At 72.5% G+C, this 44,605-nt stretch carries 42 protein-coding genes (1 of these 42 only partly in view); 32 read left to right on the forward strand and 10 right to left on the reverse strand.

Annotated features, from left to right (window positions below; all coding sequences use genetic code 11):
- Positions 1-883, reverse strand: partial view of a RecB family exonuclease gene (locus AB0946_RS16180; protein ID WP_366761238.1) — the 5' portion only. Its footprint begins 128 nt before the window's first position; 883 of the gene's 1,011 nt are visible here — the first part of the coding sequence; its start codon is at positions 881-883; its stop codon lies off the left edge, out of view.
- A gap of 178 nt (positions 884-1,061) precedes the next feature.
- Between AB0946_RS16180 and AB0946_RS16185 the strand changes: the two genes are divergently transcribed.
- The 3 genes from AB0946_RS16185 (at position 1,062) to AB0946_RS16195 (ending at position 4,658) form a co-directional block, all read left to right on the forward strand.
- The gene (locus tag AB0946_RS16185; protein WP_366761239.1) at positions 1,062-2,858 is read left to right on the forward strand and encodes a site-2 protease family protein; all 1,797 of its coding nucleotides are present in this window, start codon (positions 1,062-1,064) and stop codon (positions 2,856-2,858) included.
- Positions 2,859-2,940: 82 nt separating this feature from the next.
- Positions 2,941-3,843 (forward strand): tRNA (adenine-N1)-methyltransferase, encoded by a 903-nt coding sequence (locus AB0946_RS16190; protein WP_061921269.1) that lies wholly within the window; start codon positions 2,941-2,943, stop codon positions 3,841-3,843.
- Between the two features lie 233 nt (positions 3,844-4,076).
- Complete coding sequence (locus AB0946_RS16195; RefSeq protein WP_366761240.1) at positions 4,077-4,658, forward strand: hypothetical protein; 582 nt, start codon at positions 4,077-4,079, stop codon at positions 4,656-4,658.
- 7 nt (positions 4,659-4,665) lie between these two features.
- On the opposite strand, the gene AB0946_RS16200 is transcribed toward AB0946_RS16195, so the two are convergent.
- Positions 4,666-4,968, reverse strand: coding sequence for a ferredoxin (locus tag AB0946_RS16200; RefSeq protein WP_171157918.1), 303 nt, complete (start codon positions 4,966-4,968; stop codon positions 4,666-4,668).
- Positions 4,969-5,487: 519 nt separating this feature from the next.
- On the opposite strand from AB0946_RS16200, the gene arc reads away from it, so the two are divergent.
- The 6 genes from arc to prcA all read left to right on the forward strand — a co-directional run bounded on the left by arc (position 5,488) and on the right by prcA (position 11,530).
- Positions 5,488-7,254, forward strand: a complete 1,767-nt coding sequence (gene arc, locus AB0946_RS16205; protein WP_366761241.1) for a proteasome ATPase — start codon at positions 5,488-5,490, stop codon at positions 7,252-7,254.
- A 232-nt stretch (positions 7,255-7,486) separates the two neighbouring features.
- Positions 7,487-8,998, forward strand: coding sequence for a depupylase/deamidase Dop (gene dop / locus AB0946_RS16210; RefSeq protein WP_366761242.1), 1,512 nt, complete (start codon positions 7,487-7,489; stop codon positions 8,996-8,998).
- A gap of 171 nt (positions 8,999-9,169) precedes the next feature.
- Positions 9,170-9,388 (forward strand): ubiquitin-like protein Pup, encoded by a 219-nt coding sequence (locus tag AB0946_RS16215; RefSeq protein ID WP_030608326.1) that lies wholly within the window; start codon positions 9,170-9,172, stop codon positions 9,386-9,388.
- A gap of 294 nt (positions 9,389-9,682) precedes the next feature.
- Positions 9,683-9,916 (forward strand): endonuclease VII domain-containing protein, encoded by a 234-nt coding sequence (locus AB0946_RS16220; protein ID WP_366761243.1) that lies wholly within the window; start codon positions 9,683-9,685, stop codon positions 9,914-9,916.
- Complete coding sequence (gene prcB, locus AB0946_RS16225) at positions 9,868-10,713, forward strand: proteasome subunit beta (protein ID WP_366761244.1); 846 nt, start codon at positions 9,868-9,870, stop codon at positions 10,711-10,713. The genes AB0946_RS16220 and prcB overlap by 49 nt, the downstream gene beginning before the upstream one ends.
- Positions 10,714-10,774: 61 nt before the next feature.
- Entirely contained in the window at positions 10,775-11,530 is a 756-nt protein-coding gene (gene prcA, locus AB0946_RS16230; RefSeq protein WP_366761245.1) for a proteasome subunit alpha, read from the forward strand.
- Between the two features lie 60 nt (positions 11,531-11,590).
- Here prcA and AB0946_RS16235 read toward each other — a convergent pair whose 3' ends face one another.
- Entirely contained in the window at positions 11,591-12,610 is a 1,020-nt protein-coding gene (locus AB0946_RS16235) for a LacI family DNA-binding transcriptional regulator (protein ID WP_366761246.1), read from the reverse strand.
- 118 nt (positions 12,611-12,728) lie between these two features.
- On the opposite strand from AB0946_RS16235, the gene AB0946_RS16240 reads away from it, so the two are divergent.
- From AB0946_RS16240 to AB0946_RS16315, 16 genes are all read left to right on the forward strand, one after another.
- Positions 12,729-13,988: an MFS transporter gene (locus AB0946_RS16240; RefSeq protein WP_366761247.1), complete on the forward strand. Its 1,260-nt coding sequence runs from the start codon at positions 12,729-12,731 to the stop codon at positions 13,986-13,988.
- A 9-nt stretch (positions 13,989-13,997) separates the two neighbouring features.
- Positions 13,998-15,359, forward strand: a complete 1,362-nt coding sequence (pafA, locus tag AB0946_RS16245) for a Pup--protein ligase (RefSeq protein ID WP_366761248.1) — start codon at positions 13,998-14,000, stop codon at positions 15,357-15,359.
- Positions 15,360-15,513: 154 nt separating this feature from the next.
- Positions 15,514-16,518 (forward strand): FKBP-type peptidyl-prolyl cis-trans isomerase, encoded by a 1,005-nt coding sequence (locus AB0946_RS16250; RefSeq protein WP_366761249.1) that lies wholly within the window; start codon positions 15,514-15,516, stop codon positions 16,516-16,518.
- An 86-nt stretch (positions 16,519-16,604) separates the two neighbouring features.
- Entirely contained in the window at positions 16,605-16,976 is a 372-nt protein-coding gene (locus AB0946_RS16255; protein WP_103812397.1) for an FKBP-type peptidyl-prolyl cis-trans isomerase, read from the forward strand.
- A 148-nt stretch (positions 16,977-17,124) separates the two neighbouring features.
- A complete protein-coding gene (locus AB0946_RS16260; protein WP_366761251.1) occupies positions 17,125-18,078 on the forward strand; it encodes a WYL domain-containing protein in 954 nt (317 codons plus the stop codon).
- Positions 18,079-18,092: 14 nt separating this feature from the next.
- On the forward strand, positions 18,093-19,097 hold the full coding sequence (locus AB0946_RS16265; RefSeq protein WP_366761252.1) for a WYL domain-containing protein: 1,005 nt from the start codon (positions 18,093-18,095) through the stop codon (positions 19,095-19,097).
- A gap of 145 nt (positions 19,098-19,242) precedes the next feature.
- On the forward strand, positions 19,243-19,503 hold the full coding sequence (locus AB0946_RS16270) for a hypothetical protein (RefSeq protein ID WP_171160135.1): 261 nt from the start codon (positions 19,243-19,245) through the stop codon (positions 19,501-19,503).
- A gap of 42 nt (positions 19,504-19,545) precedes the next feature.
- Positions 19,546-19,740, forward strand: coding sequence for a hypothetical protein (locus tag AB0946_RS16275; RefSeq protein ID WP_366761253.1), 195 nt, complete (start codon positions 19,546-19,548; stop codon positions 19,738-19,740).
- Positions 19,741-19,999: 259 nt separating this feature from the next.
- Positions 20,000-20,281 (forward strand): Sec-independent protein translocase subunit TatA, encoded by a 282-nt coding sequence (gene tatA, locus AB0946_RS16280; RefSeq protein ID WP_366761254.1) that lies wholly within the window; start codon positions 20,000-20,002, stop codon positions 20,279-20,281.
- A 47-nt stretch (positions 20,282-20,328) separates the two neighbouring features.
- Positions 20,329-21,279, forward strand: a complete 951-nt coding sequence (tatC, locus tag AB0946_RS16285) for a twin-arginine translocase subunit TatC (RefSeq protein ID WP_366761255.1) — start codon at positions 20,329-20,331, stop codon at positions 21,277-21,279.
- 146 nt (positions 21,280-21,425) lie between these two features.
- Complete coding sequence (locus AB0946_RS16290) at positions 21,426-24,278, forward strand: DEAD/DEAH box helicase (RefSeq protein ID WP_366761256.1); 2,853 nt, start codon at positions 21,426-21,428, stop codon at positions 24,276-24,278.
- A gap of 392 nt (positions 24,279-24,670) precedes the next feature.
- Complete coding sequence (locus AB0946_RS16295) at positions 24,671-26,341, forward strand: ATP-binding protein (RefSeq protein WP_366761257.1); 1,671 nt, start codon at positions 24,671-24,673, stop codon at positions 26,339-26,341.
- On the forward strand, positions 26,338-26,742 hold the full coding sequence (locus AB0946_RS16300) for a roadblock/LC7 domain-containing protein (RefSeq protein ID WP_014671672.1): 405 nt from the start codon (positions 26,338-26,340) through the stop codon (positions 26,740-26,742). Before AB0946_RS16295 ends, AB0946_RS16300 begins: the two co-directional genes overlap by 4 nt.
- Positions 26,739-27,182, forward strand: coding sequence for a DUF742 domain-containing protein (locus tag AB0946_RS16305; RefSeq protein WP_366761258.1), 444 nt, complete (start codon positions 26,739-26,741; stop codon positions 27,180-27,182). The genes AB0946_RS16300 and AB0946_RS16305 overlap by 4 nt, the downstream gene beginning before the upstream one ends.
- The gene (locus AB0946_RS16310) at positions 27,163-27,783 is read left to right on the forward strand and encodes an ATP/GTP-binding protein (protein ID WP_366761259.1); all 621 of its coding nucleotides are present in this window, start codon (positions 27,163-27,165) and stop codon (positions 27,781-27,783) included. The genes AB0946_RS16305 and AB0946_RS16310 overlap by 20 nt, the downstream gene beginning before the upstream one ends.
- A 46-nt stretch (positions 27,784-27,829) precedes the next feature.
- Entirely contained in the window at positions 27,830-29,332 is a 1,503-nt protein-coding gene (locus tag AB0946_RS16315; RefSeq protein ID WP_366761260.1) for a cytochrome P450, read from the forward strand.
- A 76-nt stretch (positions 29,333-29,408) separates the two neighbouring features.
- On the opposite strand, the gene AB0946_RS16320 is transcribed toward AB0946_RS16315, so the two are convergent.
- Positions 29,409-30,359 carry an RluA family pseudouridine synthase gene (locus AB0946_RS16320; RefSeq protein WP_366761261.1) on the reverse strand — a complete coding sequence of 317 codons (951 nt, stop codon included), beginning with the start codon at positions 30,357-30,359 and terminating at the stop codon, positions 29,409-29,411.
- An 87-nt stretch (positions 30,360-30,446) separates the two neighbouring features.
- On the opposite strand from AB0946_RS16320, the gene AB0946_RS16325 reads away from it, so the two are divergent.
- Positions 30,447-31,028 (forward strand): GNAT family N-acetyltransferase, encoded by a 582-nt coding sequence (locus tag AB0946_RS16325; protein WP_366761262.1) that lies wholly within the window; start codon positions 30,447-30,449, stop codon positions 31,026-31,028.
- 106 nt (positions 31,029-31,134) lie between these two features.
- Here the strand turns inward: AB0946_RS16325 and AB0946_RS16330 are convergent, their stop codons facing one another.
- Positions 31,135-31,983, reverse strand: coding sequence for a siderophore-interacting protein (locus AB0946_RS16330; RefSeq protein WP_366761263.1), 849 nt, complete (start codon positions 31,981-31,983; stop codon positions 31,135-31,137).
- A gap of 112 nt (positions 31,984-32,095) precedes the next feature.
- Positions 32,096-33,016: a 5'-3' exonuclease gene (locus AB0946_RS16335; protein WP_366761265.1), complete on the reverse strand. Its 921-nt coding sequence runs from the start codon at positions 33,014-33,016 to the stop codon at positions 32,096-32,098.
- Positions 33,017-33,410: 394 nt separating this feature from the next.
- Between AB0946_RS16335 and AB0946_RS16340 the strand changes: the two genes are divergently transcribed.
- Both AB0946_RS16340 and AB0946_RS16345 read left to right on the forward strand, forming a co-directional pair.
- Positions 33,411-33,983, forward strand: a complete 573-nt coding sequence (locus AB0946_RS16340) for an XRE family transcriptional regulator (RefSeq protein WP_366761266.1) — start codon at positions 33,411-33,413, stop codon at positions 33,981-33,983.
- Positions 33,984-34,074: 91 nt separating this feature from the next.
- Positions 34,075-34,788, forward strand: a complete 714-nt coding sequence (locus tag AB0946_RS16345; RefSeq protein WP_366761267.1) for a helical backbone metal receptor — start codon at positions 34,075-34,077, stop codon at positions 34,786-34,788.
- On the opposite strand, the gene AB0946_RS16350 is transcribed toward AB0946_RS16345, so the two are convergent.
- Positions 34,700-35,863, reverse strand: a complete 1,164-nt coding sequence (locus AB0946_RS16350; protein WP_366761268.1) for a TDT family transporter — start codon at positions 35,861-35,863, stop codon at positions 34,700-34,702. The two genes, AB0946_RS16345 and AB0946_RS16350, sit on opposite strands and share 89 nt — an antisense overlap.
- A gap of 70 nt (positions 35,864-35,933) precedes the next feature.
- On the opposite strand from AB0946_RS16350, the gene AB0946_RS16355 reads away from it, so the two are divergent.
- Positions 35,934-36,851 (forward strand): LysR family transcriptional regulator, encoded by a 918-nt coding sequence (locus AB0946_RS16355; RefSeq protein ID WP_366761269.1) that lies wholly within the window; start codon positions 35,934-35,936, stop codon positions 36,849-36,851.
- Between the two features lie 120 nt (positions 36,852-36,971).
- On the opposite strand, the gene AB0946_RS16360 is transcribed toward AB0946_RS16355, so the two are convergent.
- The gene (locus AB0946_RS16360; protein WP_366761270.1) at positions 36,972-37,658 is read right to left on the reverse strand and encodes a gamma-glutamyl-gamma-aminobutyrate hydrolase family protein; all 687 of its coding nucleotides are present in this window, start codon (positions 37,656-37,658) and stop codon (positions 36,972-36,974) included.
- A 64-nt stretch (positions 37,659-37,722) separates the two neighbouring features.
- Positions 37,723-38,460: an FCD domain-containing protein gene (locus tag AB0946_RS16365; RefSeq protein ID WP_366761271.1), complete on the reverse strand. Its 738-nt coding sequence runs from the start codon at positions 38,458-38,460 to the stop codon at positions 37,723-37,725.
- Between the two features lie 96 nt (positions 38,461-38,556).
- Between AB0946_RS16365 and AB0946_RS16370 the strand changes: the two genes are divergently transcribed.
- The 3 genes from AB0946_RS16370 to AB0946_RS16380 are packed head-to-tail and all read left to right on the forward strand — an operon-like array spanning position 38,557 to position 42,094.
- A complete protein-coding gene (locus AB0946_RS16370; RefSeq protein ID WP_366761272.1) occupies positions 38,557-39,915 on the forward strand; it encodes a glutamine synthetase family protein in 1,359 nt (452 codons plus the stop codon).
- Between the two features lie 11 nt (positions 39,916-39,926).
- On the forward strand, positions 39,927-41,300 hold the full coding sequence (locus tag AB0946_RS16375) for an aldehyde dehydrogenase family protein (protein ID WP_366761273.1): 1,374 nt from the start codon (positions 39,927-39,929) through the stop codon (positions 41,298-41,300).
- An 11-nt stretch (positions 41,301-41,311) separates the two neighbouring features.
- Positions 41,312-42,094 carry a 3-oxoacyl-ACP reductase gene (locus tag AB0946_RS16380; RefSeq protein ID WP_366761463.1) on the forward strand — a complete coding sequence of 261 codons (783 nt, stop codon included), beginning with the start codon at positions 41,312-41,314 and terminating at the stop codon, positions 42,092-42,094.
- Positions 42,095-42,100: 6 nt separating this feature from the next.
- Here AB0946_RS16380 and AB0946_RS16385 read toward each other — a convergent pair whose 3' ends face one another.
- Positions 42,101-43,303, reverse strand: a complete 1,203-nt coding sequence (locus AB0946_RS16385; RefSeq protein WP_366761274.1) for an amino acid deaminase/aldolase — start codon at positions 43,301-43,303, stop codon at positions 42,101-42,103.
- Positions 43,304-44,605: the final 1,302 nt, after the last annotated feature.

Genomic DNA, 44,605 nt, shown 5'->3' on the forward strand with positions numbered 1-44,605 from the left:
CGCTCCGGGTGGCCTGCTCGATGGCCTCCCACAGCGCGTGCAGCTTGCGCTCCACCCGCTCCAGGTCGGCGAGGACGGGGTCGTACGTCAGCACGTCCCCGCTGCCCAGGTAGACGAGCTGGAGCCGGCGCGGGACGACCCGCTTGAGCCGCCACACCACCAGGGCGTAGAACTTCATCTGGAACAGCGCGCCCTCGGCGTACTCGGGCCGGGGGGCCTTGCCCGTCTTGTAGTCGACGATGCGCACCTCGCCGGTCGGCGCCACGTCCACCCGGTCGATGATCCCGCGCAGGCGCAATCCCGACTCCAGCTCGGCCTCCACGAACAGCTCGCGCTCGGCCGGCTCCAGCCGCGTGGGGTCCTCCAGCGTGAACCAGCGCTCCACGAGCCGCTCGGCCTCGGTCAGCCATCCGGCCAGCCGCTCACCCTCGGGGTCGTCGGCGAACAGCTCGGTCACCTCGGGGCGGCTCTCGCGCAGCCGGTCCCACTGACCCGGGATCAGCGCCTTGGCGCGCGGTGCCGTCCGCTCCCCGGCGGGCGCGTCGAACAGCCGCTCCAGCACCGCGTGCACCAGCGTGCCCCGCGTGGCCGCCTCGCTCGGTTTCTCCGGCAGCCGGTCGATCACCCGGAACCGGTACAGCAACGGGCACTGCATGAAGTCACTGGCCCGGGAGGGCGACAGGGAGGCCGGCGCGACGGCGCTCCGCTCCTCGCCCGCGCCGCCCCTGGCCGGGGGCGGGACCGGGGCCGTCCGCGGCGCCGCTTCCCCCGCCAGTTCCGTGGCCGCAGGCATCGCGGGGTCCGGCGTCGGGAGTGGGGTGGCCGGGGGCGTCCGTCCGGCGTCGCCCGGCTGGGCCGCCGCCTCGTCGATGCTGCTGTCCATGCCCACAGACCTTACGGCCCACCACTGACAGTGACCCAGCCGCCGCCCGCACCGGCCGCGCGTTGCCGGGGCGAACACAGGGTGCCGGGGCGAAACGTGCCGCCACCGCCGCATACCATCGACTGGAGACCCTTCCGCACCGGCAGGTGCGGAAGGACGCTTCGAACGAGGGGACACCGTGGACGTGAGCGGCGGGAGCGGGCAGCCGCGGTCCGGCAACGACGAGCCGGCCGAGCACTCCGCTGACCCTACGGCCCCGGCGACCGGACCCACCGGCCACCCGGACCCGGAGCCCGGCCCCCCGCCCTCCGCCGGCCGGCCGGCGGAGGAGGCCAAGGGGGGCAGGACGGGAACGGGCGGCGAAGAGGGCACGAAGCCCCGTACGAGCGGCGGCACCACCGACACGGCCGGCACCCCCGAGCCCGACGCCACGGCCTCCCGGCCCGACGCGGACGGCACACCCCATCTGGACAGCGCCCCCGCCACCCCGGCCGAGCGGGATCATCGGACTCCGGCCGAGCCTTCCCGGCAGGGCCCCGCCCCGGCCGAGCCGGACCGCCGGGCCGCGGGCCACCGAACCTCCGCTGAGCCCCCCGGGCAGGGCGCCACCCCGGCCGAGCCGGACCACCGCGCCCAGGGTGACTCTGCCCGGCCCGCCCCCGCATCGGCCGAGCGGGATCACCGGACCCCGGCCGAACCGCACCACCGCGCCCCGGACCACCGAACCTCCGCCGAGCCCCCCCGGCAGGGCCCCGCCCCCGAGCACCGTTCCCTCGCCCACTCCGGTATCGCCAAGGGTGAGCCGCCCGAGCCGCGGCCGAAGGAGCCCGGTGGCGGCATTCTCATGGGGCGTCCCTTCGGCGTGCCGGTCTACGTCGCGCCGAGCTGGTTCCTCGTCGCCGCGCTGATCACCTGGGTCTTCGGCGGACAGCTCGACCGGGTGCTGCCCGAGCTGGGAGCCGCCCGCTACCTGGTCTCCCTCTTCTTCGCCGTCGCCTTCTACGCCTCCGTCCTGGTCCACGAGCTGGCCCACACGGTCGCCGCGATCCGCTTCCGGCTCCCCGTCCGCCGCATCCAGCTCCAGTTCTTCGGCGGCGTCTCGGAGATCGAGAAGGAGGCCGAGACCCCGGGCCGGGAGTTCGTGCTGGCCTTCGTCGGCCCGCTGCTCTCCCTGGCCCTGGCCGGCCTGTTCTACCTCGCCATGAAGCCCGTGGAGCCCGGCACCGTGCCCGGCGTCCTGCTGGCCGGGCTCATGATCTCCAACCTGATCGTGGCGATCTTCAACCTCCTCCCCGGCCTCCCGCTCGACGGCGGCCGTATGCTCCGCGCCGTCGTCTGGAAGATCAGCGGCAAGCCGATGACCGGCACGGTCGCCGCGGCCTGGGTCGGCCGCGCCCTCGCCGTCTCCGTCCTGATCGGCCTGCCCGTGCTCAACCAGTCCGGCGCCTTCGGCGGCGGCGGCGAGGACGTGGGCGGCATGGACACCGTCACCGACGCCCTGCTCGCCGCCATCCTCGCCGCGATCATCTGGACCGGCGCCGGCAACAGCCTGCGCATGGCCCGGCTGCGCGAGCACCTCCCCGAGCTGCGCGCCCGCACCCTCACCCGGCGGGCCGTCCCGGTGGAGAACGACACCCCCCTCTCCGAGGCGCTGCGCCGCGCCAACGCCGCCGGGGCCCGCGCCCTGGTCGTGGTCGACGCCGACGGCAACCCGCTCTCGCTGGTCCGCGAGGCCGCCATCGTCGGCGTGCCCGAGCACCGCCGCCCCTGGGTCTCCGTCAGCGGCCTCGCCCAGGAGCTCACCGACGGCATGCGGGTCTCCGCCGAGCTGGCCGGCGAGGAACTGCTGGACGTGCTGCGCGCCACCCCGGCCACCGAGTACCTGGTGGTCGAGGAGACCGGCGAGATCTACGGCGTCCTGTCCGCCGCCGACGTGGAGCGGGCCTTCGTGCGGGCCATGGCACGGCCGGCCTGACACCGCCGCCGTCCCCGCCCACGCGCACCCCCCACCCCCTCCGCCGGTCAAGCCCCCGGCGGGGAACCGGTAGGCTGGTCACATGTCCGAACCGACCGGTGCCGCCCGCAGGCGCGGGCCCTTCAAGGTCGGGGACCAGGTACAGCTGACCGACCCCAAGGGTCGCCACTACACGTTCACGCTCGAAGCCGGGAAGAACTTCCACACCCACAAGGGCTCCTTCCCGCACGACGAACTGATCGGCGCTCCCGAGGGCAGCGTTGTCCGGACCACCGGCAACGTCGCCTACCTCGCGCTGCGCCCCCTGCTCCCCGACTACGTCCTGTCCATGCCCCGCGGGGCAGCCGTCGTCTACCCGAAGGACGCGGGGCAGATCCTCGCCTTCGCCGACATCTTCCCCGGCGCCCGCGTCGTGGAGGCCGGCGTCGGCTCCGGCTCGCTCAGCAGCTTCCTGCTGCGGGCCATCGGCGACCAGGGCATGCTGCACTCCTACGAGCGCCGCGAGGACTTCGCCGACATCGCCCGGCAGAACGTGGAGCGCTACTTCGGCGGCCCGCACCCCGCCTGGCAGCTCACCGTCGGCGACCTCCAGGACAACCTGTCCGACACCGACGTCGACCGCGTCATCCTCGACATGCTCGCCCCCTGGGAGTGCCTGGAAGCCGTCTCCAAGGCGCTCGTCCCGGGCGGCATCCTGTGCTGCTACGTGGCCACCACCACCCAGCTCGCCCGGACCGTGGAGTCCATCCGGGAGATCGGCTGCTTCAACGAGCCGACCGCCTGGGAGACCATGATCCGCAACTGGCACATCGAGGGCCTGGCCGTCCGCCCGGACCACCGGATGATCGGCCACACCGGCTTCCTGCTCACCGCCCGCCGCCTCGCGGACGGCGTCGAGCCGCCCATGCGCCGTCGCCGCCCCGCGAAGGGCGCCTACGGCGAGGACTACGCCGGACCGAACGCCGACGGCGGCACCGGCCGCTGACCGGGCGCACACCGGTACAACGCGAGGGCGCCGTGCCTGAGTTCCCGGCCGCATCCGGGAACTCGGTCACGGCGCCCTTCCGTTGACACCACACCGGCATCGGCGCCTCGCACGCGCGGGCGGGTGCACGCGATCCGGCCGGCAATCCCCGACCCCCCCCGTTCCCGCGCACTGTGACGTGTGGCACCATGCAGCCCATCCCACCGGCACAGCCCTCACAGGAGACGCTCCTCGTGCAGCAATCCGCCGTTCCGGAGCTCGCGCACACCCACACCCGGCCCATCCACTGGGTCGCCACCGCCACGGCCGTCGCGGGTGTCGTGGCCCTCTCCTCGGTCGTCCAGCCCGGATCGGCCACGGCAGCCCAGTCCGCCCCCGCCCCCGGGGGCAGGTCCGCCGCAGCGGCCGTCGCCCCGCCGGGCACGGCCGGTGTGCGGTTCCCGCTGGACTGCGGACCCGTGAAGGCGGTGGTCGTCAAGAAGGCCACCGGAGACCTGGACGGCGACGGCAGGCCGGAGACCGTCGCGGTCGTGCACTGCGACGCGCCCATGGGCACCCCGCCCGACGGGGTCTACGTCCTCACCCGCTCCGCGAACGGCGGCAAGCCGCGCGTGGTCGCCACCCTCGTCGAGCCGAAGGAGCGGCTCACGGTCACCGACTTCGCGCTCCGCGCGCGTGCGGTCTCCGCCACGCTCCTCGGCTACTCCTCGGACTCCGTGCCCAGTTGCTGCCCGGACGTGAAGACCCCGGCCTCCTGGCGGTGGAACGGCAGCGCCTTCCTGCGCACCACCCCGGCCGGGACCCAGAGCGTCTGAACCGGGCTCACTCCGCGTCGGGCCCGTACACCTCGACCTTGTCCGAAACCCGGCGTACGTGGATGCAGTCGCCGGGGCACTCCTTGGCGGAGTCCACCACGTCGGTCAGCAGCGGCAGCGGCACCGGCGTGGTCGCCCCGGGGGCCTGGAGCAGCTCGTCGTCCGCGCCCTTCACGTAGGCGAGCCCGTCGATGTCCAGCTCGAACACCTCGGGGGCGTACTGGGCGCAGATCCCGTCGCCGGTACACAGGTCCTGGTCGATCCAGACCTCCAGCGCCTCGCCGCCCGGGGCCTCCTGCTGCACGGTCATCTCTCCTGCCGTCGGTTCGCCGGGCGGTCCGGGCACCCGAGGGCCAGCCGGGTCCGCTCCAGCGGCTGTTGAACACCCCCGACCCTACCTCCGCCCGAATTGTTGCCGTGTGGGACCGGTCCGGGGTTTCCGGCCCGGCCCGCTCGGGTACCAGCGCCGGACCGGGAAAGGGGTTCCCCGGCGGCCGGGTCGATCACTTCAGGCCGCCACGGCGGTCACACCATCCGCCGACACCGTCGCTCTGCGTGATGATCGTACGAGCGCTCTGTGTGCTGCCCGTATACGGGCCGATCGGTTGGGTGCGGACAACTCCGGTCAGTAATGAAGGGATTCGACCACGCCATGCATGGAACAAGCGGCTTTCCCTTCACGTTGAGTGGGTATCCCCTCCGTGCGAGGGAGTGTGCACCGGGTGACCGACGACACACCTTGACAGTCTTTGTGATCTAGGGGTTTCAATCGACACCCACCCAGGTAGGGTCTGGAAGCGTCCAGCTCCCCTTGGAGGAGGTGAGGACCGTGGCAGCCCACGACGACGACATGAACCGCGGCATCCGCCCGGGACGCGGGTCCGACGACCCGGCCGGGCAGATCGCCTACCTTGAGCAGGAGATCGCCGTCCTGCGCCGCAAGCTCGCCGACTCTCCGCGCCACACGAGGATTCTCGAAGAGCGGATCGTCGAGCTGCAGACCAACCTGGCCGGCGTGTCCGCCCAGAACGAACGACTGGCCAACACCCTCCGTGAGGCCCGCGACCAGATCGTGGCCCTCAAGGAGGAGGTCGACCGGCTCGCTCAGCCGCCGGCCGGCTTCGGTGTCTTCCTGCAGGCCAACGAGGACGGCACCGCGGACATCTTCACCGGCGGCCGCAAGCTCCGGGTGAACGTCAGCCCCAGCGTCGAGGTCGACGAGCTGCGGCGCGGCCAGGAAGTCATGCTCAACGAAGCGCTCAACGTGGTCGAGGCCATGGAGTTCGAGCGCGTCGGCGACATCGTCACCCTCAAGGAGATCCTGGAGGACGGCGAGCGTGCCCTGGTACTGGGGCACACCGACGAGGAGCGGGTGGTACGGCTCGCCGAGCCGCTGCTGGACGTCACCATCCGCCCCGGCGACGCGCTCCTGCTCGAACCGCGCTCGGGCTACGTCTACGAGGTCGTGCCCAAGAGCGAGGTCGAGGAACTGGTCCTCGAAGAGGTCCCCGACATCGGCTACGAGCAGATCGGCGGTCTCGGCAACCAGATCGAGGCCATCCGCGACGCGGTGGAGCTGCCGTACCTCTACCCGGACCTGTTCAAGGAGCACGAGCTGCGCCCGCCCAAGGGCGTCCTGCTCTACGGCCCGCCCGGCTGCGGCAAGACACTGATCGCCAAGGCCGTGGCGAACTCGCTGGCCAAGAAGGTCGCCGAGGTCACCGGCCAGGCGGCGGGCAAGAGCTTCTTCCTGAACATCAAGGGCCCCGAGCTGCTCAACAAGTACGTCGGCGAGACCGAGCGGCAGATCCGCCTCGTCTTCCAGCGTGCGCGTGAGAAGGCCAGCGAGGGCACCCCCGTGATCGTCTTCTTCGACGAGATGGAATCCCTCTTCCGCACCCGCGGCTCCGGTGTCAGCTCGGACGTGGAGAACACCATCGTCCCGCAGCTGCTCGCCGAGATCGACGGCGTGGAGGGCCTGCAGAACGTGGTCGTGATCGGCGCCTCCAACCGCGAGGACATGATCGACCCCGCCATCCTGCGCCCCGGCCGGCTCGACGTGAAGATCAAGATCGAGCGTCCGGACGCGGAGGCGGCGAAGGACATCTTCGGCAAGTACCTCACCGAGCGTCTGCCGCTGCACGCGGACGACCTCGCGGAGCACGGCGGCGACAAGGGCTCCACGGTCCAGGGCATGATCCAGACCGCGGTCGAGCACATGTACGCCGAATCCGAGGAGAACCGCTTCCTGGAGGTCACCTACGCCAACGGCGACAAGGAAGTCCTCTACTTCAAGGACTTCAATTCCGGCGCCATGATCGAGAACATCGTGGGCCGCGCCAAGAAGATGGCGATCAAGGACTTCCTGGAGAAGAGCCAGAAGGGTCTCCGCGTCTCCCACCTGCTCCAGGCCTGCGTGGACGAGTTCAAGGAGAACGAGGACCTGCCCAACACCACCAACCCGGACGACTGGGCCCGGATCTCCGGAAAGAAGGGCGAGCGGATCGTGTACATCCGTACGCTCATCACCGGGAAGCAGGGCGCGGACACCGGACGCTCCATCGACACGGTGGCGAACACCGGTCAGTACCTGTAACGGCAGGGCGGCTGCGGGTGCCCTCGGCGGGTACCCGCAGCCGACTGTTTTTCGGGCCACGACCGGAGCAGCCAATGACGCAAATGATCTCCCCACCAGCGCAAAGGCGTTCTAGGCTCGTTCCTGCCGCCGAGTCGCGCCGTGCGGGGACGGGCACCGCACACGCACCGGAGCGCCAGCGGTACGTGAGCGGCGCCCACGACCGAGGGTGCCGCCGGGCAAGGAGGGCCGCATGACCGTACGGCGAGTAATGGGCATCGAGACGGAGTACGGGATCTCCGTCCCCGGCCACCCGAACGCCAATGCCATGCTCACCTCGTCCCAGATCGTCAACGCCTACGCGGCGGCGATGCACCGGGCCCGCCGGGCCCGCTGGGACTTCGAGGAGGAGAACCCGCTGCGCGACGCGCGAGGCTTCGACCTCGCCCGGGAGGCCGCCGACTCCAGCCAGCTCACGGACGAGGACATCGGCCTGGCCAACGTGATCCTCACCAACGGTGCGCGCCTCTACGTCGACCACGCCCATCCCGAGTACAGCGCACCCGAGGTCACCAACCCCCGCGACGCCGTCCTCTGGGACAAGGCCGGCGAGCGGATCATGGCCGAGGCCGCCGAGCGGGCCGCGCAGCTGCCCGGCGCCCAGCCGATCCACCTCTACAAGAACAACACCGACAACAAGGGCGCCTCCTACGGCACGCACGAGAACTACCTGATGAAGCGGGAGACCCCCTTCTCGGACATCGTGCGCCACCTCACGCCCTTCTTCGTCTCCCGCCAGGTCTTCGCCGGGGCCGGCCGTGTCGGCATCGGTCAGGACGGGCACGAGCACGGCTTCCAGATCAGCCAGCGCGCGGACTACTTCGAGGTCGAGGTCGGCCTGGAGACGACGCTCAAGCGGCCGATCATCAACACCCGCGACGAGCCGCACGCGGACGCCGAGAAGTACCGACGGCTGCACGTGATCATCGGCGACGCGAACCTCTCCGAGATCTCGACGTACCTGAAGCTGGGCACGACCGCCCTGGTCCTGTCCATGATCGAGGACGGCTTCATCGCCGTGGACCTCGCCGTCGACCAGCCCGTGCGCACCCTCCACCAGGTCTCGCACGACCCCTCCCTCAAGCGACTGGTCACCCTGCGCAGCGGGCGCACGCTCACCGCGGTCCAGTTGCAGATGGAGTACTTCGAGCTGGCCCGCAAGTACGTCGAGGAGCGCTTCGGCGCCGACGCCGACGACCAGACCAAGGACGTCCTCAGCCGCTGGGAGGACACCCTCACCCGGCTGGAGAACGACCCGATGAGCCTGGCCGGCGAGCTGGACTGGGTCGCCAAGCGGGAGCTGATGGAGGGCTACCGCCGCCGCGACGACCTGGACTGGGACGCGGCCCGGCTGCACCTGGTCGACCTCCAGTACGCCGACGTACGGGCCGAGAAGGGCCTGTACAACCGCCTGGCGGCCCGCGGGCGCATGAAGCGGCTGCTGGACGAGTCCGAGGTCGACAGGGCCCGCAGGAAGCCCCCGGAGGACACGCGCGCCTACTTCCGCGGACGCTGCCTGGAGCAGTACGCGGACGACGTCGCGGCCGCCTCCTGGGACTCGGTCATCTTCGACCTCCCCGGCCGCGACTCGCTCCAGCGCGTTCCAACCCTGGAACCGCTACGCGGAACGCGAAATCACGTCAAGGAGCTCCTGGACCGCTGCCGTACCGCGGAAGACCTGGTCAGGGTCCTGTCCGGCGGGTGAGCGGAACCAGAAGGCTACCCGGTGGGTCCGGGCGGCCGGGGTGGAAACCCCACCGCCCGGGAATCATCGGGGTGGCCCCCGTACGTTGTGGAAACTGCGGGGCCGATGTCGGACCCGGCTTGTAGGGTCTGATCATCACCGATCGGCAGGCGAACTGAGCGGGGTGAGGTTATGGCGACCAAGGACACCGGCGGCGGCCAGCAGAAGGCCACCCGGTCCACGGAAGAGGTCGAGGAGCAGGCGCAGGACGCGCAGGCCTCGGAGGACCTCAAGGAGCGGCACGAGAAGCTGTCGGACGACGTGGACTCCGTCCTGGACGAGATCGACGACGTGCTCGAAGAGAACGCAGAAGACTTCGTGAGGTCATTCGTTCAGAAGGGTGGCCAGTAGGGCTCCTCGCCTTCGATTCGAAGGTAAGGGGTGGGAGTTCGGGCAGTGGAAGAGACGACATTGCGGCGCTGCTCGCGGTGCATGCGCAACCTGCCGCGGGCAGCTTTCGCCGGAAACAGGTCGATGCCCGACGGCCTTCAGGCGTACTGCCGTGAGTGCTCTGCCGAGTACTACCGGCAGCGCCGGCAGGCCAAGGGGAGGGTGGTTCGGCAGAGGGTGCCGGTCCCGCCCGGGCACAAGCGGTGTCCGCAGTGCGAAGCGATCAAGCCCCACTCCGAGTGGGAGCCGGGCGCCATGATCGCGGAGCAGCGAGGCATCTGTTGCATCTGTCTCGCGGCCCCCGCCGAGCATGTGGATCACTGCCACAAGACGGGTAGTGTCCGTGGCGTACTGTGCTTCAACTGCAACTCGGCCATCGGCAAATTGAGGGACGACCCCGAGGTTGGCCGTCGTGCCGTTGCCTACTTGGAAGGAACCTCGTGGAAGCCAACTCTCGTGGCACCGGGCGTCTACCAGCTGCCTTCCTGACGCCAGGATCCTCTTCGTTCATGGACTTCCTCGCCGAGCACCAGCCCGAGCTGCTGCCCGGCAACCGGCAGCTGCCGCCCACCAAGGGCGTGCTCGAGGCGCCGCACGGCACGACCATCGTGGCCGTGACGTTCCCCGGCGGCGTGGTGCTCGCCGGTGACCGCCGGGCCACGATGGGCAACGTGATCGCGCAGCGGGACATCGAGAAGGTGTTCCCGGCCGACGAGTACTCGGCCGTCGGCATCGCCGGCACCGCCGGCCTGGCCGTCGAGATGGTCAAGCTCTTCCAGCTGGAGCTGGAGCACTTCGAGAAGGTCGAGGGCGCCCAGCTGTCCCTGGAGGGCAAGGCGAACCGGCTGTCGACCATGATCCGCTCCAACCTCGGCATGGCCATGCAGGGCCTGGCCGTGGTCCCCCTCTTCGCGGGGTACGACCTGGACCGCGAGAAGGGGCGCATCTTCTCCTACGACGTCACGGGCGGCCGTTCCGAGGAGCACAACTTCGCGGCGACGGGTTCCGGCTCGATCTTCGCGCGCGGTGCGATGAAGAAGCTGTTCCGTGGCGACCTGACCGAGGAGCAGGCCACCACCCTGGTGGTGCAGGCCCTCTACGACGCGGCTGACGACGACTCGGCGACCGGCGGTCCCGATGTCGCCCGCCGGATCTACCCGATCATCACCGTGATCACCGAGGACGGCTTCCGCCGGCTCACCGAGGACGAGTCGTCGGAGATCGCCCGCGCGGTGCTCCAGAAGCGCCTGGAGGAGCCCGACGGCCCCAAGGCCGCCCTGCTCTGAGCGCGGGCCCGGTTCTTATCAAGGTGATCCAGTGACCATGACAGAAAGGGACGGATAACCGGTGTCGACGCCGTTCTATGTCTCACCCCAGCAGGCCATGGCCGACCGGGCGGAGTACGCCCGCAAGGGCATCGCCCGCGGCCGCAGCCTGGTCGTGCTGCAGTACGCCGACGGCATCGTCTTCGTCGGCGAGAACCCGTCCCGCGCGCTGCACAAGTTCAGCGAGATCTACGACCGGATCGGCTTCGCGGCGGCCGGCAAGTACAACGAGTACGAGAACCTGCGCATCGGCGGTGTCCGCTACGCCGACCTGCGCGGCTACACCTACGACCGCGACGACGTCACCGCCCGCGGCCTGGCCAACGTCTACGCCCAGACGCTGGGCACGATCTTCTCCTCCGCGGCCGAGAAGCCGTACGAGGTGGAGCTGGTGGTGGCCGAGGTGGGGGAGACCCCCGAGGGCGACCAGATCTACCGGCTGCCGCACGACGGTTCCATCGTGGACGAGCACGGCTCGGTTGCGGTGGGCGGCAACGCCGAGCAGATCAGCGGTTTCCTGGACCAGCGCCACCGTGACGGCATGAGCCTCGCCGAGGCCCTCAAGCTGGCCGTGCAGGCCCTGTCGCGGGACACCAACGGCAGCGAGCGGGAGATCCCCGCCGAGCGCCTGGAGGTCGCCGTCCTGGACCGCACGCGCCCGCAGAAGCGCAAGTTCAAGCGCATCGTCGGCCGCCAGCTCGCCCGGCTGCTGGCGGCGGACGGCGCGAGCACGGAGGCGGAGAGCGCGGACGGCCCCGACGACTCCGACGAGGAGTAGCCGCCCCGGCACGTGTCGCCGGGTGCCCCGGCCGGATCTCCGGCCGGGGCACCCGGCTTTTCACGCCGGCGCGCGTGGCGGCGCCGTGGAGCCCCGCACGACCAGCTCGACGGGGATGTCCCCGCCGTCCGGCTCCCGGCCCTCCAGGACCGCCAGCAGGGCCCGCATGCCCCGTTCCCCGAACAGCTCGGCGTCCAGCCGTACCGTCGTCAGCTCGGGGTCGAGCGCGGTGGCCAGGGCCAGGTCGTCCAGGCCGGTGACGGACATGTCGTCCGGGACGCGCAGCCCCAGCCGGCGCAGCGCCTTGTAGGCGCCGGCGGCGAGCTTGTCGTCGTCGCAGACCACCGCCGTCGGCCGGGGGCCCGGTGCGGTGAGCGCGGCCTCGGTGGCGGTGAGCGCGCCCTCGATGGAGATCGGGGCCCGTGCCGTGCGGACCTCGGTGCCCGGTACGGCGGCCAGGTGCGCGGCCAGCTCCCTGGCGCGGACCTCGAAGGTCCAGGAGGGTACGTCGGCGGCGAGGTGCAGCACGCGGCGGTGGCCGAGGGCCAGCAGGTGCGCGGCGACCTGCCGGACGCCGTCGGCGATGTCCAGGTTCACGGTCGCGGCGCCCAGGCTGCCCTCCGGGTCGCTGTCGAGCATGACCAGGGGCAGCTGGTCGCCCCGGATCGCGGTGAGGGCGTCGGCGGCCATCGAGGAGGCGATGACGCCGTCCAGGGCGGCCTGAGCGGAGGCGAAGGGGTCGCGGGCCGGGCCGATGCCCGCGGGGGAGGGGTACAGCACCACGCCGAAGCCGTGTTCGGCCGCCACGCGCGCGGCGCCGGTGTAGACGCCGGCGAAGAACTCCGTCGTCAGGGCGGGGACCACGAGCAGGACGGTACGGGTGCGGCCCAGCCGGAGGTTGCGGGCGGCGAGGTTGGGGCGGTAGCCCAGGTCGCGCGCGGCCTCGCGGACGCGCTCGGCGGTGGTCTCGGAGACCCGGCCGCGCCACTTGTCGCCCAGCACGAGGGAGACGGCGGCCTGGGAGACCCCGGCCGCCCGGGCGACGTCCCGGCTGGTCGGGCGCGTACTGCTGCGGGCCACCACATGACTCCCGGTCGTCTGGACGTGCGAATGCGCACATGGTACGTATGAACGAGAGACGTTATACGTAACACTTCCGGGCCCTCAGGGCGTCCCGGCGAGCCGCGGAGGGCAGCACATGGCCACGGGATACCTGGACATCCTGAGGGCGAGGCACGCCCTGCGGCTGCTCACCGGCACCCTGGTGGGCCGGCTGCCCAACGCCACCGCCGCCATCGCCCTGGTGCTCTTCGTCCGCGCCGAGGGCGGCAGCTACAGCCTCGCCGGCGCCCTGGCCGCCGTGTACGGCGTCGCCAACGCCGTCGGGCAGCCCGTGCTGGGCCGCCTCGTGGACCTGTACGGCCAGCCGCGCGTCCAGCTGCCCGCGGCCGTCCTCGCCGCCCTGGCCATGACCCTCTTCGCCTTCTCGGGCACCTCCCCGCTGCCGCTCGCCTACGCGGCCGTCGCGGCGGCCGGCCTGTTCACCCCGCCCCTGGAGGGCGGTCTGCGCGCGCTGTGGCCGTCCGTGCTGGGCCGTGAGGAGCAGGTGCACACCGCGTACGCCATGGACGCCATCGCGCAGGAGGTCATGTTCACCGCAGGGCCGCTGCTGGTGACCCTGTGCGTGACCCTGTGGGACGAGCGCGCCGCCCTCCTCGCGCTCAACCTGCTGGGCGTGCTCGGCGCGCTCTCCGTGGTGGTCTCGCCGCCCTCGCGCGCGTGGCGCTCGGCTCCGCGCGAGGCCCACTGGCTGGGCGCCCTGCGCTCGCCCGGCCTGCTCGTGCTGCTCGCCGCCTTCCTGTTCGTCGGCATCGCGCTGGGTTCCATCACGGTCGCCTCGGTGTCGTACGCGGACGGTCACGGCGGTGACGCGGTGTACGGCTGGCTGATGGCCGGGGTGGGCCTCGGGGCCCTGGCGGGCGGCACCGTCTACGGCGCCCGCGCCTGGGGCGGCGCGCCCGAACGGCGACTCCGGGTGCTGGTGGCCCTCCTGGCGGTGTGTTACCTGCCGCTGATGCTGACGCCCGGACCTGTGGCCATGGTGTTGCTCAGCGTGGTCGCCGGTGTCTTCCTCGCGCCCTGCATCGCCTGCGCGTTCATCATCGTCGACCGGCACGCCCCGAGCGGCACCGTCACCGAGGCGTTCTCCTGGCTTGTCACCACGTTCACCGTGGGCGCCTCGGTGGGAACGGGCCTGGCAGGGCCGGTGGTCCAGGCCGGTGGCACGCTGTGGGGCTTCGCGCTGCCGGGTGCCGCCGGGGCCGTGTCGCTGCTGGTCCTGCTCGCCACCGGACGGGTCCTCGCAGCTCCCGCGCGGGGCGGAATCGTTGCGGCTTCATCGGAAAATGATCCAAATCGTGCTGCCGAACCCCGTTTCAGCTCGGGGGATCGGGCGTAATGTTCCCTCATGGACCGCCGCATTTTCGGGCTGGAGAACGAGTACGGCGTCACGTGCACGTTCAGGGGACAGCGCCGCCTGTCTCCTGACGAGGTGGCGCGGTACCTCTTCCGCCGTGTCGTGTCATGGGGCCGCAGCAGCAATGTCTTTCTGCGAAACGGCGCCCGGCTCTATCTCGACGTGGGCTCACATCCGGAATACGCGACCCCCGAATGTGACAACGTGATCGAACTGGTCACCCACGACAAGGCCGGCGAGCGCATTCTCGAAGGACTCCTGGTGGACGCGGAACGACGCCTGCACGAGGAGGGAATCGCGGGCGACGTCTACCTCTTCAAGAACAACACCGACTCGGCGGGCAACTCCTACGGCTGCCACGAGAACTACCTGGTGGCCCGGCACGGGGAGTTCTCCCGGCTCGCGGACATCCTCATCCCCTTCCTCGTCACCCGGCAGCTGCTGTGCGGCGCCGGCAAGGTGCTCCAGACCCCGCGCGGCGCGGTCTACTGCGTCAGCCAGCGGGCGGAGCACATCTGGGAGGGCGTCTCCTCGGCGACGACCCGCTCCCGGCCCATCATCAACACCCGCGACGAACCCCACGCGGACGCCGAGCGCTACCGCCGGCTGCACGTCATCGTCGGCGACTCGAACATGTCGGAGACGACGATGCTGCTCAAGGTCGGCGCCACCGACCTGGTGCTGCGCATGATCGAGGCCGGCACCGTGATGCGCGACCTCACCCTGGAGAACCCGATCCGGGCGATCCGCGAGGTCAGCCACGACATCACCGGACGGCGCAAGGTGCGCCTGGCCAGCGGCCGGGAGGCGTCGGCGCTGGAGGTGCAGCGCGAGTACTTCGACAAGGCCGTGGACTTCTGCGACCGCCGGGGCATCCGCACCGGCACGGTCGCGCAGGTCCTGGAGCTGTGGGGCCGCACCCTCGAAGCGATCGAGAACGAGGAACTCGACCGCATCGAGACCGAGATCGACTGGGTCATGAAGTACAAGCTCATCGAGCGGTACCGGGCCAAGCACAACATGACGATGTCGCACCCGCGGGTCGCCCAGATAGACCTCGCCTACCACGACATCCACCGTCGTCGTGGCCTGTACTACCTGCTGGAGAGGAAGGGCCAAGCCGCCCGGATCTGCAACGACTTGAAGATCTTCGAAGGCAAGTCGGTCCCCCCGCAGACCACTCGCGCGCGGCTGCGCGGCGACTTCATCCGGCGGGCACAGGAACAGCGCAGGGACTTCACGGTCGACTGGGTGCACCTCAAGCTCAACGACCAGGCACAGCGCACCGTGTTGTGCAAGGACCCGTTCCGTTCGGTGGACGACCGGGTGGAAAAGCTGATCGCCGGAATGTAGTCACCGGGAGGTGATGCGGGAGGTGGGCCCGGCGTTACGGCACACAGGGCCGGAACGCCACACGGGCGCCGTACGTTTCCCGTACGGCGCCCTGTCCGGGTCGTAGAGTTGCGCGCACGCCATCCGCAAGACCGACCGATTACGAGGCTCTTCCGTGCGCCGACGCTCACTCCTCCTCGCCGCCGTTCCCGCAGGACTGGTCACGCTCGCCGGATGCGGTGACGACAAGTCCGACTCCAGCAAGACCGGCGCCTCACCGTCGGCCTCGGCGTCGTCCGCGCCCCCGCCCAAGATCGTGGACGGGCCGCTGCCGGCGGTCACGGCGGGCACGAAGTTCGGCGAGAAGCCGACCGTCGCCAAGGGACCGGGCGACCCGTCGAAGAACCTCGCGGTGAAGACGCTGATCGCGGGCAGTGGCCGCACGGTCGCGGAGAACGACTTCATCCAGGCGAACTACCTCGGCCAGATCTGGAGCACGGCCAAGGTCTTCGACAACTCCTACGACCGCAAGCGCCCCCTGGTCATCCAGCTCGCCCAGGGCGGCATCATCGACGGCTGGCGGTACGGCCTCGCGGGCAAGAAGACCGGCAGCCGCGTCCAGATCGCCGTCCCGCCCACCTGGGGCTATGGCACGGAGGGCAACGCGCAGGCGGGCATCAAGGGCACCGACACCCTGGTCTTCGTCATCGACCTGATCGACTCCTTCAACTCCAAGAGCTCCGTCAAGGGCACGCCGGTCCCGCAGAACGACGCGGCCCTGCCGAAGGTGGCCACCAACACCGACGGCCAGGTGCCCAAGGTCACCGTGCCCAGGACCGACCCGCCGAAGAAGCTCGTGTCGGAGTACGTCCTGGAGGGCGACGGTCCGCAGCTGAAGGCCGACCAGACAATCCTGTGCCAGTTCCAGGGCCTGGTCTGGGACGGCGGCAAGACCTTCCAGCGGACGTACGGCTCCGGCCGGCTCAGCCAGTTCTCGCTGGAGCAGATGCAGCAGGCGGTCAAGGGCCTCGCCCAGGGCCTGACCGGCAAGAAGGTCGGCAGCCGGGTCCTGATCGTCGTCCCGCCGGACCTGGGGTACGGCGACAACCCGCCGAGCGGCGGAGTCATCAAGAAGGGCGCCACCCTCGTGTTCACCGTGGACATCCTCGCGGCGATGTAGCGCCCGGGCGCCCGGGGCGGGCGGGAGACCCGCGATGATGAAAGACTGTCCACGTTTCGTGTCGTACACAAGCAGGAGCTTTTGACGTGAGCATCGACAAGCCCGAGATCGACTTCCCGGGCGGCGAGCCCCCGGCGGACCTGGAGATCAAGGACATCTGGGAGGGCGACGGACCGGTCGCGCAGGCGGGCCAGAACGTCACCGTCCACTACGTGGGCGTCGCCTTCAGCACGGGCGAGGAGTTCGACGCCAGCTGGAACCGCGGCACGCCGTTCCGCTTCCCGCTGGGTGCCGGCCGGGTCATCAAGGGCTGGGACCAGGGCGTGCAGGGCATGAAGGTCGGCGGCCGCCGCCAGCTGACCATCCCCGCCCACCTCGCCTACGGCAACCAGAGCCCGACCCCGGCGATCAAGCCCGGCGAGACCCTGATCTTCGTGGTCGACCTGCTCGGCGTCTGATCCACACCAGACCGGCCGGCCGGATCCGACCGGAACCGACCACCTGGGGCCCATGCCTGCTCGGGCATGGGCCCTCGGCTTTTGTCACCGACCCGCGGAGCGGTACGGTCGTCGGTCGGAAGCACCATAGGGAAGGCGAAGGGCGTCGATGGCCATTGCCAAGGCCGAGCGGCTGATGAACCTCGCGCTGTGTCTGCTCGGGACGCGGCGGCCGCTCAGCAAGCGGGAGCTGCGCGAGTCCATCGAGGCCTACCTGGAAGCGGGCAGTGACGACTCCTTCAACCGCATGTTCGAGCGGGACAAGGACGACCTGCGGGAACTGGGCCTGGTCATCGAGACCGTCGAGAACCTCGAAGGCGAGGTCGGCTACCTCGCCCGCCGCGACAGCAACCGCCTGCCCCCCATCACCCTGGACGCCGAGGAGGCCGCCGCCCTGGGCCTCGCCGCCAAGGTCTGGCAGCAGGCCCGGCTGGCCGGGGCCGCCAGCGGCGCCCTGCAGAAGCTGCGCGCGGCCGGGCTCCCGGAGGACGTCGACCCGTACGAGGCGCACGGCGCCCTGGAGCCGCGCATCCCGGTGCACGAGGCCGCCTTCGAGCCGCTGATGCTGGCCTGCCGCGACCGCCGCCCGGTGATCTTCGAGTACCGCAAGGCCTCCGCCGCCCATCCCGAGCCCCGGCACGTCGAACCGTGGGCGCTGGAGTGCTGGCGCGGCCACTGGTACCTGGCCGGCTTCGACCGCGACCGGGGCGCCGAGCGCGTCTTCCGGCTCTCCCGGATCACCGGCAGGGTCCGCTCCCGGGGCACGGGCTTCACCGCGCCCGTGCCGGACGTCGTCACCGTGCGCGAGACCGTCGCCGGCTGGGCCGGTGAGATCGCCGACCGCTCGGCCCTGATCCGGCTGCGCTCCGGGGCCGGTTACCCCCTTCGGGCGAAGGCCACCGCGGTCCGGGAACTCGGACACGGCTGGGACGAGTTGGAGATTCCGTACGGGCACGGCCTGGACGCCTGGCTGGTGGAGTTCGGGCCGGACGTGGTGGTCGTGGAGCCGGCCGAGCTGCGGGCCGACGTGGTGGACCGGCTGCGCGCCGTGGCCAAGGGCTGAGGGGGAGCGGGACTGTGGCAGTCAAACCGGCCAGGACGGTCAACGCCATCGACCAGACGCGGCGGATGCTCTCCCTGGTGACCTACCTCCGAGAGCGCCCCGGCGCCCGGATCGCCGATGTGGCGCGCGCGTTCGGCATCACCGAGGACGAGCTGGTCGCCGACCTCGATCTGCTGCCCATGTGCGGCACCAGCTTCCGCGGCGGCGACCTGCTGGACATCGACACCGACGGCGAGCGCATCTGGTGGCACAACCCGGCCGCGCTCGGCGAGGAGGCGGCGGAACCGCTCCGGCTCGCCGCCGACGAGGCCACCGCGCTGCTGGTCGCCGCCCGTGCCGTGTCGACCCTGCCCGGCCTGCGCGAGAGTGACCGCCAGGCCCTGCTGCGGGCCACCGCCAAGGTGGAGGCCGCGGCCGGTGAGGCCGCCGGTGCCAGCTCCCGGCTGTCGGTGACCTTCGAGTCCGAGGGCGGCGTCTTCGCCGATGTGGACCGGGCGATCTCCGAGCGCCGCCGGCTGTGGATCCGCTACTACTCCCCGGCCCGGGACGAGGTCACCGAGCGCGAGATCGATCCGATCCGCCTGGTCAGCGTGGGTCACACCTATGTGGAGGCATGGTGCCGCCGCTCCGAGGCACGGCGCACCTTCCGCCTCGACCGGGTCGCCGAGATCAAGATCCTCGACGCGCCCTCGGCCCCGCCCGAGATAGAACTGCGCGACCTCTCCGAAGGGCTGGTGCAGCCGGCCGCCGAGGACCCCGAGGTGGTCGTCGAGGTCGGCCCCGGTGGCCGCTGGGTCGCCGAGTACTACCCGCACGACAGCGCCGATGAGCTTCCCGACGGCGGGCTGCGTATCACTCTGCGTACCCCCGACCCGGCCTCCCTGCGCCGACTCGCCCTGCGCCTCGGCCGTGACGGCCGGATCGTCTCCCCGCCGGAGCTGGCGGAGAGCGCCCGCAGAGCGGCGGCGGAGGCGTTGGCCGCGTACGACGCCGAGCCGTCGGTGGGCCCTTCGCGGTGAGGCGCGTCCGCAGGGGGGCGGGAAACCGCGCCGCGAGCCCCCGTGGCGTCGCGGACACGCGACGGCACGACGCGGCGGTCCCAGCGACGCCGCTGGTGAACGACCGGAAGAAGGAGCGAGGCCTGTGAGCGAGCGTGCGGGTGAGATGACGGCGGCGACCGCCTTCGCCGGCATGAGACGAGCGGTCCCGGTGATGTTCAGGGCCGGCTGCCCGGACTGCCGCGGCCGCTTCGAACTCGCCGCCGGTGCGCTGCGCCTCGCCATCGGCGCCAGCAGCCGGACGACGTTCTACTCCTTCACCTGCCCCGACTGCGGCGCCGCTGTCCGCAAGCCCGCCGGGGAGCGGATCGTCGAGCTGCTCACCGGCGGCGGGGTGAGGACCCTGCGGCTGCACTCCACGGTGTAGCCCCCCGCGTCGCGCGTCGGCGGACGGTCTAGGCTCGCCTTCATGTTCTGGCCGATGTTCGCGGTAGCGATGGGTTTCCTGGGGGTCGCCGTCCTGGGGGTGCTCGCCGTGCGGGTGTTCCTGGAGGCGCGGCGCCTCGGGGAGCAGGTCGCGGACTCCGCACGCCGTATCAGCAGGGCCGCCGAGGATCTGGAACGGGCGTCCGCGAGCGCGGCCCGCGCTGTGGACGCGCTGTGAGCGGTGCCGGGCGGTGCCCGTGAGACCGGCGGCGCAAGCGCTTTGCGTCACTTCGCCCTGTCATGCTGCCCTGTGGGACAGGTACGCTGCTGGTCATGGTGTGGAGAACGAGGCCCGCACCGTGGACCGGGAGTACGCACGGGGATTGCCTCACGTTTACCCCTGAGCGTTACGATCGCTGCCAGCATGACCATCGGACACATGTCCGACTGGTCGGACAGCACCCCACCCAGCCGCCTCGGTGAGAAGGTAAAGACTTATGTTCGGAAGGCTCGGAGCTCCCGAGATCATTCTCATCCTCGTCGTCATCATCCTGCTGTTCGGCGCGAAGAAGCTTCCGGACATGGCCCGCTCGCTCGGCAAGTCCGCGCGCATCCTCAAGAGCGAGGCCAAGGCGATGAAGGAAGAGGGCGGCAGCACGTCCGCCCAGGCGCCCACCACGGGCGAGCAGCCCCCGGCGCAGCGCACCATCCAGGCGGCCCCCGGTGACGTGACCAGCTCGCGGCCGGTCAACGAGCCGACGGACACCACCCAGCGCTGACGCACGGCCGGAAGCCCCCGGCCTGCCGCACGAGATGAGGACGTGGGTTGCTCAAGCCTGCCCGCAAGAAGGAGAGGGATCCCGAGGGGCGGATGCCCCTCGCGGATCACCTTCGTGAGCTCCGCAACCGGCTCGCGAAGGCGATGCTGGCCATCGTCATCGTGACGATCGTCGCGGCCTTCTACTACAACGACATCATCAACTTCCTGACGAAGCCGATCCTCGACTCGGTCGGCTGCCCGGAGTCCTTCGCACAGCTGGCGCATTCCGACGGCAAGACCCAGTGCGCGGAGATCACGATCAACGGTCTCCTCGCGCCGTTCACGCTGGCCCTCCAGGTGTCGCTGATGGCGGGTGTCGTGCTCGCGTCGCCGATCTGGCTGTACCAGCTGTGGGCCTTCGTCGCGCCGGGCCTCCACCGTCACGAGAAGAAGTACGCCTACGCCTTCGTCTTCACCGGTGCCCCGCTGTTCTTCGCCGGTGCCTTCTTCGCGTACAAGGTGCTGCCGACCACCGCGAAGGTGCTGATCGACTTCACGCCGAACGGCGACATCAAGAACCTGCTGCCGCTCGACGACCTGCTCCAGCTGGTCACCCGCATGGTGATCGTCTTCGGTCTCTCCTTCGAGCTGCCGCTGCTGCTGGTCATGCTCAACCTCACCGGGGTGCTGACCGGCCGGCGCATGCTCGGCTGGTGGCGGGCCATGATCCTCGGCATCACGGTCTTCGCGGCCGTGGCCACCCCGAGCACCGACCCGCTGTCCATGCTGGCCCTCGCCGGGCCGATCTGGGTGCTGTACTTCGGCGCGGTCGGTTTCTCCCTGCTCAACGACAAGCGCCGGCGCCGCCGCGAGGCGTCGGGCCCCGCCGACGACGAGGCCTCCGAGCTCGACCTGACGCCCGAGGACATCGGCGACGTCGAGCCCGTCCCGGCCGCCCGGGCCCTGCCCGAGCAGGCGAGCACCGACCGGGTCAACGGATACGACGACGTGACCTGAGCCCTCACCGAGCCGCCGCGCGATGCCCCCGCCCCCCGAGGACGGGGGCATCCGTGTCCCACCGGGCCGTCCGCCGCGATTCTTCCGGTCTTCTTACCCTCCGGTTCTCTTACCTTCAGACTGTCGTCCGGAGGGTCATCCGGATAATGATCGTCCTGTTGTCAGCGGGGCCCGGTACGCTCGAAAGCACGATGACAGAGGACCTCTCACCGGCCGAGCGGTACGCGGCAGCCCGCAGGCGGGCAGCCGAGCAGGCCACCGCGCTCGCCTCCTTCCGCGAGATGTACGACTTCGGCCTCGACCCCTTCCAGATCGAGGCCTGCCAGGCCCTCGAAGCGGGCAAGGGCGTCCTGGTGGCCGCCCCCACCGGCTCGGGCAAGACGATCGTGGGCGAGTTCGCCGTCCACCTCGCCCTGCGGCAGGGCAAGAAGTGCTTCTACACGACCCCCATCAAGGCGCTGTCGAACCAGAAGTACGCCGACCTGTGCCGCCGCTACGGCACCGGGAAGGTGGGCCTGCTCACCGGCGACAACAGCGTGAACTCCGACGCCCCGGTGGTCGTGATGACGACCGAGGTGCTGCGGAACATGCTCTACGCCGGCTCGCAGACCCTCCTCGGCCTCGGCTACGTGGTCATGGACGAGGTGCACTACCTCTCCGACCGCTTCCGCGGCGCCGTCTGGGAAGAGGTGATCATCCACCTGCCCGAGTCGGTGACCCTGGTCTCGCTCTCCGCCACGGTGTCCAACGCGGAGGAGTTCGGTGACTGGCTGGACACCGTCCGCGGCGACACGGACGTGATCGTCTCCGAGCACCGGCCCGTGCCGCTGTTCCAGCACGTCCTCGCCGGGCGCCGGATGTACGACCTGTTCGAGGAGGGCGAGGGCCACAAGAAGGCCGTCAACCCCGACCTGGTCCGCCTCGCCCGCATGGAGGCCACCCGGCCGTCGTACCAGGACCGCAGGCGCGGACGGGCGATGCGGGAGGCCGACCGGGAGCGCGAGCGCAGACAGCGCTCGCGCGTGTGGACCCCGGGCCGCCCCGAGGTCATCGAACGGCTCGACTCCGAGGGCCTGCTCCCGGCCATCACCTTCATCTTCAGCCGCGCCGCCTGCGAGGCCGCCGTCCAGCAGTGCCTGTACGCGGGCCTGCGGCTCAACGACGAGGAGGCGCGGGAGCAGGTCCGCGCCCTGGTCGAGGAGCGCACCGCCTCCATTCCGACCGAGGACCTGCACGTCCTCGGCTACTACGAATGGCTGGAGGGCCTGGAGCGCGGCATCGCCGCCCACCACGCGGGCATGCTGCCGACCTTCAAGGAGGTCGTGGAGGAGCTGTTCGTACGCGGTCTGGTCAAGGCCGTGTTCGCCACCGAGACCCTCGCGCTCGGCATCAACATGCCCGCCCGCTCGGTGGTCCTGGAGAAGCTCGTCAAGTGGAACGGCGAGCAGCACGCCGACATCACCCCCGGCGAGTACACCCAGCTGACCGGCCGGGCCGGCCGCCGGGGCATCGACGTCGAGGGCCACGCCGTGGTGCTGTGGCAGCGCGGCATGAGCCCCGAACACCTCGCCGGGCTCGCGGGCACGCGCACGTATCCGCTGCGCTCCAGCTTCAAGCCGTCGTACAACATGGCGGTCAACCTGGTCGAGCAGTTCGGCCGGCACCGCTCGCGCGAGCTGCTCGAGACCTCCTTCGCCCAGTTCCAGGCCGACAAGTCGGTCGTCGGGATCTCCCGCCAGGTGCAGCGCAACGAGGAGGGCCTGGAGGGCTACAAGGCCTCCATGACCTGCCACCTCGGCGACTTCGAGGAGTACGCGCGGCTGCGCCGGGAGCTGAAGGACCGGGAGACCGAGCTGGCCCGGCAGGGCGCGAACGAGCGGCGTGCGGAGGCCGCCGTCGCGCTGGAGAAGCTGAAGCCGGGCGATGTCATCCACGTGCCCACCGGCAAGTACGCGGGCCTGGCCCTGGTCCTGGACCCGGGCCTGCCCGCGGGCCGGTCCAACGGCCACCGCGGCTTCGACCACCACGACGGGCCGCGGCCGCTGGTGCTGACCGCCGAACGGCAGGTCAAGCGGCTGGCGTCGATGGACTTCCCGGTGCCGGTCGAGCCGCTGGACCGGATGCGGATCCCCAAGACCTTCAACCCGCGCTCGCCGCAGTCCCGCCGGGACCTCGCCTCCGCGCTGCGGACCAAGGCCGGGCACATCCCGCCGGAGCGGGCGCGCAAGAAGCGGTCCCAGGCCGCCGACGACCGCGAGATCGCACGACTGCGGACGGCGATCCGGGCGCATCCCTGCCACGGGTGCAACGACCGCGAGGACCACGCGCGCTGGGCCGAGCGCTACCACCGGCTGCTGCGCGACACCTCGCAGCTGGAGCGGCGCATCGAGGGCCGTACGAACACCATCGCGCGGACCTTCGACCGGATCGTGGCCCTGCTGACCGAGCTGGACTATCTGCGCGGTGACGAGGTCACCGAGCACGGCAAGCGGCTCGCGCGGCTCTACGGCGAACTGGACCTGCTGGCCAGCGAGTGCCTGCGCGAGCGGGTCTGGGAGGGGCTGGCCCCCGCCGAACTCGCCGCCTGCGTCTCGGCGCTGGTGTACGAGGCCCGGGTCGGCGACGACGCGATGGCGCCGAAGCTGCCCTCCGGCAAGGCCAAGGCCGCGCTCGGTGAGATGGTCCGCATCTGGGGCCGGCTCGACGGGCTGGAGGAGGAGTTCCGGATCAGCCAGACCGAGGGCGTCGGGCAGCGCGAGCCGGACCTCGGGTTCGCCTGGGCCGCGTACATGTGGGCGTCCGGCAAGGGGCTCGACGAGGTGCTGCGGGAGGCGGAGATGCCGGCCGGGGACTTCGTGCGGTGGTGCAAGCAGGTCATCGACGTGCTCGGGCAGATCTCCGCCGCGGCTCCCGCGGAGGGCTCGACCGTGGCCAAGGCCGCGCGCAAGGCCGTCGACCAGTTGCTGCGGGGTGTGGTCGCCTACTCCTCCGTGGGCTGACCCGTCCGGCGAGGGCGTACGGCAAGGCCGTGACCGGGTGATGGCGGTCACGGCGTGGGAACGGGGGCCGCACCCTTGGGGGTGCGGCCCCCGTCGTCATTTCACCCCGCACGGTGAGCGACTTTCGTACGCCCGTGCGCCGTTACCGTTCGTGTGCGAGTAAAGACCCAGCGTGCAAAAGGAGTTGAGAGTACTCCGCTCGCGGGGCGATTTCAGGTGCTTGCCGAATATGACACGGGCGATGATCCGGTCGGACTAAGCTCGCCCGCGGCGCACCGAGTTGAGATGAATCGTGCGTCTGTTCCCCAATGCGGAATGTATCCCGAACAGTTCCGTGCACCTTCCCCCCACTTGCACCCCCGAACCCAGCCGATTCGTCCCAGAAGGCATCCATGGTGAGTGTTCAGAAGCCTCCCGGTCGCCGCGAACGTCCCTATGCGCGCGTGCTGTTGCCGCCGGCCATGGTGATGGCCGCGGCGGCCGGGGCCGCCGTCGCCCTGGTACCGCCCACGGCCCGGCTCGCCGTCGGCGTGTGCGGAGCACTGGCCGTCCTGCTGGTCCTCGGCACGGCCGGGGAGGCCGCCCGGCGTGGCCGTCTGCTCCGCGAGGCGCGGGCCGAACACGCCGGCCACGCCGCGTACCTGGAGCAGCGGATCGCCGCGCACAACGATCTGATGGAGCGCTTCGCCACCGACGTCCTGCCCGCCGGCTTCTACCGGCTGCGCCGCGGCCAGGTGCTCCGGGACGTCGTACGCGACGTGTTCGACGCGGACCCCGAACTGCGCGGCCTGCCCGAGGGCTACCGCGAGCTGGTGCGCATCGCGCTGCGCGGTGCCGACCAGGAGATCTCGATGCGCGACGCCACCGAACGCTCCTTCGTGAGCGTCGCCCGGCGCGTGCAGGCCATCGTCCACCAGCAGGCGTACGAACTCCGCGAGATGGAGGAGGACCACGGCCGCAACCCCGAGGTCTTCGACGACCTCCTGCGCATCGACCACGGCACCTCGCTGATCGGACGGCTCGCCGACACCATCTCCGTCCTCGGCGGCGGCCGGCCCGGCCGTCAGTGGCCCAAGCCGGTCTCCCTCTACAGCGTGCTGCGCGGCGCGATGTCCCGCATCCTGGAGTACCGCCGCATCAACCTCGCCTCGATCGTCAACATCAACATCAAGGGCACCGCGGTCGAGCCGGTCATCCACGCCGCCGCCGAACTCCTCGACAACGCCACGCGCTACTCACCGCCGTCGACGAAGGTGCACGTCACCGCCGTCGAGGTGCAGGCAGGCGTCGTCATCGAGATCGAGGACTGCGGCGTCAGCCTCAGCGAGGAGTCCCGCGCCCGCATCGAGCGGATGATCGAGGACGCCAAGAACGGCGAGGACGCGCACAACCTCGGCGAGAACCCGCGTCTCGGCCTCGCCGTCGTCGGCCGCCTCTGCAAGCGGTTCGACATGGACGTCTCGCTGCGCGCCTCCGCGTACGGCGGTGTCCGCGCGATCCTCGTGGTGCCGCGCGTCATGACGACCACCGAACCCGGTGTCGGCGCCGCGCACGGCATCGGTGCCGCCGCCGCCCAGATCCCCACGGCGGACGCCGTCGAGGGCCCCAAGCGCCCGCCCAAGAAGCGCCGTCCCACCAGCCCGAAGATCCCTGCCGGGATCTCGCTGGAGGACGACGTCCCCGAGGTCACCGAGTGGACCGCGGGCGGTCTGCCGCAGCGCCGCAGCCGGGTGAAGACCCCGCTCAGCCAGCGGTACGCGGAACAGGCCGCCATCGAACGCGCCGAGCGCGAGGGCCGGCCGACCATCTGGTCCCAGAGGAAGGCGGAACCGGAACCCGAGCCCGAGATGGACCCCGAGCGCAAGAAGCTCATGGAACGGCCGCCGGGCATGTGGATGGAGGCCTTCTGGGACGGTCTGCGCGAGGGCATGCCCCCGGACACCCCCACCCACGAACTGACCGACTTCACGCTCCACCCCACCAAGTACGTGCATCTGCTCAAAGATTCGGCCGACCCCGTCCAGGGCGCCACCGAGGCCGACGACGAGGGGGACTCCCAGTGATCCAGCAGCGAGGCAACCTGGACTGGATGCTCAAGCAGCTGAACGACGGCGTACCGGGCATCGAGATGATCGTGGTCCTGTCCGCCGACGGCCTGCGCATCGCCCGCTACGGCGGCGACCCCGACGCCGCCGACCGGGTCGCCGCCGCCTGCGCGGGCGTGCAGAGCCTGGCCGGCGCCATCGTCCAGGAGCTGCCGGGCGCCGGCGACATGAAGACCGTCGTGTTCGAGATCGACGGCGGCTACTTCTACCTCATGAACGCCGGCCCCAACGCCTACCTCGCCGTGCTCTCCGACGTGACGTGCGAACCGGGGCGGATGAGCGGCATGATGCGCGACCTCGTCGTCCGGATCGGCGCCCATCTCACCAGTCCGCCCCGGCGGAACGGGCAGACCGTATGACACCTCCACGACGTACGCGGCGCCGGCCGCAGCCCCCGCCCGCCCCGCGGCCCCCGCGGCTGCCGCAGCCCCCGCAGCCTCCGTCGCGGGACGCGGCGGGGGCCAAGGGGCCGGGCGACAACCCGGAGCGGCTGTACTCCGTCGCCGGGGCCGGCGACGGCGCCCGCGCCGAACTCGACCTGGTGACCCTGATCGTGGCGCGCTCCGGGCCCCCGGTCTCCGCCACCCCGGAGCAGGCGGCGGTGCTCCGGCTCTGCGGGACCCCCCTGTCCGTGGCGGAGCTGTCCGCCTACCTCCGACTGCCGTTCAGCACGATGACCGTCCTGCTCACCGAGCTGATCACGGCCGAACTGGTGCAGGCGCGCGCCCCCATCGTCCGCCAGGCGCTCCCCGACCGTTCACTCCTCGAAGCGGTGATGCATGGACTTCAACGGCTCTGACACCCTCCCCGGCCCGCGCACCGAGGACCACCTGCCGCACACCGCGCAGGCCGCGGTGAAGATCGTGATCGTCGGCGGCTTCGGGGTCGGCAAGACCACCATGGTCGGTTCGGTCAGCGAGATCAGACCGCTGACCACCGAGGAGACCATGACCCAGGCCGGCATCGGCGTCGACGACGACTACGGCTCCGAGTCCAAGACGGCCACCACCGTGGCCATGGACTTCGGCCGGATCAGCATCACCGAGAAACTGGTCCTCTACCTCTTCGGCACCCCCGGCCAGGAGCGCTTCTGGTTCCTGTGGAACGGCCTGTTCGAAGGCGCGCTCGGCGCGGTCGTCCTGGTCGACACCCGGCGCCTGGAGGTCAGCTTCGACGTGATGGGCCGGCTGGAGGAGGGCGGCGTGCCCTTCGTCGTCGCCGTCAACTCCTTCCCGGACGCGCCCCGTTACCCGGTCGAGGAACTGCGCACCGCGCTGGACCTGAGCCCGGACATCCCGATCATCGACTGCGATGTGCGGCGCCGGGCCTCCAGCAAGGACGTGCTGATGACCCTGATGGGCTTCCTGCACTCCCTCGCCCTGTCCGGCGCCCTCGTCTGACCGGCAGCCCACCGACCCCGACCCCTTCCGCTCCGGAGCGACCACTGTGACGCCTGAATCCCCCTCACCGACCGGGACACCCGACGCCCTCTCCGGTCCGCCACCGGGCTGCCCCGCGCACGGCCTCGGCCCCGGGGGGCCGCGCCGGCTCTACGGCGCCGACGCGGAGGACCTCGGCGAGCTCTACGAGCGCCTGCGCGAGGAGCACGGCCCCGTGGCGCCCGTGCTGCTCCACGACGACGTACCGATGTGGGTGGTCCTCGGCCACGCCGAGAACCTGCAACTCGTGCGGAACCCCTCGCAGTTCACCCGGGACAGCAGGATCTGGACCCCGCTGCGCGAGGGCGTGGTCAAGCCCGACCACCCGCTCATGCCGCACATCGCCTGGCAGCCCATCTGCTCCCACGCCGAGGGCGAGGAGCACAAGCGGCTGCGCGGCGCGGTCACCGCGGCCATGGAGACCATCGACCACCGCGGGGTGCGCCGGCACATCGGCCGCTACACCCAGATCCTGGTCAACAGCTTCTGTGAGCGGGGCCGGGCCGAGCTGGTGTCCCAGTTCGCCGAGCACCTGCCGATGGCCGTGATGTGCGAGGTCCTCGGCATGCCCGAGGAGTACAACGACCGGATGGTGCAGGCCGCGCGCGACGCCCTCAAGGGCACCGAGACCGCCATCCAGAGCCACTCCTACGTCATGGACGCGCTCAGCCGGCTCACCACCCGGCGGCGCGTCCGGCCCGAGGACGACTTCACGAGCCATCTCCTCACCCATCCGGCCGGGCTCAGCGACGACGAGGTCCGCGAGCACCTGCGGGTCGTCCTCTTCGCCGCCTACGAGGCCACCGCGAACCTCCTCGCCAACGCGCTGCGCATGGTCCTCACCGAGCCGGGGTTCCGGGCCCAGCTCAACGGCGGCCAGATGACCGTGCCGGAGGCGATCGAGCAGTCCCTGTGGGACGAGCCGCCGTTCAGCACGGTCTTCGGCTACTACGCCAAGCAGGACACGGAGCTGGGCGGGCGGCGGATCCGCAAGGGCGACGGACTGCTCTTCGCGCCGGCACCGGGCAACGTCGACCCGCGGGTGCGGCCCGACCTGTCCGCGAGCATGCAGGGCAACCGCGCCCACCTCGCCTTCGGCGGCGGCCCGCACGAGTGCCCCGGCCAGGACATCGGCCGCGCCATCGCCGACGTGGGCGTCGACGCGCTGCTCACCCGGCTGTCCGACATCCAGCTCGACTGCGCCGAGGAGGACCTGCGCTGGCGGTCGTCCATCGCCTCCCGGCACCTGGTGGCCCTGCCGGTGCGCTTCGAACCGAAGCCGCAGCAGGACGTCGACATGCCGCCGCGGGCCATGCCGGTCCCGCCGCAGCGCTCCGACTGGCAGGTCGGCACCCTGGGCGCCGATCGGGCACCGGCCGCCGAGCCGGCCCCGGCACCCGTGCGCGCGACCCTCCCCCCGGCTCCCGCCCCTCCGGCCCCTCCGGCCCCGGAACCGCCCCGCCCCCGGGGCCTGTGGGGCCGACTGCTGCACTGGTGGCGCGGAGAGTGACACGGCGCCGCCGCCGGCGGCACCTGCTCCGGGGAGCGGGTGCCGGCCCGGCCCGGCGCGATCCGGACGAGAGGTCCTAGGTTCCGGCCGTCCACGCCTCGGGCGACGTCCACGCGTGCAGGGTGCGGGTGCTGGTGAACGCGTGTTCCGTACCGGTGACCGGGTCGGTGAACTCCAGTCGGCGCGCGAGCAGTTGCAGGGGGCGGCGGAAGTCGCCGGCCGGTACCGGGGCGGTCACCTCGGGGTACAGCGGGTCGCCGAGGATGGGCACGCCCAGCGCGGTCAGGTGCACCCGGAGCTGGTGGGTCTGCCCGGTGGCCGGCACGAGCCGGTAGCGGCCGAGGCCGGCCCGGTGCCCGGCCAGCTCCACCCGGGTCTGCGCGTTCGGCTCGCCCGGCACCTCCCGCGCGGCCGGCACCCCGCGCTCCTTCACGATCCTGCTGCGCACGGTCCGGGGCAGGACGAGCGCGGGATCGTACGGCGCCACGGCCTCGTACTCCTTGCGCACCCGCCGGTCCCGGAAGAGCGACTGGTACGCGCCCCGCTCCTCGGGCCGCACGGTGAACAGCACCAGCCCGGCGGTGAGCCGGTCCAGCCGGTGCGCCGCCGTCAGCGTGGGTATGCCGAGCTCACGCCGGAGCCGGGCCAGCGCGGTCTGGGCGACGTGCGCACCACGCGGGGTGGTGGCCAGGAAGTGCGGCTTGTCGGCCACCACGATGTGCTCGTCCCGGTACACCACCTCCACCGGGAACGGCACCGGCACCTCGGCGGGCAGCTCACGGTGGAACCAGACGAACATCCCCGGCCGGTACGGGGCGTCCGGCGCCACGGCCCGCCCGTCGGCCCCGACCACCAGCCCCGCGGCGAACATCGACTCGACCACCCCGGCCGGGGCCCCCGTCAGCCGCTCCACCAGATGCTCCCGCACGGTGGCCCACGCCCCGTCCACGGGCAGCCGGACGCGGACGGGGTCCACGCCCTCGCGCTGGGGGAGCGGGGCGGGCGGCGGCGGGGTACGGCGTCTCATCGGGGTCAAGGGTACGGGGGCACGCTCACCCCGCCGGCCGTCGCGAAGAGGCGGTCCGCCGGGCCCGTACTCGGCAGGATAGGGATCATGCCGTTCCTCACCAGCCCCGTCCTGACCCCCGGCGTCCTCGCCCGTACCCCGCAGCCCGCCCTCCCCGCCACCGGCGGCACGCTCCTGCGCCCGTGGCGGGCCGGGGACGCGCCCGCCGTGCACGCCGCCTTCGAGGATCCGGTGCTGCGCCACTGGCACGGCCGGTCCTGCGACTCCGCGGACGAGGCCGCGGGCTGGATCGCGCAGTGGCGAAGCGGGTGGGCGGACGAGCGCGAGGCGCAGTGGGCCGTCGTGGACGAGGGCACGGACGAGCTGCTGGGCCGGGTGGCGCTGCGCCAGATCGTGCTGAGCGACGGCGTCGCCGAGATCGCGTACTGGACGGTGGCGGGGGCGCGGGGCCGTGGCGTCGCCCTGCGCGCCGCGACGGCCCTGACCCGCTGGGCCTTCGAGGAGATCGGCTTCCACCGCCTGGAGCTCATGCACGCGATCGCCAACCCCGCTTCCTGCCGGGTCGCCGGCAAGGCCGGCTTCGCCCTGGAGGGCACCAAGCGCAGCGCCTACCTCCACCAGGACGGCTGGCACGACATGCACCTGCACGCGCGGGTCCGGGGCGACTGACCCGGCGGGACGGTGCGGGAGCGGAAGACCGGCGTACGAGGGCGGCGCGTCCGGCGTACGGAAGCGGCGGCGTCCTCCCCGGGATGCCGCCGCCCTCTTCGTCCGCTCAGGCAGCCGCCGCCGGGCCGCCCTCCTGCTCGGCCTCGATCCGGGCGTTCCACTCCCGCTTGGAGGCCTGCCAGCCGTCCTCGTTGTGGCCGAGCCGCCAGTAACCGGAGATCGACAGGTCCTCGCGCGGGATCTGGCGCTCGACCCGCAGCAGCCGGCGCAGTTCCTTCACGAAGCCCGCCTCGCCGTGCACGAAGGCGTGCGGCCGCCCCTGTGGGAACTCCAGCCCGCGCACGGCCTGAAGCAGCGCCTCGCCGACCGGCCGGTCCCCGCGGTGCAGCCAGACGACCGGCACCTCGGTGTCGATCTTCTGCTCCTCCTCGGGTCCGGAGACCTCGACGAACGCGTGCGCACGGGCACCGGCGGGCAGTGTCTCCAGGGCGCGGGCGATGGCGGGCAGCGCGCTCTCGTCCCCGGCGAGCAGGTGCCAGTCGGCCTCCAGGTCGGGCGCGTAGGCGCCGCCGGGGCCCATGAAGCGCACGGTCTCGCCGGGGCGTGCGCGCAGCGCCCAGGGGCCGGCCAGGCCCTCGTCGCCGTGGACCACGAAGTCCAGGGTCAGCTCGCGCTGTTCGGGGTCCCAGGCGCGCACGGTGTAGGTCCGGGTCACCGGCCACTGCTCGCGCGGGAACTCGGCGCGGATGCGCTCCAGGTCGAAGGGCTCCGGGTAGACGACTCCGGCGGCGCCGAACAGCAGCTTCACATAGTGGTCGGTACAGGTGTCCGCGGCGAATCCGGCCAGACCCTCGCCACCGAGCACCACGCGCTGCATGTGCGGGGTCAGCCGCTCGGTGCGCACCACCTGGGCGGTACGGGGCTTGCGCGGCTTTCGTCCCGGACGCTCTGCCATCACGGCCTCCTGCAAGGTTGGTTAGGTTTACCTAAGTTAGCACCTCGCGCCGATTCGACACCCCTGGGATGAGCGTGCGATGAGATCCTTTTGCCGGAACATGGGCCAGGGCTCACTCCGCGAGCGTGTGCAGCAGCCGCTGCAAGGAGCCGCCGAGGCCCCACCGGTGCGTCAGTGCCTCCAGTTCCGCCGGGTCGTGCGGGGCGCGCGGCAGGGCCGTCTCGACGTCCGGCAGCGGCACGTCGTCGGCGACCCGCACCACCTTCGGCGCGACCGCGAGATACGGCCGGGCCTCGGTGAGCCGCTTGCGCTGCGACGGCGTGAGCTTCGCCCGCGGGTCGTCGACCGCGGCCATGATCCCGGCCAGGTCGCCGAACTCGGCGAGCAGCTTCGCGGCCGTCTTCTCGCCGATGCCGGCCACGCCCGGCAGTCCGTCGCTCGGATCGCCGCGCAGCAGCGCCAGATCCGCGTACCCCCGCCCGTCGACGCCATACTTCTCGCGCAGCGCCGCCTCGTCGGTCAGCTGGAGCGTCCCGACGCCCTTCACCGGGTACAGCACCCGGACCCGGCGCTCGTCGTCCACGAGCTGGTACAGGTCGCGGTCGCCGGTGACGATGTCCACCGGGCCCCCGGCCCGGGCGGTGAACGTGCCGATCACATCGTCGGCCTCGTACCCCGCGACCCCGACACGGGCGATACCGATCGCGTCCAGCACGTCCTCGATCACCGGCACCTGCGGGGCGAGGGTGTCCGGCACCTCCTCCTCGTCCGGCGTGCCCTCGTGCTCCTCGGCGACCCGGTGCGCCTTGTAGGTGGGGATGAGGTCCACCCGCCACTGCGGGCGCCAGTCGGCGTCCATGCAGGCCACCAGGTGCTCCGGGCGGTGGTCCTTGACCAGCCGGTCGATGAAGTCCAGCAGCCCGCGCACCGCGTTGACGGGCGTGCCGTCCGGTGCCTTCACGGAGTCCGGGACGCCGAAGTAGGCGCGGAAGTACAGCGAGGCGGTGTCGAGAAGCATGAGTCGTCCGGTCACGCACGCATCATGCCGCACGGCACCGACAGCGGCCCCCGCTCCCGGGACGCGTGCGTCAGGGCCGGGCACCGGCCGCCACGACGGCCGGCGGCGCGGCCCCGCAGACAGGTTCAGGCCAATCACCCGGCGTGACGAATCCTGCCCCGTGCCCGGGCACCCGGCCCAGCTGGACGGCATGTTCATCCGCCGGGGTGAGCGGGCCCCGGAGTGCTCCCCGGCCCCCGGCGCTGGCGCGAACCGTGAGGTTTCGGAGGCCCGGAAGTGTCAGGGATGTGACACCCACGTGAAACGGTTTGCCGAACATGCGTAGGGTGCAGAGAAGTCATCGGAAGAGGTGTGCCCCGCAGCGGGCACCCGGCAAGCGGCACGACGAGCGAGGGAGGGAGCCGGAGCGATGGGCGACCACAAAGAGCAGCAGCCCGTGCGGGTGGGCGCGGCCGTCCGGCGGCGTCGTCGCGCGCTGGAACTGACCCTCGCCGTCGTGGCCGAGCGCAGCGGCCTGTCGGTGCCCTTCCTCAGCCAGGTCGAGAACGACCGGGCCCGTCCGAGCCGCACCTCCCTGGAGAAGCTGGCCGACGCCCTGCGCACCACGGCCGTCGAACTCCTCGCCGCCGCCGACCCGGCCGCCAGCGTGGACGTCGTCCGCGCCGAGGCCGTCGCCGACGGCGACTTCGACCCGCGCACCCGCTCCCTCGTGCGCGGCCACCACCAGCTGCACGCCTCCGAGTTCACCGGCGACCACGACGCCGGCCGCGAGTTCCAGCACCGCAACGACGAGCTGATGTACGTCGCCGACGGGGCGGTGGAGATCGAGGCCGAGGGGCGCGCGTACCGGCTCGGACGCGGCGACACGCTGTACCTGACGGGCGGGGTGCGGCACCGGTGGCGGGCGACCGTGCCGGACACGAGGGTGATCGTGGTGGCGGTGGCGGAGCACATCGAGGCGGTGCAGGATCGGGCGCGCTGAGCGCCCGCCGGACGGGGCGGTGCCGGACCGTGGGCGTCCGCGGGTCCGCGTTGGCCGGTCGCACGGTGCGCCGCGCCCCTCCGGCGCGCGTGTGGTCTCCCTCGTCCCCTCACTGACCGAGGCGGTGGCGACGACGCTCCCCGGTGCCCTCGTCGGGGCCACCGGCTGGTGCAGTCGTCCGGAGGGGCTGGACGTCGTCCGGATCGGCGGTACGAAGAACCCGGACGTGGAGAGGATCATCGGGCTCGGCCCGGACCTGGTGCTCGCCAACGAGGAGGAGAACCGCGCACCCGACCTCGAAGCGCTCCGCGCGGCCGGTCTGGACGTGCTGGTCACCGAGGTGCGGAGCGTGCCGCAGGCCGTCGCCGAGCTGGACCGGGTGCTCACCGCGTGCGGCGCGGCGGGCCGGCCCGGCTGGCTGGACGAGGCGGAGCGGACCTGGGCGGCCCTGCCCGAACCGGCGCGGCGCAGGACGGCGGTCGTACCGGTCTGGCGGCGCCCCTGGATGGTCCTCGGGCGGGACACCTTCGCCGGTGACGTCCTCGCCCGCCTCGGCGTGGACCACCTGTACGCCCACCACCCCGAGCGCTATCCCCGCGTCGCCCTGGACGAGCTGCGCGCCCGGCGGCCCGACCTGGTGGTCCTGCCCGACGAGCCCTACCGCTTCACCGCGGACGACGGACCCGAGGCGTTCCCGGGGCTGCCCTGCGCCCTGGTCAGCGGACGGCACCTGACCTGGTACGGCCCGTCCCTGACGGAGGCGCCGCGGGTGCTGGCCGGGGCGCTGGGAGCAGCGCGCCGCTGAGCAGGCCGCGCACGGTGCCGCGGGCCGCCGCGAGCCAGGCCGCCACCAGGACGCCGTACAGGCCGGCCGCCAGGGCGTCGTACACCGCGAGACCGGTGTGCCGGGCGAGCGTGGCAGCCCCGGTGACACAGGTCCCCACCGGGAAGGTGAAGGCCCACCAGGTCAGTGTGAAGCCCATGCCCCGCCGCCCGGCCCGCACCACGTGCGCGGTGGCGAGCGCCAGCCACAGCAGCGCGAACCCCATGACGGGCACCCCGTACAGCACCGCGAGGGCCGCGAGGCCGCGGTCGTAGGGGGCCGCGACGACGCCCGGAGCGGCGTCCGCGATCAGTCCCACGGCGGTGGCGGACTGCCCGAGCGGGCCGAGGACCAGGAACAGGGCCGGGGTCAGCGCGAGCGGCAGCGGCCCGGTGGTGATCAGCCGGGCGAAGACCAGCGGCAGCGTCAGCAGCACGGCCAGCAGGCTCAGCCCGAACAGCGCGAGGCAGGCCAGCAGCAGGGTCGCCCGGGGCTGCCCCGGCGGCAGGTGCGGCACCAGGAGCGGACCGGCCGAGGCCGACACCATGGGCGCGACCAGCGGCAGCAGCCACACCGGGGAGGCCTGGTCGGCGTCGACCCGGTGGCGCACGGCCATCAGGTACGGCACCGCCACGGCGGCCCCGAGCCCGACCGCCGTACCGGCGGTGAACAGCACGGCGTCCAGCGCGACGGCGGTACGCGTGCCGATCAGCTCCCGGCCGGCCGTCAGGGCGCCGGTGCCCACCGCGAGCAGCGCCATCGCCAGGCAGCCGTAGAAGGGGGCCACGGCCGGGTCGAGGAGATGGGCGCGGGCCTGGTCGCGGTGGTGGCCCCAGTGCAGGGCCCGGGCGGTCAGCAGGGCCGTCAGCAGGAGCAGGGACAGCGCCCAGACGGCCGCGAAGACACCGCGCGCCCCGTGCGCCGGGCCGGGCAGCGCGGCCCCGGCCGTGCCGACGATCGCGGTGCCCATGACGGAGGCGTACCAGTTCGGGCCCAGGTGCCGGAGCCGGGCGGCGCGGGCGGGGGGCAGGGGCAGGGGACGGGCTGCGGTGACCATGAATCCAAGATCCCGCCGGTGGGTCCCCGGGACCAGCGGCCACGGGTCTATGAGGACATAAGCTGGTCTTATGAGCGAGGCGAAGGGGCGACACACGCAGTCGCTGGCGCACCGGGTGCCGGACCTCGCCGCGCTGGAGCTGCTGCTCGCGGTGGCGCGGCTGGGCAGTCTCGGCGCGGCGGCGCGCGAGGTCGGCATCACCCAGCCGGCCGCCAGCAGCCGCATCCGCTCCATGGAACGGCAGCTGGGCGTGGCCCTGGTCGACCGCTCGCCGCGCGGCTCCCGGCTCACCGACGCCGGCGCCCTGGTCACGGACTGGGCCCGGCGGGTCGTGGAGGCGGCGGCTGCCTTCGACGCGGGCGCGCGGGCGCTGCGGGACCGGCGGGACTCACGGCTCCGGGTCGCGGCCAGCATGACCATCGCCGAGTACCTGCTGCCCGGCTGGCTCCTCGCGCTGCACGCCGAGCGGCCCGACACGGCGGTCTCGCTGCTCGCCGGAAACTCGGCGAAGGTCGCGGAACTCCTGCTGGCCGGCGAGGCGGACCTGGGCTTCGTGGAGGGGCTGACCGTGCCCACGGGACTGGACTCGACGGTCATCGCCCGCGACCGGCTGATCGTCGTCACCGCGCCCGCCCACCCGTGGGCCCGCCGCAAGCGGCCCCTGACGGCGGCGGAGCTGGCCGCGACCCCGCTCATCCTCAGGGAGCGGGGCTCCGGGACCCGTCAGGTCCTGGACGCGGCCCTCGGCGGCCTGGCCCGCCCGCTGATCGAGCTGTCCTCCACGACGGCGGTGAAGGCGTCCGCCGTCAGCGGGGCGGGCCCCTCCGTCCTCAGCGAACTCGCGGTGGGGGAGGAACTGGGGATGCGGCGCCTGGTCAGCATCCCGGTCGAGGGCGTCTCCCTGCGCCGGGACCTCAGAGCGGTATGGCCGACGGGCCACCGCCCCACGGGCCCGGCCCGGGAACTGCTGTCCCTGACCCGGAGCTGAAGCAGGGCGCGGGGGACTGCGCGACCAGGCGCGACGCAGCCGCACCGGACGCCGGGCCGCACCCACAGCGGCGCCCGGCCGGGACAGCGGCCGGCGCCGCTGTCGAAGGAGGTACGGCGCTCAGCCCGCCGCGGCGACCAGCGCCGCCATCACCCGCGGGTCCTCGCCCATCTCCGGATGCCACTGCACCCCCAGCGCCCAACCCCGCTCCGCCGGCAGCTCCACGGCCTCCACCGTGCCGTCCGCCGCGTAGGCCGACGGGACCAGTCCCTCGCCGAGCCGTTCCACCGCCTGGTGGTGATACGTCGGCACCGTCACCTCCTCCGGCACGATGCCGGCGTACAGCGTGCCCGGCACCGGCTTCACCGGGTGCTCACCGAACGCGCCGACCACCTCGGCGTGCCCGTCCAGGTGCTGGACGAGGGTGCCGCCGAGGGCCACGTTCAGTACCTGCATACCCCGGCACACCCCGAGCAGCGGCACGCCCGCCGACAGCGCCGCGTCGATCAGCGCCAGCTCCCAGGCGTCCCGCTCCGGCGCGGGCGGACCCGTGCGCGGCGCACGCTCGGCGCCGTACCGGGCCGGGTCGACGTCCGGGCCGCCCGCGACGACCAGCCCGTCGAGCCGGGCCACCGCCGCCCCGGCGTGCTCCGGCGCGTCCGGCGGCAGCAGCGCGGCCAGCCCGCCGGCCCGCTGCACCAGCCGGGGATAGCCGGCCGGCAGCAGCACCGCGTCCAGCTCCCACACCCCCCAGCGCGCGCCGGACTCCAGGTACGTGCTCACACCGATCAGCGGCCGTACGGTCATGCTGTTCTCCTCGATGTCAAAGGTTCGATGGAATACCTTTGCGGAACGCCTTTCCGGGACGGGCTCACGCCAGGAAACCCCGCAGCAGCGCCGCCGTGCCCGCGCAGTGCTCGCGCGCGATCTCCCGCGCCCCGTCCGCGTCCCCGTCCAGCACCGCCTCCACCAGCGCGGTGTGCTGGCGCTGGGAGTGCTCCAGATTGCGCACCAGCAGCGGGATGCGGTCCAGCAGGTCGTTGACCGTGGCCCTGACCGCCGCGTACTGCGCGGTCAGCGACGGCGAACCGCACAGCTCGGCCAGTGTCAGGTGCAGCAGCGTGTCCGCCCGGCGGTAGTCCGTCAGCGGGGCCTCGTGCGTGCGGTCCAGCGCCTCCCGCAGCCGCCGCGCCCGCTCCGGCGCCAGCCCGTGCGCCGCGCACAGCCCGGCCGCGCCCACCTCCAGCACCTCACGGAAGCGCAGCACGTCCTCGACGTCGACCTCGGCGATCCGGCGCCGCAGCCCGTCCTCGCCGCCCCCGTCCGGCCGGGGCAGCACAAACGTTCCGCCGTACCGCCCGCGCCGCGCCTCCACCAGGCCCTGGTCCTGGAGCACCTTCAGCACCTCGCGCAGCGTCACCCGGCTGATCCCCAGCCGCTCCGCCAGCTCCCGCTCGGCCGGGAGCCGCCCGCCCGCCGGCACCAGCCCCAGCCGGACGACCTGGAGGATCTGCTCCAGCGCCTCCTCGAAGCCGTTGCCCGCCCGCACCGGCCGCAACACCGGGGCGAGCCGGTCGCCCACCCCTCGCACCTCCGTCTCCCGCGACATCCGGGCACGCCCCCTTCCCAAGCAATGGTTCGCGGCAATACCTTATGGCTCCCGGCCCGGCCGAAGAAGCGCGATGGCGCCGAAGGAGGCTTCCCCGTGGCAGACCGCACACCCCCGCTCAGCGTCGAGGAACTGCACGCCCTGGTCGCGAGCGGCGAGATCGACACCGTCGTCCTGGCCTTCCCCGACATGCAGGGACGCCTCCAGGGCAAGCGGTTCGCCGCCCGCTTCTTCCTCGACGAGGTCCTGCACCACGGGAGCGAGGGCTGCAACTACCTGCTCGCCGTGGACACCGAGATGAACACCGTCGACGGCTACGCGATGTCCTCCTGGGAACGCGGCTACGGCGACTTCGCCATGCACCCGGACCCGTCCACCTTGCGCCGCGTCCCCTGGCACCCCGGCACCGCGCTCCTCATCGCCGACCTCGCCTGGAACGACGGCTCCCCGGTCGTCGCCGCCCCCCGCCAGATCCTGCGCCGCCAGCTCCAGCGGCTCGCCGAGCACGGCTACACCGCCCAGGTCGGCACCGAGCTGGAGTTCATCGTCTTCAAGGACAGCTACGAGCGGGCCTGGGACGCGAACTACCGGGGCCTGACCCCGGCCAACCAGTACAACATCGACTACTCCGTCCTCGGCACCGGCCGCATCGAACCCCTGCTGCGCCGGCTGCGCAACGACATGGCCGGCGCCGGCCTCACCGTCGAGTCCGCCAAGGGCGAGTGCAACCCCGGCCAGCACGAGATCGCCTTCCGCTACGACGAGGCCCTGCGCACCTGCGACCAGCACGCCCTGTACAAGACCGGCGCCAAGGAGATCGCCGCCCAGGAAGGCGTCTCGATCACCTTCATGGCCAAGTACAACGAGCGCGAGGGCAACTCCTGCCACATCCACCTCTCGCTCGCCGACGCCGACGGCACCAACGCGATGGCCGGACCCGACGGCATGTCCGAGGTGATGCGGCACTTCCTCGCCGGACAGCTCGCCGCGCTGCGCGACTTCTCCCTGCTGTACGCCCCCAACATCAACTCCTACAAGCGGTTCCAGCCGGGCTCCTTCGCCCCCACCGCCGTCGCCTGGGGCCACGACAACCGCACCTGCGCCCTGCGCGTCGTCGGCCACGGCCGCTCCCTGCGCTTCGAGAACCGCCTCCCCGGCGGCGACGTGAACCCCCACCTCGCCGTCGCGGGGCTCGTCGCGGCCGGCCTGTACGGCATCGAGCACAAGCTGGAGCTGCCCGAGCCCTGCCCCGGCAACGCCTACACCGCCGACTACGCGCAGGTGCCGACCACCCTGCGCGAGGCCGCCGAGCTGTGGGAGAACAGCCCGATCGCCGCGGCGGCGTTCGGCGACGAGGTCGTCGCCCACTACCGCAACATGGCGCGCGTCGAGCAGGAGGCCTTCGACGCCGCGGTCACCGACTGGGAGCTGCGCCGCTCCTTCGAACGCCTGTGAAAGGTCACCCCGTGCCCGACCCGAACGAGCTGACCGTCCTCGACCCCGCCACCGAGGAGATCGTCGCCACCGTCCCCGCCGCCACCGCCGGGGACGTGGACACCGCCGTCGCCCGCGCCGCCCGCGCCCAGACCCGCTGGGCCGCCCTCGCCCCCGCCGACCGGGCCCGGCTGCTGCGCCGCTTCGCCGACGTGGTCGACGCCCACACCGAGGAACTCGCCCAGCTGGAGGTCCGCGAGGCCGGCCACACCGTCGCGAACGCCCGCTGGGAGGCCGGCAACGCCCGCGACGTGCTCCTCTACTCCGCCGGCGGCGCCGAACGCCTCGTCGGCCAGCAGATCCCGGTCCCGGGCGGCTGGGACGTCACCTTCCGGGAACCGCTGGGCGTCGTCGGCGTCATCGCCCCCTGGAACTTCCCCATGCCGATCGCCGCCTGGGGCTCCTTCCCGGCGCTCGCGGCCGGCAACGCGGTCCTCCTCAAGCCCGCCGAGACCACCCCGCTCACCGCGCTCCGCCTCGGGGGACTGGCGCTGGAGGCGGGCCTGCCCGAGCACCTCTTCCAGGTGCTGCCCGGCCACGGCGACACCGCCGGACGCGCCCTGGTCGACCACCCCGGCGTCGCCAAGATCGTGTTCACCGGCTCCACCCGCACCGGCCGCGAGGTCATGGAGCGCTGCGCCCGCCTGGTCAAACCGGTCACGCTCGAACTCGGCGGCAAGAGCCCCAACGTCGTCTTCGCCGACGCCGACCTCAAGGCCGCCCTCGACCCCTTCTCCTTCCTGGACAACGCCGGCCAGGACTGCTGCGCCCGCACCCGCGTCCTGGTCCAGGAGACGGTGCTGGACGAGGCCCGCGCCCTCCTCGCCGACGCGCTGGCCGCCGTGGTCGTGGGCGACCCGGCCGACGAGAAGACCCAGATGGGCCCGCTCATCTCCGGCCGGCAGCTCGAGCGCGTACGGTCCTACGTCCCCGACGACGCCCCGGCCCTGCGCGGCAGGGCCCCCGACGGCCCCGGCTTCTGGTTCCCGCCGACCGTGCTCACCGGCGAGCGGCACGACAGCCCGGCGGCCCGCGAGGAGATCTTCGGCCCGGTCGCCGTCCTGCTGCCCTTCACCGACGAGCAGGACGCGATCCGCCTCGCCAACGACACCCCCTACGGCCTGTCCGGCTCCATCTGGACCCGGGACGTGGGCCGCGCCCTGCGCGTGTCCCAGGCGGTCCGCGCCGGCAACCTGTCCGTCAACTCCCACTCCAGCGTCCGCTACTGGACCCCCTTCGGCGGCTACAAGCAGTCCGGCCTCGGCCGGGAACTCGGCCCCGACGCCCTGACCGCCTTCACCGAGACCAAGAACGTCTTCCTCAGCACGGAGGTCCCCGCACCGTGACCGACAACAGCGTGACCGACACCCCTGTCTGCCGCCGCCTGGCCGGCCGTACCGCCGTCGTGACCGGAGCCGGCAGCGGCATCGGACTCGCCAGCGCCCGGCGCCTCGCCTCCGAGGGCGCCCACGTCGTCTGCGCGGACGTCGACGAGGCGCGCGGCAAGGCAGCCGCCGACGAGGTCGGCGGGCTCTTCGTGAAGACCGACGTCACCGACCCCGAGCAGGTCGAGGCGCTGTTCAAGGCCGCGTACGACACCTACGGCAGCGTCGACGTCGCCTTCAACAACGCCGGCATCTCCCCGCCCGACGACGACTCCATCCTGGAGACCGGGCTGGAGGCCTGGAAACGGGTCCAGGAGGTCAACCTCACCTCCGTCTACCTGTGCTGCAAGGCCGCCCTCCCCTACATGCGCCGCCAGGGCAGGGGCTCCATCATCAACACCGCGTCCTTCGTGGCGCGGATGGGCGCGGCCACGTCCCAGATCTCCTACACGGCCTCCAAGGGCGGCGTCCTCGCCATGTCCCGCGAACTGGGCGTGCAGTTCGCCCGGGAGGGCATCCGGGTCAACGCGCTGTGCCCCGGCCCGGTCAACACCCCGCTGCTGCAGGAGCTGTTCGCCAAGGACCCGGAGCGGGCCGCGCGCCGGCTCGTCCACATCCCGCTCGGCCGGTTCGCCGAGGCCGAGGAGATCGCCGCCGCCGTCGCCTTCCTGGCCAGCGACGACTCCTCCTTCGTCAACGCCACCGACTTCCTGGTGGACGGCGGGATCGCCGGCGCGTACGTCACGCCCCTGTAGGGCGGCTCACAGGAAGGTGCGCCCCTCGCCCCGGTAGGTGGGCACGGCGGCCGTCACCGTGTCCCCCTCGACCAGGTGCAGGGTGTCGAACCGCTCGCACAGCTCGCCCGCCTTGGCATGGCGGAACCACACCTTGTCGCCGATGAGCAGATCGTCGGCGGGCGAGCCGAGCAGCGGGGTCTGCACCTCGCCGGGACCCTCCTGCGGGTCGTACCGCAGCCCCTCCGGCAGGTACGGCACCGGCAGCCGGTCGGGGCCGGCGGCGCCGGAGGCCGGGTAGCCGCCGCCGAGCACGGTGACGACACCCACACCGGGACGCCGGACCACCGGCTGCGCGAACAGGGCGGCCGGACGGGCGGAGAACGACGTGTAGTTGTCGAACAGGCGCGGCACGTACAGCCCCGAGCCGGCCGCGATCTCGGTCACCGCGTCCTCGGCGGCGGTGTGCTGCACGCTGCCGGTGCCGCCGCCGTTGACGAACTCCAGGTCCGGGGCGACCGCCCGGACCGCCCGGACGACCGCGGCCCGCCGCTCGGCCAGCTCCCGCCGGGCAGTGGCCTGCATCAGCCGGATGGCCCGCGAGCGCAGGGGCCGCCCGGCGACCGCGTCCCCGACCCCGGCGATGTGCCCCTCGTACGCCATGATCCCCACCAGCCGGAAGCCCGGCCGCCGGGCCACGGACCGTGCCAGCTCGGCGAGTTGGGCGGGGGAGTGCAGCGGCGAACGCCGGGCCCCGACCCGGACCCGGCCGCCCAGCAGCCTCAGCGAGGTGTCCAACTCCAGGCAGACCCGCACCACTTCGCGTCCGCCGTCGCGGGCCGCGTCGATGAGGGCGAGCTGCGCCGGATCGTCGATCATCACGGTGACGGCACCGGCGAGCTTGGGATCGGCGGCCAGTTCCGCGAACCCGGCCCGGTCCGCCGACGGATAGGCCAGCAGGATGTCCTCGAACCCCGAACGCGCGAGCCACAGCGACTCGTCCAGGGTGAACGACATGATGCCCTGGAAGCCGTCCCTGGCCAGGACGCGTTCCAGCAGGGCCCGGCAGCGGACCGACTTGCTGGCGACCCGCACGGGCTTGCCTCCGGCGCGGCGGACCAGGTCGTCCGCGTTGGCGTCGAAGGCGTCCAGGTCCACGATCGCCAGGGGGGCGTCGAGATGGGCGGTGGCCCGGTCGTAACGGGCCCGGTCGGCGGCGCGCGCAGTCATGACGGAAGCGTGCCAGACAGGATTACCGCAGGGTAGGGGACGTTCCGGGCAGATGCCCCGGGCTCGTGGACTGGTTCTCCCTCTCTCCCGGACAACCCGTAGAGTGACGCGCACGCACGGCGGAACGCGCCCGGTCGCCAGGTGAACCGGGATGCCCGTCCGGCCGTACGGGTATGCAGTGCCCGGGAGGAGCTTCCACACCGGGCGCGGCCGAGTGGCAGACCGGCCCGCGTACGAGGAGACGGCCCGGGCACGAGGAAACGGGGGGTGCATGAGCACGGGAGCCCGCCACGCCCCGGTCCCGCGACGCCCGTCGACTCCGCCGGGGCCCCCGGCCCAGCGTCCGCCGGCGCGGCCGGACGAGGACCCCGACGAGGAGCCGTCGGTCTTCACCCCGCGCGGTGCGCGGCCCGCACCCGAAGCGGTCCCGCACGCCCACCGCCCGCGCCCCTCGGCCGTGCCCGAGGCCCCCGCCCCCCTCAGCCCGCCCCCACCGCCCGCCTCGGCCCGGTTCCCCGACAGCCCGCCGAACGCGAACCCCACCGGCACACCGGCTCCGACTGCGTCGGACACCCGGGCGGGTTCGGCGGCTCCGGTGGGTTCGGTGACGCCGGTGGAGACGGCCGCGGAGACCGGCACGGTGCGGCTCCGCCCGGGCAGGGAGCCCGCAGGACGGGGCGCCCCGTCCGGAACCCCGTCGGAGACGACGGCACGGCTGCGCCCGGTCCGCCCGGCACCGTCAGCGGCGCCGGTGTCCCCGACTCCGCCGGTGTCCTCGCGGACGCCGGATTCCCCGCGCAGCCCGTCACCAGACCTCGCGCCGACCGGTTCGGCACCGGCCGGCAGCGTGGGCACGCCCGAGAGCGGCCGCACGGCCGACGTGTCCGCGCCCTGGCAGGCGGCGCATCCCCGCACGGCTGACGCACCGGCACCGGGGCAGGCAGAGGCCCCGCGCACGAGCGGTACACCTGCGTCCGGACCGGCGGGGGAGCCCCGTACCGGTGGCCTGTCCGCGCCCGGGCAGGCGGGAGACCCCCGAGCGGGCGGCGTGCCGGAGCCAGGACGGGCAGCGGCGCCCCGCACCGGTGGCATGCCGGCGCCAGGGCCGACGGAGGCCCCCCGGGTAGGTGGCGTGTCCGGTCGGGCAGGTGGTCCGCGTACCGGTGTGTCCGCTCCGGGGCAGGCGGGGGATGCCCGTGCCGGTGGGATGCCGGCGCCAGGGCCGACGGAGGCCCCCCGGGTAGGTGGCGTGTCCGGTCGGGCAGGTGGTCCGCGTACCGGTGTGTCCGCTCCGGGGCAGGC

The sequence above is a fragment of the Streptomyces sp. NPDC046870 genome (assembly GCF_040704595.1).
Lineage (GTDB): Bacteria > Actinomycetota > Actinomycetes > Streptomycetales > Streptomycetaceae > Streptomyces > Streptomyces argyrophylli.

Excerpts from the sequence above, each read along its gene's own strand:
- AB0946_RS16305 (WP_366761258.1), top strand. The coding sequence starts at position 26,739 with ATGACACCTCCACGACGTACGCGGCGCCGGCCGCAGCCCCCGCCCGCC.
- AB0946_RS16360 (WP_366761270.1), bottom strand. The coding sequence starts at position 37,658 with ATGACCGTACGGCCGCTGATCGGTGTGAGCACGTACCTGGAGTCCGGC.
- pafA (WP_366761248.1), top strand. The coding sequence starts at position 13,998 with ATGGACCGCCGCATTTTCGGGCTGGAGAACGAGTACGGCGTCACGTGC.
- AB0946_RS16325 (WP_366761262.1), top strand. The coding sequence starts at position 30,447 with ATGCCGTTCCTCACCAGCCCCGTCCTGACCCCCGGCGTCCTCGCCCGT.
- AB0946_RS16330 (WP_366761263.1), bottom strand. The coding sequence starts at position 31,983 with ATGGCAGAGCGTCCGGGACGAAAGCCGCGCAAGCCCCGTACCGCCCAG.
- AB0946_RS16365 (WP_366761271.1), bottom strand. The coding sequence starts at position 38,460 with ATGTCGCGGGAGACGGAGGTGCGAGGGGTGGGCGACCGGCTCGCCCCG.
- tatA (WP_366761254.1), top strand. The coding sequence starts at position 20,000 with ATGTTCGGAAGGCTCGGAGCTCCCGAGATCATTCTCATCCTCGTCGTC.
- AB0946_RS16350 (WP_366761268.1), bottom strand. The coding sequence starts at position 35,863 with ATGGTCACCGCAGCCCGTCCCCTGCCCCTGCCCCCCGCCCGCGCCGCC.
- AB0946_RS16260 (WP_366761251.1), top strand. The coding sequence starts at position 17,125 with ATGGCCATTGCCAAGGCCGAGCGGCTGATGAACCTCGCGCTGTGTCTG.
- AB0946_RS16190 (WP_061921269.1), top strand. The coding sequence starts at position 2,941 with ATGTCCGAACCGACCGGTGCCGCCCGCAGGCGCGGGCCCTTCAAGGTC.
- AB0946_RS16290 (WP_366761256.1), top strand. The coding sequence starts at position 21,426 with ATGATCGTCCTGTTGTCAGCGGGGCCCGGTACGCTCGAAAGCACGATG.
- AB0946_RS16295 (WP_366761257.1), top strand. The coding sequence starts at position 24,671 with ATGGTGAGTGTTCAGAAGCCTCCCGGTCGCCGCGAACGTCCCTATGCG.
- AB0946_RS16385 (WP_366761274.1), bottom strand. The coding sequence starts at position 43,303 with ATGACTGCGCGCGCCGCCGACCGGGCCCGTTACGACCGGGCCACCGCC.
- AB0946_RS16355 (WP_366761269.1), top strand. The coding sequence starts at position 35,934 with ATGAGCGAGGCGAAGGGGCGACACACGCAGTCGCTGGCGCACCGGGTG.
- AB0946_RS16310 (WP_366761259.1), top strand. The coding sequence starts at position 27,163 with ATGGACTTCAACGGCTCTGACACCCTCCCCGGCCCGCGCACCGAGGAC.
- AB0946_RS16220 (WP_366761243.1), top strand. The coding sequence starts at position 9,683 with ATGATCGCGGAGCAGCGAGGCATCTGTTGCATCTGTCTCGCGGCCCCC.
- AB0946_RS16340 (WP_366761266.1), top strand. The coding sequence starts at position 33,411 with ATGGGCGACCACAAAGAGCAGCAGCCCGTGCGGGTGGGCGCGGCCGTC.
- dop (WP_366761242.1), top strand. The coding sequence starts at position 7,487 with ATGACCGTACGGCGAGTAATGGGCATCGAGACGGAGTACGGGATCTCC.
- AB0946_RS16240 (WP_366761247.1), top strand. The coding sequence starts at position 12,729 with ATGGCCACGGGATACCTGGACATCCTGAGGGCGAGGCACGCCCTGCGG.
- AB0946_RS16275 (WP_366761253.1), top strand. The coding sequence starts at position 19,546 with ATGTTCTGGCCGATGTTCGCGGTAGCGATGGGTTTCCTGGGGGTCGCC.
- AB0946_RS16215 (WP_030608326.1), top strand. The coding sequence starts at position 9,170 with ATGGCGACCAAGGACACCGGCGGCGGCCAGCAGAAGGCCACCCGGTCC.
- AB0946_RS16200 (WP_171157918.1), bottom strand. The coding sequence starts at position 4,968 with ATGACCGTGCAGCAGGAGGCCCCGGGCGGCGAGGCGCTGGAGGTCTGG.
- AB0946_RS16270 (WP_171160135.1), top strand. The coding sequence starts at position 19,243 with ATGACGGCGGCGACCGCCTTCGCCGGCATGAGACGAGCGGTCCCGGTG.
- AB0946_RS16320 (WP_366761261.1), bottom strand. The coding sequence starts at position 30,359 with ATGAGACGCCGTACCCCGCCGCCGCCCGCCCCGCTCCCCCAGCGCGAG.